Origin of the sequence: Halorubrum sp. SP9 (assembly GCF_005435015.1) — an archaeon.
In the GTDB taxonomy this organism is placed as follows: Archaea; Halobacteriota; Halobacteria; order Halobacteriales; family Haloferacaceae; genus Halorubrum; species Halorubrum sodomense.
The window spans coordinates 54,994-105,103 of sequence record NZ_SGXU01000013.1; the positions used below are offsets into that span (position 1 = coordinate 54,994).

Here is a 50,110-nt window from a genome sequence, read left to right on the forward strand (position 1 = left end):
GTCGCTGACGCCCGTTCAGACTCGTTCGACGACCGATGAGAGCCGCGCCGCGTCCGCTTGAAGCGTCTCGAACGCCTCGTCGACCCAGTCGACGACCGCCTCGTCGGTCGATTCGAGCACGCACCGCGGGTTGTTCCGCTCGTCGTACGCGGTCACGCAGGCGATGTCGTCACACCGGAACAGTCCGTACTCTATCGGCTCTGCGCTCACGTACACCTCGGCGTCGTCGTCGTCGAGCGCTCGGTCGGTCGCCGGCTCGAACTCCGCGACCGACGCGTCGGCCACGTCGCGGTCGATGATCAGCTCCACGCTCGCGCCGCCGTCCAACGCCGCGGCCGCCGCCTCGTTGAACTGCTGGAGGACGACGGGAGAGACGGCCCGGATCTCGGCGCCGCTGCTCTCGCGGAGGAGCTCCGTGAGCCGATCGACGGCCGCCAGGGGGTTCTGATCGGACGCGACCGTGAGCTCGCTGTCGGGGATCCCGTCTCCGGGGAAGTCGACCCCGACGCGTTCGACGGTCGCCGCGAACCGGCCGTAGCGGTCGGCGCGTTCGACCTCCCTCAGGAGCGTCTCGTACGCGTCGTGGACGCGCTCACCGGTCGGCGTCACCCGATAGGCGGCGTCGCGTTTCACCACCCAGTCGCGCTCGCGGAACCCCGCGAGGATCCGCTGGACCGTCGTTCGGGTGGCGTCGACCGCGTCGGTCAACTCCGCGGGGCGCCGCGGATCGTCGCGTAGCGCCCGCAGTATCGCGACCCGAACGGGCGAGCCGGCGAGGTACTGTGCGCCGTCGTGTCCGTCCTCGGCCGTCATCGTACGATCCGTGTGTACGGGTACCGCCCTGTTAACCGTACCGCGTCGCGGTCGCGGGCGCCGCGCTCGGGCCCCTCCGCGCTCGCCGGTCGCGTCAGTCCCGGTACCGGAACGACACGACGGTGCCGACGGTGTCCTCGCCGGCGATCCGCTCCGTGGTCACCGTCACGGCCGCGAGCCCGTCCGCGCCGAGTGCCTCCTCGATCACCGCCCGCAGCGCGTCGGGGTCGGCCCCCTCCTGGATCACCGGCACGCGGACCTGTCGCCGGTTGACCGCGACGTCGCCGAGGTCGTACTCGGTGTGCTCGAACGCCTCCCGGATCGCGGCCTCGATGTCGGTCATTGCGGCTTGACCTGCGCGCTCGCCGGTGAAAAAACGCGGTCCTCGGTGGATCCCGCGAGAGCGCCGGTTCTCAGTCGTCCATGGCCTCCGTAGAATCGGCCGTTTCTCGGCGTCCAACGATTCCTACCAATTTAATACAAATATAATATGTTTCAAATATCTCTATAATTCAACCGCAGAACAATCTTAATATTTATTTATCCTGATACTTTTCGAATATGCACGAAAGTGTGGCAGATTACGTTGCAGAGCACCCGAAGATGGCCGGCGTCCTGTTCACCGCGCTGCTGCTGCTGACGCAGGCGGCGCCCGCGGCGGCGAATGCGGCTGTCTACAATCCTGGTCCCTGATCTTCAGCAAGCTGGTCGCTCCACGCAAGAGCCCCATCTACAAAAACTGGCAATAACTCTAATTCTAAGAAAGACGTGAGTTCCTTTCTTCCTACATCAGAAATGTATATTTCTTCTGGGACGTAATAATTCATAGTATCTGAATCTAAATTAAGTCCAACTAGTGACCCATTAGTGTACGGTCCATTTGGATACATTTTAGCGGATATATCATAGTTCTTTGATTTGTCTGTTTTCACATCTACAGCAAATATTCCACCGCTCCGACTCTGACAGATCGTCGTCCCCCCGTCGCCCACGACGATGTACTGGTGACCCGTAATCAACTCCCGCTTGGCCACGTGTAGCGCGGTCCGGAGGTTGAACCCGCTGTTCATCAGTCGGGCGATGATCCGGCCCAGCTTCGTCGCGGGCGAGTTCGCCACGTCTGAGAGCGTGACGATGCCGCCGCGCGAGCCGCGGTGGATCAGGGCCTCGCCCTGCTGGTAGGACTGGCAGGCGTTGAGCAGGAAGGCGCTGACGCCGATTTCGAGGTCCTCGTCGGTCAGATCGAGGTAGCCGTCCGCGCACTGCATCCCGCGGTCGTCGACGTGGCCGATGTAGTGGAGGAAGTCGATGTCGGACTCGAGGGTCTCGCGCATCTCCTCGCGGGTGCGGTCGTGGCGCACCTCGATGTCGAACTGGACCATGTCGCGGAGCCCGTACAGGTCGGCGACGTTCCCTTCCTCGCGCATCTGATCGTCGTTACAGACGACGAGGACGGAGATCCGCGACTGCTCGACTTGCCCGACTTCGAGCCGGCGGTGGTACGCGTCGAGCGTCGCCTTGTTGGCGTCGAGCGGGACGCCGTCACCGACCCACGCGTGCTCGACGGTATCGACCGGCTCCGGTCGGACGAACTCGGTCTGCGCCGGGACGGCCCCGCGTTCCGTGGAGGCGTCCGCCCCGCGGGTGACCCCCGCGCTCGCGGCGCCGCGCACGAACTCGCCGCCGGCGGGGCTCCCACGGCTGTCGAGGTCGACGCCGCCGCCCGGGACTTCCCGCCTCGTGGTCGCCGCCGAGTTTCGGCCCGCGCCGCCGAAGAAGCCGACGCCGACGCCCCCGTCGTCGTCCGCCGGCGTGACGGTCTCCGGCGAGCGGACGATCGACAGCTCGCCGGCGACGAACGGGAGCATCTCCACGTTCCCTGGGTCGGGACGCACGTCCGTCGTCAGCGTCCACTGCGGCAGTTCGGGCTCGACCGCCTCGAACGGAACGTCGAGGTACTCGCCGAGCCGCTCGGCGAGCGGGAGGTCGTACAGCCGCCCCCAGTCGAGGTCGAGGCCCGTCGTCTCGCGCTCGTGGAGGTCGACCGGGTAGAACCCCTCCGTGCGGGCGAGACAGTCCATGTGGAACGACTGCCTGAGCACCTCGGCGGCCCGCGCCTCGAATTCCGGTTCGAGCGGGTACGTCCACCCGTCGCCCTCGATCCGCGGGGCGTCGCCGGGGACGACGTCGGCGGCGAAGTAGTACGCCAGCGAGACGACGGGGTAGAGGTAGCGGTACTCGGGCGGGACGACGATCCGCACGCCGCTCTCGACCGGCTCGACCCGCTCGGGGACGCGGAACTCCTCGCCGGGCTCGATGAGGGGAGGATGGCCCCGCAGGGTCGGGAACGACCGCTCGGGACTGGTCGTCTGGAGCGCCGACCCGAGCAGCGAGACGGCGTCCATCAGCGACTCCGGATCGGTCGGCGTGGTGATCGTCCCCGCCGGCGTCTGGTGGAGCGACCGGAAGCCGAGCCCGACGGTGGCCGGCGCGTCGAGGTCGATCCGGGTGGTCCGGTCGGTCGTCGAGACGGAGAACCCGGCGTCGAAGGTGAGGTACAGTTTCGTCGGCGCGGGGTCGATCCCGACGTGGTACGTGCTATCGGGCATTTCGTAGCAGTCGCCGCGCGACAGTAACGAACCCTCACCATCGCGCGTCTCGACGACCGCGACGCGCGGGATCTCGACTGAGCCGGTCTCGACGGCGACGCTGGTGTCGACCGGGAAGTAGTGGTCCGACGCGGGGCGCGGACGGGGGTCGACCGGCCGGTCGGTGTACACCTCGAACTGGGTGTTCTCGATGTGGTCCGTGACGGTGATCCCGTCGGCCTCGCGCAGCGGGTCGATGTCGATGCTCATGGGAACTCGCCGCGACGGTCGTCGTCGGGTACGGGAGACCGGCGCCGCGGTAGTGCGTGCCACTGGGTTGTGCGATAGCGGCGATAAAGGTTGCGTCGGTCGGATCGCCGCGGACCGAACGGATAAAGTCCCGGCCGCCCCACCTCCGCGTAATGATAACGCTGGGAACGGCCCGCGCCTCTCCGGGGGAGACGGACACGGGCCGTCTCGAGGTGGGAGAGATGCGGGACGGGAGCCCCGTCCGGCTGCCGGTCGCCGCGATCAACGGCGCGGCCGACGGGCCGACGCTGTACGTCCAGGCGGTGAGCGACGGCGACGAACTGAACGGGTTAGGCGTCGTCAACCGCGTCGTCCCCCGGATCGACCCGGCCGAGCTGTCGGGCTCCGTCCTCGTCGTCGGCATCGTGAACCACTTCGCGTTCCAGGCCGCCGAACACCGGAACCCGGTCGACGACCGGAAGATGAACCGCGGCTACCCGGGCGACGCCGACGGGACGACCAGCGAACGGATCGCCCACGAGACGTTCCAGGCCGCCACGCGCGCCGACTACATCCTTGACCTCCACCAGGGGTCGACGAGCCGGATGATAAACGAGACCCGCGTGCGTTGCGGCGTCCGCCACCGGCTCCACGGCGACTGCTTAGAGCTCGCGAAGGCGTTCGGCTGCGGGCACGTGCTCGACATCAAGGGCCCGGACGGCCAGCTCGCACGGGCCGGCCCGGAACACGGTATCCCCACGGTCGACCCAGAACTCGGCGGCTGCGTGGGCTGGGACGAGGAGTCGATCCGGTACGGCGTCGAGGGCGTGTTCAACGTCCTCCGCCACTACGGGTTCCTCGACGGCGACGCCTCTCTCGAATCCCAGACGCGCGCCCGCGGCTTCGACCAGTACGGCTCGCCCGCCGGGGGGTTGGTCCGCTTCGAGCGCGAGCTCGGCGAGCGCGTCTCCGAAGGCGACGTCCTCTTCGAGGTGACGGACACCTTCGGCGCCTTAGAGGGCCGCGTGACCGCCGACACCGACGGCATCTTCTGGCGGACCCGTCGGCTCCCACAGGTGGCCGCGGGCGAGTACGTCTGCTCGATCGGAACCAACGTCGACCGATACTGATGGGGTCCCCTACCGACGCCCGCGACTCCGAAACTCCGGCGTCGAGGACGTCCGAACCCGACCGGCTCCGTTGCCCCGAGTGCGGCGAGACGTACCGCGACCGCTGGCGCTGTCGGTGCGGTTCGCCCCTCGAGTTCGCCGGCCCGCCGACGCCCGCGGGCGAGGCGCCCGACCCCGAGTCGTTCGACGCGCGCGACGGGCTCTGGGCGTTCGACGACCTGCTCGCCGTCGGGGACGACCCCGTCGATCGGGTGACGCTCGGCGAGGGGATGACGCCGCTCGTCGACGCCGACCGGAGCGAGGACGGGGCCGCCGGAGACGCCGAATTCCCTCCGTGGAACGCGTCGTTCAAGCTGGAGTACGTGTTCCCGACCGGCTCGTTCAAGGACCGCGGGGCGACGACGACGCTGACCCGGGCCCGCGAGCTGGGCGTCGAGCGCGTCGTCGAGGACTCCTCGGGCAACGCGGGCGCCGCGGTCGCGACCTACGCCGCCCGCGCCGGCATCGACGCCGAGATCTACGTCCCGGCCGACGCGAAGGAATCGAAGCTCCGGGCGATCCGACGCGCCGGCGCCGACCCGGTCCGGATCGAGGGGAGCCGGGGAGACGTGACGGACGCGTGCGTGGCGGCGCTCGGTGACGCGGACGACGCCGTGGGTGAGGACGCGGACGACCCCGCGGGCGACGACCCCGCCTGGTACGCCAGCCACGCCTGGAACCCGGCGTTCCTCGAGGGCACCGCCACGGTCGCGTACGAGATCGCGTCCCAGCGCGGCTGGGACGCCCCCGACGCGGTCGTGACGCCGCTCGGCCACGGCACGCTGTTCCTCGGCGCCTACCGCGGGTTCCGCCGGCTCGAACGCGCCGGCTGGATCGACGCGGTTCCCCGGCTCTACGGCGCGCAGGCGGCCGGGGTCGCGCCGATCGTCCGCGCGCTTCACGGCCCCGACGCCGCCGATCCGGACGACGCGGTCAACGACGCGGCGGACGGGATCCAGATCGCGGAGCCGGTCCGCGACCGCGAGATCCGCGCGGCGATCGCCGCGACCGGCGGTGACGCGCTCGCCGTCACCGAGGCGGCCGCGACGCGCGAACTCGACCGGCTCCACGCCGCCGGCTTCTACACGGAACCGACCTGCGCGGTCGCGCCCGCGGCGCTGCGGACGCTCCGTGGGCGCGGCGAGATCGGTCCCGACGAAGACGTGGTGGTGCCGCTGACCGGGAGCGGACTGAAGGGTTGAGTCTGGTCGGAGTCGGCGGCCCCGAGGCGGCGGGTTACCCCACCGTTATCCCTTTTCAGTCGGCGCTCGTCCGTCCTCGCATGAAGGTGCTCGTCTACGGCGCGGGCGCGCTCGGGAGCCTCGTGGGCGGGCTGCTGGCGCGCGAACACGACGTGACGCTCGTCGGGCGCGACCCGCACATGCGGCGGATTCGGGAGGACGGGCTCCGGATCGACGGCGAGGTCGACGCCCGCGTCACGCCCCGAGCGCTCACCGACGGGCGGCACCGCGCCGCCGACCTCGCATTAGTCACGACCAAGGCGTACGACACCGACGCGGCGGCCCGCGCGCTCGCGACCGGCGAGTACGAGGCGGTCTGCTCGCTCCAGAACGGGCTCACCGAGGAGCGGCTGGTCGCCGCGCTCGACGCGACGGTCCTCGCCGGCACCGCGAGCTACGGCGCCCGGTTCGTCGAGCCGGGCCGCGTCACCTGTACCGGCATCGGAGCGGTGGTGGTCGGCGCGCTCTCCGGCGGCGCGAGTCCGGCCGCCGCGCGGGTCGGAGCGGCCTTCGAGGCGGCCGGCGTCGAGGTGACCGTCGCCGACGACATGCCCGTGCGACGCTTCGAGAAGCTCGCGGTCAACGCCGGGATCAACGGCCCCTCGGCGCTCGCGCGGACCGAGAACGGACCGACGCTCGACGGGCCCGCCGGCGGGGTCGCTCGCGAGGCCGCCCGCGAGACGGCCCGCGTCGCCCGGGCGGTCGGGGTCGACCTCCCGGACGAGCGGGCGGTCACGGCCGTCGAGCGCGTCGCCGGCGACACCGCCGCCAACCGGTCGTCGATGCGCGAGGACGTCGAGAACGGGCGACGAACCGAAGTCGACGCCGTCTACGGCGCGGTCGTCGACCGGGCGGACCGGCACGGCGTGCCGGCGCCGACCTGTCGGACGGTCGGTTCGCTGATCCGCGGCTGGGAAGCGTCTCGCGGACTCCGGTGATCGGGGCGCCGCCGCCGGTGCCATACGCGACGGCGGCGAGGGAAAACGGGGCGACGGCGAGGGAAAACGGGGCGACGGCGAGGGAAAACGGGGCGGCGGCTACGCGCTCAACACCACTCCTCGAGGACGGTCGCGTCGGCCTCGTCGACCGACACCCACGCGTCCTCCCGCGAGACGTCCGCGATGACGAACTCCGGTCGCGACGACGAGGAGTCGATCGACGCCATCACGTCCGGCGCGGCGGCGTCGAGCCTCGGCTCCGTCGGCAGCGCCGTACGGCGGCGGTCGGGGTCCGGCTCGTCCCAAGGAGTGGAACTCCGTGACATGGTTGTGAATTGTTCACAGTATTTATAAGAGTTGCGAACCCGGACGAGATCGGCCGTCGAATCGGAGATGTCCGGGACTGCCCGCCGACGTATCTGTCGAAAAACCGCCGATCGGCCGACGATACGGCGAAACGTGTCGGGTTTCTCATCGGCTCATGGGGCCCGAACCGCACACCGACGTCCCCCCGTCCCCTCGGTGATTCGGCTCCGCACACCTTCGCAGTATACAAGAGGTGTCGCGCTGAAAGGCGGGCATGAACGTCGCAGACGCCATGACGCCCCGGTCGGAGCTCGTCGTCGTCGAGATCCCCGGGAGCCGGAATGACGTGTTGGAGTACATCCAGGACCACGGGTTCTCGTCGGTGCCGGTCGTGAAGGACGTCGACGGCGACGAGGTGTACCGGGGGCTCGTCACGCGCGACGACCTGATCGACCAGCCGGACGAGGACCAGCTGGCGCTCCTGATGCGCGAGGTGCCGACCGTCGGGGCCGACGACGACATCGTCGACGCCGCCCGAACGATGGTCGCTGAGGGGTCGCGGCGCCTCCCCGTGGTCGACGGCGACGAGCTCGTCGGCATCCTCACCGTCACCGACGTGGTGCGGGCGATCGCCCGCGGCGAGGTCGACGGCGAGACCGAGGTGGGCGAGCTCGCGACCCGCTCGGTCAACGCCACCCACACCGCGACGCCGCTGCCGGTCGCCGAGCGCGAGATCGGGCTCTCCGGCGTCCCGTACGCGGTCGTCCTCGACGACGACGCCGCGGTCGCGGGGATGCTCACCGAGGTCGACATCCTCGCGGTCGCCCGCGTCGTCGAGGGCGAGGCGAGCACCGGCGACTCGATCGCCGAGGAGGACTCCGAGTGGTCCTGGGAGGGGATCAAGGCGACCGGCGCGCGCTACCTCCCGACCCGGAACGTCGAGATCCCCGCGGAGGCGGTCCGTCACTTCATGACCGAAGACCTGATCACGGTCAACGCCACGCGGACGGCGCGGGAGGTCGCCCAGGAGCTCATCAGCAACGACATCGAGCAGGTCCCGCTCGTGTCGGGCACGGACCTCGACGGGATCGTCCGCGACGTGGACCTGCTGGAGGGGCTGTAGATGGCCGCGGACGCGCTCGCCGAACTCGCGAAGCGCCGCGGGTTCTTCTTCGGCTCGAACGGCGCGTACGGCGGCACCGCCGGCTTCTACACGTTCGGGCCCCAGGGCGCCGCCCTCAAGCGGAACGTCGAGGACGCGTGGCGCGACCGGTTCACCATCCGCGAGGGGAACCGCGAGATCGAGGCGCCGACGGTGATGCCCGAGCCCGTCTTCGAGGCCTCCGGTCACTTGGAGGGGTTCGACGACATGCTCGTCGAGTGCCCCGAGTGCGGCGAGTCCCACCGCGCCGACCACCTCGTCGAGGACGCCACCGAGGTCGAGGACGCCGAGGCGCTCCCCGGCGAGGAGGTCGCGGAGCTGATCGCGGACAACGAGATCGCCTGCCCGGCCTGCGGCACGCCGCTCGCCGGCGAGCCGGTCGAGGCGTTCAACCTCATGTTCGCGACCGACATCGGGCCCGGCGACGCCCAGCCCGGCTACCTCCGCCCGGAGACCGCCCAGGGCATCTTCGTCGAGTTCCCGCGGCTGAAGGAGTACGCCCGCGGGAACCTCCCGTTCGGGATCACCCAGATCGGCCCCGCCTACCGCAACGAGATCTCGCCGCGCGGCGGGCTGCTCCGCCTCCGCGAGTTCACGCAGGCCGAGCTGGAGCAGTTCATCGACCCCGAGGCGGACGAGCCGCCCCTCGACCGCGTGCGCGACGTCGAGGTCCGGCTGTACCCCGCGACCGAGCAGGAGGCCGACGACGGCGACTACCTCGAGACGACGGTCGGCGAGGCGGTCGAGTCGGGGGTCATCGGCTCCCCGTGGGTCGGCTACTACCTCGGCGTCGCCCAGGAGTGGTACGAGCGCGTCGGCGTCGACCTCGACCGGTTCCGGTTCCGCCAGCACCTCGCCGGCGAGCGCGCCCACTACGCGGCCGACTGCTGGGACGCGGAGAGCGAGGTCGACGGCGACTGGATCGAGATCGCCGGCTTCGCGTACCGCGGCGACTACGACCTCTCGAAGCACGACGAGCACGGCGACGACTCCTTCACCGTGTTCAAGCGTTACGACGAGCCGAAGACGGTCGAGCGCGCGACCGTCGATCCCGACATGTCCGTCCTCGGGCCCGAGTTCGGCGGCGACGCGGCCGCGGTCGCGGAGGCGCTCGAGACGCTCGCCGAGCGCGACCCGGACGCCTTCGACGGCGAGACGGTCGCGGTGACGGTGGGCGAGGGCGACGACGCGGCGACCCGCGAGGTCGACGCCGACGTCGCGAACTTCTCGGTCGAGGAGGTGACCGAGAGCGGCGAGCACATCACGCCCCACGTCGTCGAGCCCTCCTTCGGCGTCGGCCGGACCGTCCAGACGCTGCTGGCGCACGCGTACAACGAGGACGAGGTCGACGGCGAGGCGCGCACCTACCTCTCCCTGGAGCCCGAGGTCGCGCCGCAGGACGCCGCCGTCTTCCCGCTGGTGACGAACGACGACCGCCTCACCGCGCTCGCCGACGAGGTCGCGGCCGACCTGCGCGCGGCGGGCCTCGCGGTCGCGTACGACGACTCCGGCTCGATCGGCCGCCGATACCGCCGGCAGGACGAGGTCGGCACCCCGTTCTGCGTCACGATCGACCGCGACGGCATCGAGGGCGACGGTCCCGACACGGTCACCCTTCGCGAGCGCGACTCCGCGGCGCAGGTCCGGATCCCGGTCGCGGACTTGGCCGACGAGCTGACCGCGCTGCGCGAGGGCGAGCCGTTCGCGTCCGTCGCCGACCGGTACGACGCGGTCGACACCGACGTCGAGACCGCGGGGAACTGAGGGCGTGACGCTCCCGGCCGCGGCGTGGCGCGAGCGCGTGGAGTTCGAGCGGCGGCTGGTCCACGCGAGCGGCACCCTCTACCCGGTCCCGTACCTGCTCGGGTGGATCTCCTGGGAGACGACGGGACGGCTGCTGGTGGGCAGCGTCGCGGTCGCGGCCGTCCTCGAGGCGCTGCGCCTCTCCGGGTCGGTCGGTCCGCTCGACCCGCTGTACGACGCCCTCGTCCGCGAGTACGAGGCCGACGGGATCGCGGGCTACGCGCTGTATCAGGTGGGGATGGCCGCCACCGCGCTCGTCTTCGCGCCGGTGTTCGCCGTGCCCGCGATGTGGATGCTCTCCGTCGGCGACCCGATAAGCGGCGGCCTCGGGGAGAACGCGGCGACGGAGCCGAAGCGGCTCTCGGTGGTGGCCGCGATGGTGTTCGTCTGCTTCGGGATCGCGGTCCCGTACGCGATCCCCGAGTTCGGTCCCGACCCCGGCGTGATCGTCGCCTTGGCGGGCGCGGTCCCCGCCGCGATCGCCGACGGGCTCCCGCCGCTCGTCCGCGGCGTCGCCGTCGACGACAACCTCACCATCCCGCCCGCCGCCGCCGCCGGGATGTTCCTCGCGGCGACCCTGATCGCGTAGGGGCCGATCGGACGGACGCGGTCGCGCCGCCGCTCGCCGAACGGGACTGAGAGAAGCGCCGAGGCGGAGATTTGAACTCCGGTGTCCGAATGGACAGTAGATTTCGAATCTACCGCCTTGGCCAGGCTAGGCTACCTCGGCTCGCTTCGATGTTGACCGGTTCCGCTGTTATGCGTTTCGATCGCGTCCGCGACGCGACCGGATCCGTCGGCCGCCCGCCTCGCGGTCCCGGGTTTCCGGCAACGCTTTTCGGCCCGGCCCCCGTGCGGTCGGTATGGACGTCCCCGAAGCGGCCGACGCCTGCGCCCGCGTCGTCGACGAGGTCGGCGGCGCCGTCGTGGCCGACCGCGAGTTCCTCGACCGCGTCACGCTCGGCATCCTCGCCCGCGGCCACGTCCTCTTGGAGGACGTGCCCGGCACCGGCAAGACGCTCTCGGCGCGCTCGTTCGCGACCGCGCTCGGACTGGAGTTCTCCCGGATCCAGTTCACGCCGGACCTCCTGCCCGCCGACGTCACGGGCACCAACGTGTTCGACGAGCGCGACGGCTCCTTCTCGTTTTCCCCCGGCCCCATCTTCGCGAACGTCGTCCTCGCCGACGAGATCAACCGCGCGCCGCCGAAGACGCAGGCCGCCCTGCTGGAGGCGATGGAGGAGGGCCAGGTGACCGTCGACGGCGAGACTCACGATCTGCCGAGCCCCTTCTACGTCATCGCGACGCAGAACCCGGTCGAGAGCGAGGGCGCCTTCCCGCTGCCGGAGGCCCAGCTCGACCGGTTCACGATCAAGACCTCCATCGGCTACCCCGACGAGGACGGCGAGTTGGAGCTGCTCCGCCGCCGCGCCGGACGCGTCGAGCAGTCCCCGACGGTCGACCGCGTCCTCGACTCCGACGCCGTGGCGGCGCTGCGGAAGGTGCCCGAGTCGGTCCGGGTCGACGACGACCTGTTGCGCTACGCGGCGGCGCTCGCGCGGGCGACGCGCGAGGACCGCCGCGTCGAGGCCGGCGTCTCCCCCCGCGGCACCCAGCGCCTCTTCGAGACGGCGCGGGCGGCGGCGGTCATCGCCGGCCGCCAGTTCGTCACGCCCGACGACGTGAAGCGCGTCGCGGAGCCGACGCTCGCACACCGGCTCGTGTTGACCCCGGACGCGGCCGTCAACGACGTCGACGAGCGAGACGTGATCGACGACGTGCTCGACCGGATCGCGGTGCCGACGGTCGAGGCGCCGGAGGCGTAACTCGGGGAAACCGGTCCGCGCTCCCGGGCTCGTCCGCCCTACTCCCCGTCGCGCGCGTCGAGCAGCTCGGTCGCCGTGAGCAGCGACTCCAACTCGACGCCGTGCTCGGCGAGCAGCTCCGCGGCGCCCTCCTCGCGGTCGACGACGACCAGCACGCGGTCGACGGTCGCGCCCGCCTCGCGCAGCGCCTCGACCGCGTCGACCGCCGACTGCCCCGTCGTCGCGATGTCTTCGATCACGACGACCTCCTCGCCGTCGTCGAGTCGGCCCTCGATCCGGTTGCCCGTGCCGTACTCCTTCGCCTGCTTTCGCGCGATGACGTACGGGCGGCCGAGCTCGGCGGCCGTGACGGCCACCAGCGGGACCGCGCCGAGGGCGACGCCCGCCAGCTTCGCGTCCGCGTCCGCGAGCCGGTCGGTGAACGCCTCGGCGACGAGCGTCAGGGCGTCCGGGTCGGTCTCGAAGCGGTATTTGTCGACGTAGTAGTCGCTCGTGCCGCCGTGCGACAGCTCGAACTCGCCGAACCGGACGGCGTCGGCCGCGGTGAGCGCCGCGATCAGCTCGCGTCGTCGGTCGTCGTCGGTCATACGGGGAAACGGGCCGCCGGCGACCATAAACGGGTCGGAACGCGCGGACGCCGCGGGTCGGCTACCGCTCTTCCCCGCCGGCGAGCCCCGATCCGCCTCGCTCCGCTGCCGGGAGGACGAGGGTCACCGTCGCCCCCTCGCCGTCGAGCCCCGAGCCGAACCGTATCTCGCCGCCGTACGCCTCCACGACCCAGGCGGCGATCCACAGCCCGACGCCGGTGTTGTGCTGTAGCTGCGTCACCTCGCGGGCCCCGGTGATCACCTCCCGAACCGCGGTCGGGATCCCCGGGCCGTCGTCTGCGACGCGCACCGCCACGACCCCGGCGTCCGGGTCGCGCTCGGCGGTCACCGCGACGCGCGGAGCGTCGCCGCCGTGTTCGACGGCGTTCTCCACGAGGCTGTCGACAGCGACGGCGAGGCGGTCGTCGCCGCGCACCGCGATGCCGTCCGGCACGTCGGCGGTGATCCGCGCCTCGGGACTGTCGGCCGCGTGCCGGGCCGCGACCTCCTCGACGACGGCGCCCACGTCGATCGGCTCGGGATCGGTCACGTACCCCTTCTCGACGACCCGGCGGAGCGTGGTGGCGCCGTCGGCGACTCCGGCCAGCCGCTTGCCGGTGGCCTCGATCCGGCGGGCGTAGTCGCGGATCCGGTCGTCGTCGGTCCGGTCGGCGATCTCGCCGGCGAAGCCGAACACGACGTTCAGCTCGTTGCGCAGGTTGTGCCTGAGGATCCGGTTGACGATCCGCACGTACCGCTCGCGGCGCTTCCGGTCGGTGATGTCGGTGTAGATGCCGAACGCCCGGCGGGCCCCCTCCGTCTCGTAGCTGAACCCGCGGAAGAGGAACTCCCGCGGCCCGTCCACGGTCTGTCGGCGGACTTCCTCGGTCGCGAAGCCGCGGTCGCGGACCAGCGAATCGAGGTCCGCCGCCGCCGGACCGCCGCGCTCCTCGCGGCTCCCCAGCCGGTCGTCGTGGATGTCTAGCGCCCCGATCGTCCGACCGCGGAGCGCCGCCTCGTCCGCGCCGAACTGCGACTCGAACGCGGGGTTGACTCCGTCGATGACCGTCTCGTCGTCCGCTAAGACGACCTCCATCACGGGGTCCGGGATCCGGTCGAACAGCCGCCGGAAGCGGTCGCGCTCGGCGGACAGCTCGGTCCGCGTCCGGCGGAGGTCGGTCGTGTCCGACAGCGACCCGACGACGCCGGTCCCGTGGTCGGAGAGCCGCGACAGGCGCAACTCGCCGTGTCGCGGTCGGCGGTCGCCGTCGTGGTCGGCGGTCAGTTCGACCGTCCGGGCCGGCTCCGTCCCCTGGCTCCCCTCGGTCGCCGCGTCCGTGAGCGCCGCGACCGCGTCGACCACCCGCGGCGCGTCGGCGTCGTCGACGAGCGCGGCGAGTCGCTCTCCGACGACCTCGTCGAGCCCGCCGGCGCCGAACCACGCGACGAACGGCGCGGTGGCGTAGGTGACGGCCCCCTCGCCGTCGAGCACGCACACCATGTCGTCGACGTTCTTGAGCGCGTCCTCGTAGGTGCGGAGCCGGCGACGGCGGTCGGCGGCGTCCATCGCGGCGACCGCGTTCGTCGCCAGCAGTTCGAGGACGGAGACGTCGCTCTCGTCGAAGGCGTTCGGCTCGACGGCGCCGACGATGAACGCGCCGTGGTCGCCGAGCGGAACCGCCGCGACGGAGCGCATCCCGTGGTACGACCGCCCGTCGTCGACCGCCGCGAGGTCGTCTTCCACCCGCGGTTCTCCCGCCTCGAACACCCCGCCAGTGAGCCCCTCGTCGGGGCGGCGCGGCCCGCGGCTGTCCGCGAACCGGTCGCCGAGCCCGTCGCTCGTGGCGACCAGCCGGAGCCGCTCCGTCTCGGGGTCGTACAGCCGGACGCCGCTGATCTCGTAGCCGAGGACCTCGTCGGCGGCCTCGATCAGCCGGCCCGCGACGGCCTCCCGGTCGTCCTCGCGCTGGATCCGCTCGACGGTGCCGAGGAGCCGTTCGAGGATCCGCTCGCGGCGCTTCCGCTCCGTGGCGTCGGCGAAGAACACGGAGAGCCCGTCCGGAGAGGGGTACGCGGTCACCTCGGTCCACAGGTCGAGCGGCTCGTAGCGGTCCTCGAACGAGACCGGCTCCTGCGTCTCCATCGCCCGACGGTAGTTCTCCTCGTACTCCTCGCCGATCGCGGCCGGGAACTCCTCCCAGATGTCGGTGCCGAGCAGCTCGTCCGGCTCGCGGTCGAGCAGCAATCCCGCCTTCTCGTTGACGTAGGTGAACCGCCAGTCTGAGTCGAGCGCGAAGAACGCGTCGTCGATCCGTTCGAGCGTCCGTTCGAACCGCTCGATCGCCGCCTCGCGCTCCTCGCGGGCGATCCGTCGCTCGATACCGCGGCCCAGCCAGTCGGCGAGCAGCTCCACGAACAGCCGCTCGGACTCGTCGAACGGACGGTCGCGGCGCTCCGGGTCGAGGAAACAGAGGCTTCCGAACACCTCGTCGTCGACGACGACGCGCCCGCCGACGTAGCTGCCGAACCCGAACCGCTCGTAGGCCGGGTCGTCGCCCAGCCCCGCGGCCTCGGGGTCCGTGAACGCGACCACCTCGTCGCTCCGCACCGTCCGCTGACAGTAGGTCAGTTCGAGCGGGACCGATCGGTCCGCGTCGGGACCGCTCTCGAGGAACGAGTCCAGCGTCCCCGTCCCGTCGCTGTACTGCCGGATCTCCAGCCGGTCGCCGTCGACGTGCGAGGAGTAGCCGACCGAGAGTCCGAGCCGGTCCCGACCCAGCTCCAGGAGCTGATCGAGCTTCTCGTCGAGGTCGGTCGCCCGGTCCGAGACGATCCGGATGAACGGTTCGAGGACCGACTCCGCCTCGGCGCCGGCGGCGCGTTCGCCGGCTCCCGTTCCGTCGGCCGCCGCCCGCGCCGCGAGCCTGTCCGCGAGCGTCTCGCCGTCGGCCGCGAGCCGCCGCCCGGAGACGTACTCGACGCCGAGCCGGCTCGCGTCGATGGCGGCGTCGGAGTCGTCGCGGACCGTGTACGCGAGCACGGTCGCGTCCGGGTAGCGGTCGCGGACCGACCCGAGGCGGTCGAGCGCGACCGCGTCGCCCCCGGCCGCGAGGTCGGCGTCCGCGGCGCCGCCCCCGCTCGGCTCGGCCGCGTCGGGGTCGTCGCGCTCCCGGTCGACGCGCAGTCGGACGACCACGCGGTCCGGGTCGTCGGCCGCCTCCCGCCCGCTGTCCGCACCGCTCGCGAACTCGCTCGCTCGGCGGACGCGCGTCTCCTCCGGGAGTTCGCCCCACGCCGCCTCGACCGGCTCACCGACGTGAAGCGTCGACTCAGCGGACATCCCTGACGGAGGTGGTCCGCGGCGGTCGTCCGCGACGAGGGTAGTCCGGGGCGGTCATGCCCGTTCCGGTCCGCTCGTCTCGCGCGCTCGGTCGGGCGCCCGGCGGGAGCCCTTCGCACCGTCCGGCTCGGCGCGTCCACAGATCATCGATTCACTCATTTCGCGAGGTACGAACGGCCCATTGATAACCGTTCCCTCCGGGCTCTCGAAATCGAGAGCCCCGCCGGGCGCCCGCCTCGGCGGCCGTCGTCCCGACACGATTTAGGCGGCCCGCTCACAACGGACCGGTAATGAGCACGCAGGCCGCGACGGCGGACCGGACGGTCGTGATCGGGCTGGAGGTCCACGTCCAGCTCGAGACCGACACGAAGATCTTCTGCGGCTGCTCGACGGAGCCCGCCGAGGACGAGGCGCCGAACACGCGCACCTGTCCGACCTGTCTCGGGCTGCCGGGCGCGCTCCCCGTCCTCAACGAGGGCGCCGTCGAGGCCGCCGTGAAGATCGGGAAGGCGATCGACGCCGACATCCCCGAGACGACCACGTTCCACCGGAAGAACTACTACTACCCCGACCTCCCGAAGAACTTCCAGCTCACCCAGTACGACGCGCCGATCTGCCAGGCGGGCGAGCTGGAGGTCCGCGTCGACGGCGACCCCCGAACGATCGGGATCACCCGCGCGCACCTCGAGGAGGACCCCGGGAGCCTCCAGCACGCCGGCGGCTCCATCGAGTCCGCGACCCACACCCTCGTCAACTACAACCGCGCGGGGACCCCCCTCATGGAGATCGTCACGGAGCCGGACTTCCGCTCGCCGGCCGAGACGCGCGCGTTCCTCGCGAAGCTGGAGGAGGTGCTGGAGTACCTCGGGGTGTTCGACCCCGGCCGCGACGGGAGCCTGCGCGTCGACGCCAACGTCTCCCTCGTCCCCGACGAGCACGTCGCGGACGACGGGACGATCGACGCCGAGGCGCTCGACGAGGTCAACCGCGCCGAGGTGAAGAACATCTCCAGTCACAAGGGCGCGGAGCAGGCGCTCGCCTACGAGGTCACCCGCCAGGAGAACGTCCTCCGGCGCGGCCGCGAGATCGAACAGGAGACCCGCCACTGGGACGAGGACCGCGGCGTCACCGTCGGGATGCGCTCGAAGGAGGCCGAGAAGGACTACCGCTACTTCCGCGAGGGCGACCTCCCCGCGCTGGAGGTGGCCGACTGGAAGGAGCGGATCGCGATCCCGGAACTCCCCGACGCCCGCCGCGAGCGCTTCCGCGAGGAGTACGGGCTCGACCGCGAGGCGGCCTCGAAGCTCACCTCCACGAAGGCGGTCGCGGACTTCTTCGAGGACGTGGCCGGCGAGTTCGACCCGGACCTCGCCGCGACGTGGGTCGCGGACAACCTGCTCGGCGAGCTCAACTACCGCGAGATGGAGGTGACCGACGTCGAGGGCCGGCTCGACGAGTTCACGCGGCTGATCGAGCTGGTCGCCGCCGACGAGCTCACGGTGAAGAACGCCGAGGAGGTCGTCCTCCGCGAGATGCTCGACGAGGGCGACGACCCCGAGACGGTCATCGAGCGCGAGGGGCTGGGGAAAGCCGAGAGCGGCGAGGTCGAGGCCGCCGTCGAGGCCGCCATCGACGAGAACCCCGACGCCGTGAGCGACTACCGCGACGGCGACGAGGGCGCGATCAACTTCCTCGTCGGCCAGGTGATGCAGGCGACCGGCGGCAGCGCCGACCCCGGACAGGTGAACGGCCTGCTCCGCGAACAGTTGGACGGCTGAGCCGCGGCCGCCGCGAACGCGTTCCCGTCTCAATGGCCATCGTCGATACCGTCGTGATCGGCCACGCGGTCGCCCTGCTCCTCCTGCTCGCGTGGGCGATCCACGCCCGCGGGAAGGTCGGCCTGATAGCCGGCTACGACGGCGGTCTCCCGCCCGATCGCGAGGCGGAACTCGCCCGCGACGCGGCGGCGGTCCTCGTCGTCTCTGCGGCCGCGGCCGGTCTGCTCGTCGTCGACGCATGGATCGGCGCGGTCCCTCGACCCGGGCTGCTGGTGACGGTCGCGATCGGCGCCGCGGTCGCGTGGTTCCTCTGGACGTGGAACGGCCGCGCGGAGCCTCCCACGGAGTGACCGTCGGGGAGCCGCTCGAACCGTGCGATTGACGCCGCCCCGCCCGCTACGGCGCTCATGGACGTGACCGTCGAGGTCGTCGGCGAGGGGACGGAGGAGTACAGCCTCGCCGCCGACGCGACGTACGACGACCTGATCCGCGAGGCGGGCTACCACCCGCAGGAGGCGTCGGCGCTGGTCGACGGCTCGCCGGTCCCGGGCGACCGCGTCGTCGACGCCGACGAGGTCCGGGTCCTCCGATTGATAAAGGGTGGCGCGACGGACGGCGACGCGACGGACGGCGGCGCGTGACCGAAGAGTACGATCTGCCAGACCCGCCCGACGACGTGACCGTCGAGCCCGCGATCCCCGACGACCGCCTCGACGTGCTTCGAATTCTCGACGCCGCGATGCTGGAGACCGACGCGGACGCCGTCGACGACCGGATCGCGGCCGGCGACGCCCTCGTGGCGCGCTCGACGCGGACCGGCGGGGTCGTCGGCGCGCTGGTCGCCGTGCGTCCCGACCCGGACCGGCTTCACGTCGACGCCGTCGCGGTCAGACGGGCGCGTCGCGGTCGGGGGATCGGCTCCGCGCTCGTCGCGGGCGCGGTCGGTCGCGCCCGGTCGGATCCCGCGGTCGACGCCGTCACCGCTCGGTTCGACGCCGATCTGCGGGCGTTCTACGAGGGCCTCGGGTTCACGATCCGGCCGGCGGGAGCGGGGAGCGACGCCGCGGACCAAAGCCCTGATCGCCTCGACGGGAAACTGTCGGTGGGCGGCCGCGACTCGGCGTGAACCGATCGCAAGCGGCGCGTCCGACTCGCGGCTGACTGACCTTTTTACTGTGGTATGTGTACACATGATCTCCACAGATGATGCCCTCAGCGTCCGGTTCCCTCGACTCCGGTAGTATCGATGTCGAAGCGGTGGACTCGATCGACGGTCCCCGGCTCCGACCGACCGCGTCGGCGGGCGCCCGCTCGAACGCCGGCGGCCGTCCCGGCGACCGACGCGTCCGCGACGACGCCCTCGCGGCCGAACGCGATCTGTCCGCGGCCGAACGCGATCTGTCTGCGGCCGAACGCGACCTGCCGCCCGACCGCGACCTGCCGGCCGAGCGGGTCCGGGCGCTCACGGACGAGGTGGCCGCGCTCGAAGCGGAGGTCGAGGCGCTCGAACGGGTCGTCGAGTCGAAGGAGCGGCAGCGCCAGCAGGTGATCGACAACTACGAGTCGATCGTCGCGGCCCGACGGGCGCCCGACCGCTCGTCCGAAACGGACGCCGCCGCGTCGGAGCCGAGCGACGGACGGGGACTCCTCGCCGCGGTCGCGTCCGGCGTCGGACGGGTCGCGGGGTGGCTGCGACCCGACCGCGAGTAGCCGCCCGCCGCCGGCCTCCCGCCGAACCCGACCGCGGAGACGGCCCGCGCCCGCATTCGACGTTCATTTCCCGGTCGCCCCCGTCGTTACGGGTATGAGCGCTACTTCGCCCTCGATTTCGGCGACTCCCTTCCGAGCCGCGGTGATCGAGACATGAGCGGCAAAGACGACTACTACAACCGGTCCAAACAGCAGGGGTACCGCGCCCGGTCCGCCTACAAGCTGAAACAGGTCGACGAGGAGTCGGACATCCTCGCCCCCGGCGACACCGTGGTCGACCTCGGCGCCGCCCCCGGCGGCTGGCTCCAGGTCGCCGCCGAGGAGGTGGGCGAGGGCGGCACCGTCGTCGGCGTCGACCTCCAGCGCATCGACGAGTTCGACGACCACGACGTCGAGACGATCCGCGGGGACATGACCGAGGAGCGCACCCGCCACTACCTGCGGGAAGCGGTCGGTGAGGACGGCGCGGACGCGGTCCTCTCCGACATGGCGCCCAACATGACCGGGGAGTACAACCTCGACCACGCCCGGTCGGTCCACCTCGCGCGCCAGGCGCTCGACGCCGCCGACGAGCTGCTCGCGACCGGCGGCGACTTCGTCGTAAAGGTGTTCCAGGGGGAGGACCTCGACGCCTTCCGCGACGACGTAGCGGCGTCGTTCCAGTACGTTCGGACCGTCTCGCCGCCCGCCTCGCGGGACGCCTCCTCGGAGGTGTACCTCGTCGCGAAGGGGTACACCGAGGCGCCGGTCGCCGAGGGCGACCGGGTGGAGGTGACGATCGAGGAGTCGGGCGACGAGGGCGACGGCATCGCTTACGTCGACGGCTACACCCTGTTCGTCGACGGCGACGTCGGTGAGACGCTGACGGTCGAAGTCACCGACGTGAAGCCGCGGTTCGGCTTCGCGGAGCGCGTCGACGGGAACTGAGGGGCCCCGCTCGCTCGTTGGCGCGTCACGTCGACGCGTCCCGCTCGACGGTCGCGCCGCGCAGCACGTATCTGACGCCCTCGTCGTAGTCGAGGTCGGGCTCGAGGGCCCATCCTTCCACGCGACCGAGCGCGCGGACGTTCGGCAGGGCCATGCCCGCCTCGGCGCTCGGCTCGGCGCTCTCGTACTCGAAGAGGAGCGATCCCCCGTCGTCCCCGGTGAACCGACCGTCGTCCGCGACCGCGAACCCGTCGTCGGTCAGCGAGACGGTCACCGCGGTCGCGTCGTTGAACGCGGCGAACTCGAACGCGTTCTTGAACAGCTGCTTGAGTCGGGTCGGAGCCGCGAGTATCTGCCCATCCCCCTCGACCACCACGTCGACGTCGGCGCCGCTCGCCGTCGCCGCGTCGGTCACGGCCGCCTCGAACTCGACGAACGACGGCTCGTCGGTGTCGCGCGCGTACCGGACGAGAGTGTGGAGATCCTCGACGACGCCGCCGATCCGAGCGACTCGGCTGCGCGCCACCGCGACCGACTCGGCCGCGGCCGCCTCCTCGCCGCCGTCGAGCCGATCCGCCGCCTCCGCGAGATGGCCGTCGGCGACCGCCACGGAGTTCCGCAGTTCGTGAGCGATCGCGCCGGCCATGTCTCCCAGCTGCTCCTCGTGGCGATCGAGCTGCTCGCGCTGCCGCTCGATGGCGGTCACGTCCTGGACCAGCAGCGCCCACCCGAACTCCACGCCGCCGACCGCGAGCGGTTCGCTCGTGACGCAGTAGGTCCGGTCGCTGCCGTCGGCGTCGCTGACGTCGATGAGGGTCGGCCGCTCGTCGCGGTACTCGTCAGCGATGCTCGGAGAGAGCTCCTCGATGCGGTCCGCGTCGTCGGCGAGCGACGGGAACAGCTCGGTCGCGCGCTCGTTGTGGTCGCGGACTCGCCCGTCGGTGTCGAGGATCAGGACGGCGCCGGCGGTGCGCTCGACGAACGAGCGCGTCGCCGTCTCCTCGACGGCGAGGAACGTGTCCTCGACCAGGTAGACGCTCCCGACCGCGAAGACGGCGACGCCGAGCGGCTCGTAGCTCAGTTGCGGGAGGACGCTCGGCGCCGCGCGCGCGACCGCGTTCGGCACGACGGCGAGTCCGGTCGCCGCGAACACCCCGGCCAGCGTCCACGTGGACCCTTCCGACCGACGGAACAGCCGGTACAGCAGGTAGAAGCCGCCGGCCGACAGCGCGTACGCCAGCGCGAACGATCCCCAGTACAGCGCCCCCTCCTCGACGACGAGCCGCCGGGCGGGCTCCGTCCGGAGCGCCGCGTCGAAGTACCGACCGTGGACCGGGTTCGTGAGCTTCAGTCCGACCACGGCGACGTAGAGCGCGACGGCGGCCCGCCGATACCGCGTCCGGCGGTGGTAGTCGCGGCCGGCGTACGCGGACGCGAAGTAGCACCAGGCGAACGGCGTGGCGAAGCCGACGGTCAGCGCGAGGGTGTAGAGCGCGACCGCGGTCGGCTCCTCGGCGGCGAGCAGGACGCCCCCCTGGAGGAACGCCCACACGCCGACGAGGATCAGGAGCGCACGGAGCCCGCGTCTGGCGTCGCCGTTCCGCAGGCGGGACCCGCGGAACGCGGCCGCGAAACAGGTGCCCCCCGAGAGGGCGAACAGACTGACGACCCACCACAGCACCATTGAATGATACACGTGACGAACAGGATCAACTTAATACGGTCGCATAACCTGGGTACTGATGCCGAATTGATATGTTCTCTTACTTGTAATTAGGAGTATATATCGAGGGCAGTATCGGGAAGGTCGGGACCCGAAGCCTCAGTTCGCCCTGCCGCACCTGACCCACTCGCGCAGGGTGAACCGGTCGTACGCGGTCTCCGCCGCGACTTCCCACTCGGATTCGTCCCACTCGGGATAGCGCGTGTCGCCCTCGTAGGCGCCGTCGACGTGGCTGAGGACCATCCCGTCGAGGTGCGGTTGGAAGAGGTCGTATATCCCGCCGCCGCCGAGGACGTACGCCGTGTCGACGCCGGTTTCGCTCGCGGCCTCACCGGCCAGGTCGATCGCGGTCCCGTCCCCGTTCGCGACCGTCGCGGTCGGGACGCCGACGCTCTCGACGCTCCGGCTCACGACGATCTGGCGGCTCCCGGGGAGGTCGTCGCGCATCGAGTCGAAGGTGCGACGACCGAGGATCACCGGCGACCCGGCGACGCGCTCGCGGTACTGCTTGACGTCCGCCTCGATGTGTGGCCACGGTAGTTCGCCGTCTCTCCCGATCACCCGGTTTTCCGCGAGGGCGGCGATGCTGACGAGTTTCACGGGCCGGGTACGGGACGGAGGGGGAAAAGCGGCGCGTCGGGCGCGGTCGTCGCGGCCGAGCGAACTCCGCTTCCGTCAGCCGTCGAGGCCGAGCAGGTCGAACGGGTAGCCGTTGTCCAGTTCGTCGGCGCGCTCGTAGACGACGCGCGCGGCCGCCACGTCCTGGATCGCGAGGCCGGTCGAGTCGAAGACGCTGACGCCGCGCACGCCGTCGGCGTCCGCGACCGTCCCCGGCGTGCCGGGGCGGCCCGCGCGACGGCCGACGACGATCTCGCCGATCTCGCCGTAGATGTCGTCGTCGGTGAGCGTCCCGGCGGCGTAGGGGACGTTGATCTCGCCGGAGTGCGTGCACTGCTCGTGGTCGTCGATGACGACGGTGGCGTCGACGAGGAGGTCGTCCGCGAGCTCGTGTTTCCCGGCCGCGTCCGCGCCCATCGCGTTGACGTGGGTGTGCTCGCCCACGTCGTCGCGGCCGACGATCGGGGTCTCGACGGGCGTCACCGTCGAGAGGATATCGCAGTGGCCGGCCTCCGAAACCGAGCCGGCGCGCACGTCGAACCGGTCCTCGAAGGCGTCGACGAAGTCGGCGACGCGCGCCTCGTCGAGGTCGCTCACGACGACCTCCTCAATGTCGCGCACCGCGGCGATCGCCTCGAGCTGCGTGTACGACTGGACGCCCGCGCCGACGATCCCGAGCGAGGTCGCGTCCGGGACCGCGAGGTAGTCGGTCGCGACCGCGGCGGCCGCGCCGGTCCGTTTCATCGTCAGCGTCGTGCCGTCGAGAATCGCCAGCGGGAACGCCGTCTCCGGGTCCGAGTAGATCATCGTCCCCATCACGGTCGGGAGGTCGTGGTCGGCGGGGTTGTCGGTGTGGACGTTCACCCACTTGATCCCGGCGGCGTCCCACCCCTCGCCGCTCGCCGTCTCCTCCGCGACGTCCTCCTCGCGCACGTCGAGGTAGGCGGGCATCGACCGGAAGTCGCCGTTGTACTCGGGCAGGTCGACGTACGACTTCGCCGGCATCTTCGCGTCGCCGCGCTCGTAGGCCGTGAACGCGCCGCGGACCGCGTCGATCACGCGGTCCATCTCGGCGTTCTCGTCGACGTCGTCCGCGTTGAGGAGCAGCGTCTTCATGTCGCAAAATTCGCCGGCCGTCACTTAGTCCCTTCCGAACGGGATTCGCCCGACCCGATCGCGACCGCGCGAAGGTCGTTGACGTTCGTCCCGGTCGGCCCGGTCCGCAGCAGCGCCTCCGCCTCGTCGAGCGTCGGGTACGCGTCGTGCGCGTCGAGCGCCCTCGCGGCCGATCCGGGGTCCAGCGACCCGTCGCGACCGCCGTCCACGAGCCGGTCGTCGACCAGCGCGCCCGCGGCGTCCGTGGCGCCGTCGGCCCCGTCTGTGTCGACGCTCGCGACGGCGACTCCCGCACCGTCCGGCCCCGCGGCGTCGAGTTCGACCGCCGCCGACAGCGCGAACTCCTGATTCGGCCCTCCCTCGCCGTGCTCCTCCCCGAGCGTCACCGTCACCTCGCCGGCCGAGAGGACGAGCGCGGGCGGTTCGACCGGCTCGCCGGCCGCCCGACACTCCTCGGCGACCGCCGCGTGGGTCTTCGCGGCCTCCCGCGCCTCGCCGCGCACCCGCGAGGAGAGTACGAGCGGGTCGTACCTACGCTCCGCGGCGACCTCGCGGGCCGCGTTCAGGGCCGTTCGCGCGCTCGCGACGATTCGGACGTCGACGCCGGCGCCGTCGAACGGGGGGTCGCCCGGTCCCGGGGTCTCCGCGAGTTCGCCCGCGGCGCCGCGTTCGAGCCGGTCGGTCACGGCCGCGGGCGCGTCGATCCCGTACCGGTCGAGGACCGCCAGCGCGTCCGCGTAGGTCGTCGGATCGGGCGAGAGCGGACCGCTCGCTATCACGGCCGGGTCGTCGCCGGTCACGTCGCTGACCGCGAGTCCGAGCGCGTCGGCCGGCGCGGCCGCCCGGGCGAGGCCGCCGCCCTTCACCGCCGAGAGGTGTTTCCGGACCGCGTTGATCTCCGAGATGGTCGCGCCGCTCGCCAGCAGCGCCTCGGTCGTCGCGCGGAGGTCGTCGAGACCGATCCCGGTCGCGGGCGCGGCCAGCAGCGCGCTCCCGCCGCCGGTGATCAGGCCGATCACGAGGTCGGCCTCGCCGGCGTCGGCCGCGATCGCCCGGACCCGCCGGGCGCTCTCGACGCCCCGATCGCTCGGCGTCGGGTGGTCGCCGGGCAGGACTGCGATCCGTTCGGTCTCGACCGGGTCGTCCGTGACGACCGCGCCGTCGTCGATCCGGTCGCCGAGCAGGCGCTCGACCGCGGCCGCGAAGTGGCCCGCCGCGTTGCCCGCGCCGCCGACCAGCACGCGGTCGTATTCGTCGAGGTCGCGGGTCGTCGTCGCGCCGTCGACGCTCGCGACGGACAGCCGGCCGTCGTCGAGCGCGAGCGCGTCCGCGACGACCCTCTGCGGGTGGGCCGCCTCGATTCCGGCGACGACGCAGTCGAGCGCGACCCGACGAACCGGGTCCCGCGCGTGTCGCTCGCGGTCGGCCACGGTCACGGAGGAATCGGCGGCGGCGTCTGTCGCGTCGGACATCGTCTCTCGGTCGGTATGCGACCCGCCGCGTCAAGAGGGTTCGGTCGGGCCGAAACGCGACGTCGGCCTCAGAGGATGACGCCGCGGGTCTGGAGCACGTAGTAGGCCGCGAGCAGCGCCGCGATGACGTACTGCCCGGGGTCGACGTCGCGGGCCTCGCCGATCGCGAGCTTGATCAGCGGGTAGGCGACGATCCCGGCCGCCAGCCCGTCCGCGATGGAGTAGGCGAACGGCATCACGGTGACGGTGAGCCCGGCCGAGACGGCCCACGCCGGGTCGCTCCAGTCGACCTCGACGAGCCCCTGGAGCATCATCACGCCGACGACGATCAGCGCGATGAAGGAGGCGTACGCCGGAATGGCGGCGACGACGGGGATCAGGACGAGCGACGCGACGAAGAGGAGCGCGACGACCAGCGCCGTGAGGCCGGTCCGGCCGCCCTCCTCGACGCCCGTCGACGACTCGATATACGTCGTCACCGTGGAGGTACCCAGGACCGCGCCCGCGGTCGTCCCCACCGCGTCGGCCATCAGCGGCCTGTCCATGTCGGGGAGGTCGCCGTCGTCGTCGAGGAAGTCACCGAACTGCGAGACGCCGATGAGCGTCCCGGCGGTGTCGAAGAAGTCGACGAAGAAGAAGGTGAACACGACCAGGACGAACGTGAGCGGATCGATCTGTCCGAGCCCGTCGACGAACGCGCCCGCCAGCGGCGTGATGTCGTACTGAGGGGCCGGGAGGGCTCCCGGAGCCGCCGTGACCGTGCCGCGGTCGAAGACGCCGGCGAAGGTGAGCCCCCAGCCGACGAGGGAGGTCGTCAGGATGCCGAGCACGATCGAGCCCGTGATCCCCCGCGCCCAGAGGCCGAAGGTGAAGGCGAGCCCGAGCACCCCGAGGATCGCCCACGGGTTCCCGAAGATCCCGCCCAGCGTGACGAGCGTCGCGTCGTCGGGGACGACGATCTGGAGCTCCTGGAAGCCGATGAAGAGGAGGAACAGGCCGATACCGGCGCCGACAGAGCGCTTCACCGGCTCCGGGAACAGCCGGATGACGTACTCGCGCGCGCCGACGGCGGTCAGGACCATGAACAGGACGCCCTCGACGAACACCGCGGCCAGCGCCGTCTGCCACGGGACGCCGAGCCCCAGCACGACCGTGTACGCGAAGAAGGCGTTGAGCCCGAGCCCGGGCGCGAGCCCGAACGGGCGGTTGGCGTACAGCGCCATCACGGCCGTCCCGATCGCAGCCGAGAGGATCGTCGCGATGGCGATCATCTGGAACACCTCGCCCGGCCCGTACCCCTCTATCTGGATCGCCTCCGAGAGGATCGCGGGGTTCACGACGATGATGTACGACATCGCGAGGAACGTCGTGAGCCCGGCGACCAGTTCGGTGCGGACGTCCGACCCGTGCGACTCCACGTCGAACCGCGCGGCCAGCCTGTCTGAAAGACCCATTGAACGGGTGAGTGTTCCCCGGGATCGACTGATAAGCCTTGCTGAACGAGCCGGATCACGATCCGTATACGTGGATCGAAATGCCTCCTGAGCGGATTTTTTTCGCGGAGAGTATGCGCGAACGTGGCTACTCGAACGTCGTCAGCGCCCCGACCGGGGCGTCGGTGATCGCTCGCGCGCGGTCCATCCCCTCGTCCCCGACGGCGATGAGCGCGAACACGCCGGTAACGTCGGCGTCGCCCTGGAGCGCGATGTCCAAGAGGAGCTCCTGGGTCTCGCCCGAGCGGATCAGGTCGTCGACGACGAGGACGGTGTCGCCGGCGTCGACCGCGCTCGCGGGGAGGTAATAGGTGAGTTCGATGCCGGAGGCGAGCCGCTGGCGCGACTCGATGAACTCCTCGACGGCGGTCTCCTTCGACTTCTTCGCGTACGCCAGGCGGGCGTCGAAGAAGGAGGCCATCGCCGCTCCCAGCGTGATCCCGTCGGTCGCGGCCGTCAACACCACGTCCGGCGACTCGAACTCGAACGTCTCCGCCGCGACGGGCGCCACCAGGTCGAGGAACGACTGGTCGAAGACGACCTCGGAGTTGTCGACGTACCCCTCGTCGTCGAACTCGACGCGCGCGACCAGTTCGTCGGCGAGCGCCTCCCGCCCCACCGACTCGACGACCTCGCTCGCTCGCTCGGTGCCGGGGAGCACGTGGCCGTTCACGTACCGGTTCAGGTCGCCCGCCGGCAGTCCGGTCACGTCGGACAACTCCTCGTACGTTCGCGTCTCTTTTAACATCCGCAACACGGCGACCGCCTGTAGCTGGAGGGCCGCCTTCTCTGCGCGGTTCATACGGATGATCGCGATCGCACAACTATGAATACGTCGAAGTCGCGTGCGGCGTGAATATCCACGAGCGTGCGTCACACGGCCGCGGATTCGGACGGCGGGCGACGGACCTCGACGCCGATCCTCACGACCGCCTCACGCCTCGGGCGCGTCGAAGAAGACGGCGGGCTCGTCGATCGCGATCTCGACGTGGTCGCGGTCGTCGAGGGGGCGCAGCCGGACGGTAAGCGCCCCCGCCGCCTCGGCGGCCGCGCGCAGCGCGGCGAGGTCGTCGCTCGCGAGGTACGTCGGCACGCAGACGGCCACCGCCGCCGCCTCGTCGGTGGCGACCACCAGCCGGTACGCGACCCCGTCCGCGGCGCCGGCGTACACGTCGACGCCGTCGATCGCGGCGTCGTCGACCGCGGAAAGCGCCGCGTCGAACTCCGACTCGGGCAACAGCACGTCGATCCGGGCGTCGTCGTCGACGGGATTCACGTCGCCGGGATGCCCCGCGATCGCGGTCCAGCCCCGCTCTCGGTACGCCGCCGCCGTCGACTCCGCGTCGTCCTCGACGGCTCCCCATCGCGGTCCGGGATCGGTTCCGTTCACGATCCGCGGCTACCGGCCGCACCCGTACATATGCGTCGGTCCCGGTCGGTCCCCGTCGGTTCTCGTCACGCTCCGATCCCTGCTGGCCGTCGCACCGATCGCGACTCGCTCCTGTCAACGGATCGCTAGCAGACGGGCGCGGTAGGGGCACTCTCTGCCGGTAGGTTCATAACGCTCTGTCGTTTGAGATCGCCTATGCCTACTGACAGCGATGATCACGTCGACAGGCGGACGGTGCTCAAGTACGCCGGAACGGCCGGTGCGGTCGGACTCGCGGGCTGTTCCGGCAACGGCGGCGGGTCGGGCGGCGGCGACGGAACGGGCGGCGGGAACAACTCCGACGGCGGCGGGTCGGACGGCGGCTCCGGCGGCGACACCTTCGAACTCGGCGTCACCATGGGCCAGATGGACTCCGGGCTGGACCCGCAGGACCACGCCGAGACGAACACCGAGATCATCACCGGGCAGATGTACGAGGGCCTGCTCGACCGCGACAAGGAGGGCGGCATCATCGCCGGCCTCGCCAACGAGTGGGAGCGCACCGACGACGGCAGCGTCCGGTTCACCCTGCGCGACGGCGTCACGTTCCACAACGGCGACGACCTGACCGCGGAGGACGTCCGGTTCAGCATCCGTCGAATCGCCTTCAACGACGTCGGCATCGTCAGTCCGCAGACGAACGACCTCGGCCCGGTCTCGGAGGTCACGACCGGCGACGGGGAGGTGACGGTCTCCTTCGACGGGTACAATCCGATCGCGTTCCAGCTGTTCGCGACGAACGGCGACGTCATGCAGCAGTCGTGGGTCGAGGAGCACGGCAGCGACTACATCAACCGGAACGCCAACGGAACGGGGCCGTTCCGTCTCACCGAGTACCAGTCGGGTAACGTGGTCCGCTACGGGCCGAACGAGGACTACTGGGACGGCGCGCCGGCGGTCGACGAGCTCTCCATGAGCGCTTCCAGCGAGTCGAGCACGCGGGTCAACCAGCTGCTCGCGGAGGAGGCCGACATCGTGACGAACGTCCCGCCGAACGAGGTCTCTCGGGTGAACAGCTCCGACGTCGCGACGATCAACTCCGTGGCGAGCGCGCGGATCATCTTCCTCCAGATGCGCTACGACGTGGAGCCGTTCTCCAGCCAGCAGTTCCGGCAGGCGATGAACCACGCGGTCGACGTCGGGAGCATCATCGAGAACGTGCTCAACGGCTTCGGGAACCTCACCGCGCAGCCGACTCTCGAGGGCCACGTCGGCTACAACCCCGACATCGAGCCGTACCCGTACGACCCCGCCGAGGCCGAGCGGCTCGTCGAGGAGTCGGGATACGCCGGCGCGGAGATCACGCTTCAGACGCCGATCGGGCGCTACCTCCGCGACGTCGAGATCGCGCAAGCGGCGGCCAACCAGATCGACTCGCTGTCGAACGTCTCCTGTGAGCTGCAGCAGCGCGAGTTCTCCTCGCTCGTCCAGGACGTCACGGCGCCGAGCATCGAGGACCGCCCGCACTTCACCCTTCTCGGGTGGGGGAACGCGGAGTTCGACGGCAGCCAGACCCTGACGCCGTTGCTCTCCTCCGAGGGCGCGCTCACGGTCCTGAAAAACGACGAGCTCGACGGGCTCCTCGAAGAGGCGGAGACGACCCGGGATTCCGACGAGCGAGTCGACATCCTTCAGGAGGCGAACCAGCTCGCCCACGACCTCGCGCCGTGGGTGTTCATGCACCAGCAGTTCAGCGTCTACGGCGTCTCCAGCGATATCTCTTGGGAGCCGCGGGCCGACGAGTTCATCGACCCGGACACCGCCACGCAACAGTAACGCGATCCCCACCCTCACCGCTCTACATCCTCAGTAATGTCATTCGGAAGATTCGCACTCAAAAGAAGCCTCCAAGGGATCGGCGTCGTCTGGGGCGTCGTCACCGTCGTGTTCGCGCTCCGGTTCGTCACGCCCGGCAGCCCGATCAACGCGGTCGCGCCGCTCGACGCCTCGCAGGAGACGCGACAGGCGATCGCCGCCGAACTAGGGCTCGACCAGCCGCTGTACGTCCAGTACGGCCAGTACGTCTTCGACCTCCTTCGCGGCGACATGGGGTTCTCCTACATCCGCGGCCAGGACGTCGCGACGCTCGTGTTCGGTCGCCTCCCCGCGACGGTCGAGCTGGCGGTCGCCGCCAGCGTCGTCGCCATCGTCCTCGCGATTCCGCTCGGCGTGGTCAGCGCGACCCGCCGCAACGAACCGGTCGACTACGGCGCGACGCTGCTGTCGCTCGGCGGCATCTCCACCCCGAACTTCTGGCTCGGGATCATGCTCATCCTGGTGTTCGCCGTGCAGTTCAACGTGTTCAACACCAGCGGTCGCGGCGTCACCGTCGTCGACGTCGCGCAGTCGGTCGTCGGTCCGGCGCCGGTGTTCGGGACGCTTCTCGCCTGGCTCGCGTACATCACGCTGCCCGCTATCGCCCTCGGCACGTACTTCATGGCGCTCATCACCAGACTGACGCGGTCGGGGATGCTGGACGAACTGAGCAAGGGGTACGTCCAGGCCGCGCGGGCAAAGGGACTCCCCCGGACGCTGATCCGGTACAAACACGCGCTCCGGAACACGCTGATCCCGGTGATCACCGTTCTCGGCTTACAGCTCGGGACGCTGATCGGCGGCGCCGTGATCACGGAGGCGGTGTTCTCGTGGCCCGGACTCGGCACGCTCGTCATCGACAGCATCAACACCCGGGACTGGCCGACGCTACAGGGCAGTCTCATCGTTATCGGGACGAGCTTCGTCCTCGTCAACATCCTCGTCGACGTGGTGTACGCGTATCTCGACCCGGAGGTAATCACCGACTAATATGGTCTCGTCACGTGTCATTCGAAATCTCAAAAAGGAGTTCAAACGGAGCGGGCTCGCGAAGCTCGGGCTGGCGCTGGTGGTGGTCATCGTGCTGACCGCCGTGTTCGCCCCGTTCATCGCGCCCCACAACCCGACCGACCAACAGCTCAACCAGAGCGAGCTGCCGCCGATCGGCTTCTCGCAGACGGAGGAGCGGACCTCCTCGCAGATGGTCGACGGCGAGATCCGGACCGTCACCGAGGAGGTCGAGATCACCGCCGACCCCGACCACGTGTTCGGCACCGACGGGCTCGGCCGCGACATGTTCTCGCGGGTGGTGTACGGCGCTCGGACGTCGCTCGTCGTCGGCGTGCTCGGCACGCTGCTGGCGGCGTCGATCGGCGTTCCGGTCGGCTTGCTCGCCGGCTACCACCGCGGCCGCGTCGACGACGTGCTGATGCGGATCGCCGATGTCAGCCTCGCGTTCCCCTCGCTCGTGTTGGCGGTCGCGCTGATCGGGCTGTGGGGCCGCGCGGCGGTGGATATCCCCGACCCGTTCGTCGCCGCCGGGCTCGCGCCGGAGATGCCCGAGACCTTCGTGTTGCCGATAACGGTGGTGATCGTCGTCGGCCTCGTCAACTGGGTGTGGTTCGCCCGGGTCGCCCGCGGGGAGGCGCTCTCCCTGCGCGGGCAGGAGTACGTGAAGGCGTCGCGCGCGCTGGGCGCCGACAACAACACGATCATCCTCCGGCACATCCTGCCGAACGCGATCACGCCGATCATCGTCCTCGGGACCGTACAGGTGGCGGCGATCATCCTCCTGGAGAGCTCGCTGTCGTTCCTCGGCTTCTCCGGCACGACGCTCTCGTGGGGCTTCGACATCGCGCAGGGGCGCGACTACGTCTCCTCCGGGCAGTGGTGGATCGCCTCGATCCCCGGGCTCGCGATCATGCTGTCGGTGATCGGGATCAACCTGCTTGGCGACTGGCTCCGCGACGCGCTCGACCCCGGCATCGAGGGTGAAGGGGGTGCCGCATGAGCGACGCCGGGCGGCCGGGCGGCGATCCGGCCGGGAGCGAGTCCTCCGCGGCGACCGACGGCGACGCGGCCGACGGCCTCGGCGCCGCTCCCCCCGGCGAGGCGACTCCGACCGGGGTTCCTAGTGCCGACGACGTGCTGTCGGTCCGCGACCTCTCGACGCGCTTTTTCACCGAGGAGGGACAGATCAACGCGGTCGAGTCGGTGTCGTTCGACCTCCGGGAAGACGAGATCCTCGGCGTGGTCGGCGAGTCGGGGTCCGGCAAGTCGGTGACCGCGCTGTCGCTCGTCGACCTCGTCGAGAGCCCCGGCCGGATCACCGCCGGCGAGGTGTGGTACCGGGACGGCGACCTCGCGGAGGAGTTCAGCGACGCGGAGGCGGTGCGGGTCGACGGCGACCACGTCGACCTCCGGACCGTGCCGGCGAACGTCCGGCGGTCGCTTCGCGGCCCCTCCTTCAGCGTCATCTTCCAGGACCCGATGAGCAGCTTCAACCCCTCGATCACGGTCGGCGAGCAGATCGCCGAGGCGGTCGAGGTCCAGCGCCGGGCGCGGGCGAACCCCCGTTCGACGCGCTCGCGGACCCAGGGGTACGGGCTCGGGAAGTACCTGCTCGACGGGCTCGTTCCCGGCCGCGACTACACGAGCGAGGAGAGCATGGACCGGGCGGTCGAACTGCTCGGGCAGGTCGGGATCCCCGACCCGGAGGAGCGCGTCGACGAGTACCCCGGCCAGTTCTCCGGGGGGATGCTCCAGCGCGCGATGATCGCGCAGGCGCTCGCCGGCGAGCCGGACGTGCTGATCGCCGACGAGCCGACGACCGCGCTCGACGTGACGATCCAGGCGCAGATCCTGAACCTGCTGAAAGAGATTCAGGCGGAGCGCGGGATGAGCGTCGTCCTCATCACCCACGACCTCGGTGTGATCGCGGAGATGTGCGACCGCGTCTGCGTGATGTACGCGGGCGAGGTCGTCGAGCGCGGCACGCTCGACTCGGTGTTCGAAGAGACCGTTCACCCGTACACGCGGGGGCTCCTCGGTTCGATCCCCGACGTGGACGACCCGCGGGCGCGGCTCGAGCCGATCGCGGGCAACGTCCCGAGCCTGGTCGACGCCGAGATGGACGACCGGTGTTACTTCGCGGACCGGTGTCCGAAGGCGATGGACGCCTGCCTCGAGAAGCCGGCCGAGGCGACGGTCGACGCCGCGGCCGACCACGGCGTCAAGTGCGTCCTCGCGGCCCGCGAGTACGACCCGGCGGACGCGCTCCGGGACGACTACTTCGGCGGGGGCGGCGACGCCGCCGGTCCCGACGACGGTGCCGCGGCCGCGACCGACGGAGGTGACGACGAATGAGCGACTCGCTGCTCTCCGTCGAGGGACTGAAGAAGTACTACGCGGACGACCCGTCGCTCCTCGACCGCCTGCTCGGGGAGGAGTCGGCGAGCGTGAAGGCGGTCGACGGCGTCTCCTTCGACGTGCGCGAGGGCGAGACGCTGGGGCTCGTCGGCGAGTCCGGCTGCGGGAAGTCGACGACCGGCGAAACGGTGTTGCGGCTCCGGGAGCCGACCGCCGGCGAGATCGCCTTCGACGGTGCGGACGTTCGCGGGATGGGGTCGCAGGAACTGACGGAGTTCCGGCGGCGCGCGCAGATCGTGTTCCAGGACCCGTTCTCCAGTCTCGACCCGCGGATGACCACCGGAGACATCGTCACGGAGGGGCTCCGAATTCACGACATCGCCGACAAGGCCCAGCGCCGCGAGACCGCGCGGGACCTGCTCGAACGCGTCGGCCTCTCCGCCGACCAGATCGACCGGTACCCCCACGAGTTCTCCGGCGGCCAGCGCCAGCGGATCGGGATCGCCCGAGCGCTCGCCTTAGACCCCGACTTCGTCGTCCTCGACGAGCCGGTGTCGGCGCTCGACGTGAGCGTTCAGGCGCAGATCCTCAACCTGCTCGAAGACCTGCAAGAGGACTTCGGGCTCACGTTCCTCTTCATCGCGCACAACCTCGGCGTGGTCCGGCACGTCTGCGACCGCGTCGCGGTGATGTACTTAGGGGAGATCGTCGAGATCGGCCCGGTCGAGGAGATATTCGACGACCCCGCGCACCCGTACACGAGGGCGCTGTTATCGAGCGTCCCGCGGGCGAGTACGGACGCCCGCGACGAGGAGTTCGAGACGCTCCACGGCGACGTGCCCTCGCCGCGGAACCCGCCCGCGGGCTGTCGGTTCCACACGCGCTGTCCGGAGGCGCGCGCGGCCTGCCGGGAGTCGGCGCCGCCGGGATACGACGTGGGTGACGGCCGGACCGCCGCCTGCTTCCGCGCGGACGACGGTCACGCGTACTGGGACAGCGATCCGATCGGCCAGAACGAGGCGGCCGAGGGAGCGGCCGACACCGGCGAGCCGGCGGACGACTGAGCGCCGGCGTCGCCGCGGTCCCCCCGAGCCGCCGGCCGCGACCGTCGCCGACCGAACGTCTTCGCGACCGCCGATTCGTTTATATGCTACGCCCCGAACAAGTTCGTCAGTCGTACCCCGAGGCGAGAAGCCGCGACCGGGTTATGCCGCCGCTTCCCCTCGATTGAGACATGACGCACAGTGACTCCGGTTCCGACGGCGGCTTCGCGCGGCGAACGATCCTTCAGGCGGCTGGGCTCTCGGGCGTCGCCGGGCTGGCGGGCTGTATGAGCCAGACGGTCACCACCGCCGCGACCGGTGACGGTGCGGGACCGACGCAGACCGACGACGAGGAGCCCGCGCTCCCCGAGACGGGCTCGCCGGAGGTCGTCGACCTCGACGAGCGCGGCCGTGAGGTGACGCTGCGCACGGTCCACGCCCGCCACGCGGCCCACCCCGGCGGCTCGCTGGGCGGGCCGGTCGAGATGCCGGTGACGTGGGCGTTCCAGGCCGACGACGGGACGCCGAGCGTGCCCGGGCCGGTCCTCCGGGCGACCGAGGGCGACGACCTGTCGATCACGCTCGACAACACCGACGGGGAGATGCCCCACACGCTCCACTTCCACGGGGTCTCGAAGTCGTGGAAGGACGACGGCGTCCCGTCGACGACGGGACTCACCGTGATGCCCGGCGAGACGCACACCTACGAGATCGGCGCGGACGTGCCCGGCACCCACCTCTACCACTGCCACTTCAACACCCCGATGCACATGGACATGGGGATGTACGGGATCCTCCGGATCGATCCGAAGGGGTACGAGGCGGCCGACGTCGAGCAGTTCATGACGCTGAAGGACTGGGACACGCGGCTCTCCCGGTCGTACGGCGGCGAGGACGCCGCCTACGACATCCAGAACCGGCGGCCGGACGCGTTCACGATCAACGGTCGCGTCGCGCCGTACACGTTCAACCCGGACCACGGCTCGCCGATCGTCGTCAGCCGGGGGGACACGGTGCGGCTCCACCTGGTCAACGCGGGGTTCATGGCCCACCCGATACACACGCACAACCACCGGTTCCGCACGGTCGAGAAGGACGGCGCCGAGTACCCCGAGGTGTTACAGCTCCCCGAGGACGTGGTGAACGTCGCGCCCGCGGAGCGGTACACCGTCGAGTTCGAGGCGAACGCGGATCCCGGCATCTACCCGATGCACTGTCACAAGGTCGATCACGTCCAGAACGACGGGATCTACCCCGGCGGGATGCTCACCGCCATCGTCTACGAGCAGGCGATGGGTTCGGACGTGTTCGCGGACCTCATGGGAAAGGCGGGCTACGAGCTCTGAGGTCCGCGTACGGCGGGCCGCGCGGACTGCTCTCTCCTACCGCTCTCCGCCTACCGCTCGCGCACGACGACGAACTCCGCGAGGTCGCGGAGGTACTCGATCGCCTCGGTCTCCGGCGGGTCCGCATCGTCGAGCGCGGCCAGCGCCCGCTCGGACTCCGCCCGGGCGCGCTCGTCGATCTCCTCCGGCGACAGCGACGTGACCTGGAGCACCGAGGGCCGGTCCATCTCGGCGTCCTGTCCCGTCGGCTTGCCGAGGTCGTCGGCGTCGGCGGTGGCGTCCAACACGTCGTCGCGCATCTGGAAGGCGACGCCGACGCGCTCGGCGTACTCCCCGAACGAGTCGATCGCGTGGGGGTCGGCGCCGCCCGCGACCGCGCCCAGCTCGGCGGCCGCGCGGAACAGCGCGCCCGTCTTCCGGCGCGCCAGCTCCATGTACTCCGCCTCGGTGCTCGGACGCGCCGCGAGCTCCGTCGCCTCGCCCTCCCCGAGTTCGACCATCGCCTCGGCGACGGTGCGCATCGCGCGCGGGTCGGCGGAGAACAGCGCGAACGCCTCGCCGAGCAGGCCGTCGCTGGCGATGATCGCCGGGCCGTAGCCGAACTCCGCCCACGCGGCGGCGGTGCCCCGGCGGACCTCGGAGCGGTCGATGATGTCGTCGATCACGAGCGAGGCGTTGTGGACGAACTCGATGCCGGCCGCGAAGTCGACCGCCTGCTCGGGGTCGCCGTCGAACGCCTCGCAGGCGAGGACGGTCACCGCGGGGCGGACCCGCTTGCCGCCGGCGAGGACGACGTGGCCGACCTCCTCGGACAGCTCGTCGGGCTCGACGTCGTCGATGACCGACTCGATCCGGTCTTCGACCAGCCCGACCCGACGCTGCAAGTACTCCATCTACCGTTCGGAGGGTCCCGGCGCGCAAAGGCCTAACGGAACGCCCGCCGAGCGCCGGATTCGGGCGACGGCGACGACGCCACTTATCCCTATTACTGCGGCGGCGCGTGCCTGCGAGCGGCCGCCCTCGGCGGCCGCGAGACAGCAAGCGCGAGGGAGTCGCTGGCGCCGACGGCGCCAGCGACGAGGCTGGGGAGGCGTGAGGGGCGGGGCGGTGCCGTGCGGGGCGGGGCTCAAAGGGGCAGTCGCGAGGACGCCGCAGACGACGTAAGCACCGCAGGGAGCGAACGCAGTGAGCGACCGAGGAGCGCAACGAGTGTGCGGCGTCCTCGCGACTGGGGCTTTGGCGGTGTTCACCGTCGAGCTACAATCAGTTATTTATAAGCGAGCGGATGAGGATTTGGCGGTGTCAGATGTCGATCTGGGTTCAGTTATTTATAAGTGATCGATCACCGGAGCGGCGACCGTCGCCGCCGCCCGGTCCCGTTTATAAGCCACGCTGAACGCCCGGCTGTTCATTTATAAGCAACTCCCGCTCAGAACGACCGTCTACTCGAACCGCACGCCCAGATCGTGGAGGCCGTCGTTGTTCGAGGCGACGTTGATGAGGAGCGGCGTGAGCCCCTCGATCTCGGGCGCGTTGGCGATCCCGCCGGCGTCGAGGGCGCGCAGCCCCTCGATCCCCTCCGCGACGTCCGCGACGGTCCGTTTCGCGTCCTCGTCGTCACCGATGACGAGCGTGTCGACGCCCAACTCGGCGTCGAGGTTCGCGAGCCGCGCGGCCGCGAGGTTGTGGAACGCGCCGACGACGGCGACGCCCTCGGGCGCCGCGTCCGCGACGATCTTCGTCACCGAGCCCGCGCCGGGCTTGTGATAGTGGAACCCCTCCTCGTCGCGTTTCATCCCCGTGGCGGGCGAGACGAGTACGTCGCCGTCGTCCAGCGACGCCGCCACCGCCTCCACGGTGTCGCCGACGTGGTACGGCGGGACCGCGAGGACGACGACCCGCGCGTCGGCGGCGACCGCGGCGTTCTCGCCGCCCGTCACCGCGGCGTCGAGCCCGCGGCTCTCCAGCTCGGTGGTGTACTCTTCGGCCTTGGTCTCGGCTTTCTCGGCCTCTCGTGACCCGACCGCGACCCGGTGGGGCGTGTCCGCCGCCAGCCGCAGCGCGAGTCCCTCGCCGATGTCGCCGGTGCCGCCCAAGATGGCGATTTTCATACGATCTGTGGGGCCGCTCGCGGCTTATGGGTTGCGCGACCGGCCGTCCTCGCCACGACCGAAGGCGACCGGACAGCGGGGGACTCTTGACCGATCGCGCGGAGGCGACTTCTATGGACGATCAGGACCGCGTCGCCGCGTTCATCGATGAGTACGGACTGAAGACCGACCTCGCGTACCACGCTCTCGACTTAGAGTGCGAGGTCGGCGAGATCGCGAAGGAAGTGACAACCTCGACCGACTACGGACGCAACCCCAACGCCGCCTCGATCGCGACCGACGAGATCGGGGACGCGCTGTTCGCGCTGCTCGCGCTCGCCGAGGCAGCCGACGTCGACGCCGACGAGGCGCTCGCCGAGGCGCTGGCGAAGTACGAGGCGCGGATCGAGTCGACCGGCGATGCCGGCTCGGGGCAATAGCGTCCTGGGCGACGAGGCCGGCTCGAGGCGGCAGCGACGCTCCGGGGGTGTCGGTTCAAGTGCGTCGGCCACCTACCCGACCCCATGGCCGAGACTCCGTCGCTCGCACTCCGCTACATCGTCTGCGACGCCTGCGAGACGGTGTTCGCGCAGCCCGACGAAACCGACGAGCCGGCCGCCTGCGGCCGGTGTGGCGCCCGGCGGGTCCGCGAGCTTCGGAGCGTCCGCGGGCCGGACGCCTACTTCTCCCCCTGACCCCGGCCTGCGGGGCGGGACGCCGCCGTCGACTTACCGCAGGTCATCCATCTCCAGCTCTCCGGCCGCGATCGCCCGCAACTCCTCGTCGGAGAGACGGTCGATCACGAACTGCGGCATCCCCTCCGGCAGCCCGGCCGGCACCGACCGCCCGCCGTCCGTGCGAGACGCCGCGGAAGGCCCGCCGCCGTCTGCGGTCAACCGGCGAACGGCCCGCTCGAGGGTCTCGACCGCCGCCGACTGCCGCTCGCTCTCTTCGGCCAACCCTGTCATTCGCTCGCTGATCCGGTTCGACTGCTCGACCACCCCGTCGACCGTCGCGGCGATCTCTTCGGCCGCGGCGGCCTGCTCGTCGGTCACGTCCGAGACCTCGTCGATCCCGTTCGCCGTCTCCGTCACCGCCTCGGCGATGGCAGTGAGGCTCTCGGTCGCGTCGTCGACGCGCTCGCTCCCCTCGTCGACCCGGACAGTCGTCTCCGAGAGGCTCTCGACGGTCTCATCGGTGTCGGTGCGGATGCCCTCGACCATCGCTTCGATGTCGCTCGCGTGGCCCTGCGACTCCTCCGCCAGCGACTTTATTTCGTCCGCGACGACGCCGAAGCCGGCGCCGGCGTCCCCAGCGCGCGCCGCCTCGATCGAGGCGTTCAGCGCGAGGAGGTTCGTCTGGTCGGCGATGCCGTTGATCGCGTCGACGAACTCGTCAATCTCCTCGACCCGGTCTTGAAGCGTCTCGACGTCCTCCGCCACCTCGTCGACCGCGGCACCGATGTCGTCCATGGCCGCCGCGGCGTCGTCGGCCGCGTCTGCCCCGTCCTCCGCGAGCGTCTCCGCCCGACCGCTGGTCCGCTCGACCTCGTCGGCGGTCGACGCAACCTCCTCGACCGTCGCCGAGAGGTTCGCCACCTCCGAGGAGACCTCGGCGACCCGCCGCGACTGGTCCTCGGCCGCGTCGCCGACCTCGGCGGCGCTGTCGGCGACGTCGCTCGCCGACTCGCGCAGGTCGGCGATCGGCTCTTCGACCTCCTCTTCCACGTCCGCCATCAGCCGCTCGTTCTGCTCGATCGCCGCCGAGAGTTTCTCGCTGTACGAGTGGATGTACGTGTCCGTGACGACCTGCATGTCGAGGTTGACGATCCGGAGGATAGAGAGCAGGTCCTCGATCGCGTCGTCGACCTCCTCCTCGACCGCCGCCGCGGTCGCGTCGTCGACCGTCTCACCGGCGGCGTCGGGGGCCAGCCGGTCGGTGAGCGAGTCCGCGAGGCGGTCGCCGACGATCGGCAGGATGAGGTCGTAGTACACGCCGTACTGGCCGAGGTAGTGTTTCATCGGCATCTCCAGCACGTCGTGGATCTTCCCGATCCGCGCCCGGTCCTCGAAGTACTCCTCGCCGTACTCGCCCCCGGCGAGCGTCACGAGGTACGCCGACTGCGTCCGCTTGAGCTGTTCGATACCCTTCTCGGACCGACCGATCACGTCGACCGTCTGCTGGTGGCCGGTGAGGTTCTCGTAGAAGTCGTCCGCTACTTGGTCGGCGTTCTCCGCGAATGCGTCCTCGTACCGGCTCAGGCGCCGCTCGTCCTCCGCGTCGAAGCCGACGAACTCTTTTCGCCACGCGATCTCGTCGGCGTCGAGCCCGATCTCGTCGACAAGTTCCGACGCGTCGAGCCCCTCGTTCAGGCCGCCCCGGCCGAAGTCGTCCCGGCCGTACTCTCCGGATGTAGCCATACCGAAGCTTCTCTGCTTGGGTTATATAAATGGTGACCCGTGCTTCTCACCGGCGATACCGGGGATCAGCGGGGCGGCTCGGGGACGGACGATCGGGAACGCGGCGTCGGCGATCGCCTAGTCGTCCCCGGTCGCCCCGCTTCCCTCGCCCGCCTCGGCGGCGGGCTCGACCGCGACGGCCGAGTGCTTGAACTCGGGGATCTTCGCCTCGGGGTCGAGCGCGTCGCCGGTCAGCGCGTTCGCGAGCGGCTCCGGGTAGTGGAACGTACAGAACGTCACGCCCTCGCGGACCGCCGGCGTGACCTCGGCCGCGACCTCGACGGTCCCGCGCTCGTTCGAGACGGTCACGCGGTCACCGTCCTCGATGCCGCGCTCCGCGGCGTCGCTCGGGTGGACCTGGAGGGCGTCCTCGCCGCGCATCGCCACGAGCCGATCGGAGCGCCGGCTGAGCGCGCCGCTGTTGAAGTGCTGGAGCACGCGGCCGGTCGTGAGGACCAGCTCGTCCGGGTCGAGGTCGTCCGCGGGCGGGACCGGGTCGACGACCGCGAGGGGCGCGGTGCGCTCGCCGGTCGCGAACGTCTCCGCGTGTAACACCTCCGTGCCGCGCCCCGCGTCGGCGTCGAACGGCCACCGCTGGTAGCCGTCACCGATCCCCGCGTAGCTCATCCCCTCGTATATCGGCGCGACGCGGGTCAGCTCCTCGAACGCAGCCTCGGGGCGGTCGTAGTCGAACGCCTCCGGGCGGTCGGTCAGCCGCCGGCCGAGGGCGGTCAGGATATCGAAGTCGCGGCGGGCGTTCCCCGGCAGGTCGGCGTTCGGCCGCATCCGCAGCACGCGCCGGTCGGTGTTCGTCACCGTGCCGGACTTCTCGGCCCACGCGCTCCCGGGGAGGACCACGTCCGCGTGCGCCGCCGTCCGCGTCTCGAACAGGTCGATCACGACGCAGTAATCGAGGTCGTCGAACGCCGACGCGACCGCGGTCGCGTTCGGCTCGGTGACCGCCGGGTTCTCGCCGAAAACGACTGCCGCGCGCACGTCGTCACCGAAGCGGTGGGTCGCCTCGACCTCGGTGAGTCCGGGCTCCGCCGGCGGCTCGACGCCCCACTCGGCGGCGACGCACTCCCGGGCGTCCGGGTCGGTCACGGGCTCGTAGCCGGGGAGCACGCTCGGGAGCCCGCCCACGTCGCTCGCGCCCTGGACGTTGTTCTGGCCGCGCAGGGGGTTCACGCCGGTCCCGGGGCGGCCGACGTTGCCGGTCAGGAGCGCGAGGTTGAGGAGGGCGTGGACGTTGTCGGTGCCGCAGCGGTGCTGGCTCGTCCCCATCCCCGTCACGATCGCGGCGCGGTCGGCCTCGCCGTACGCCCGCGCCGCCTCCCTGATCGCCTCGGGCTCGACGCCGGCCGCCTCGGCGTTCGCGGCGACGTCCACGTCGACGAGGCGTTCGCGCAGCCGGTCGAACCCGGTCGTGCGCTCGTCGAGGAACGCCTCGTCGACGAGGCCCTCCTCGACGAGCGTCGCGGCGACCGCGTTCAGCAACTCGATGTCCGTGCCGGGCCGCAGCGGGAGGTGGACGTCGGCCGCCTCGGTCGTGTCGTTCGCGCGCGGGTCGACGTGGACCAGCGTCGCGCCGTCGCGGACCGCCGGGAGGATGTACGACCGGAACGCGACGGGGTGTTGCTCGGCCGGGTTGGCGCCGTTGACGAGGATACAGTCCGCCTCCCCCAGGTCGTCGAGGGTGTTCGTCATCGCGCCCGCGCCGAGCCGCTCGCTCATCGCCGCGACCGTCGAGGCGTGACAGAGCCGCGCGCAGTTGTCCACGTTGTTCGTCCCGAGGACCCGCGCGAGCTTCTGGAGGACGTAGTTCTCCTCGTTCGTGCAGTTCGAGGAGGCGAAGAACTGGACCGCGTCCGGCCCGTGCTCGTCGACCACCTCGCCGATCCCCTCGACCGCGCGGTCGAGCGCCGCCTCCCACGGCGCCGTGACGAAGCGCCCGTCGTGACGCACCAGCGGCTCCGTCAGGCGGTCGTCGCTGTCGACCACGTCGAACGCGGCCGCCCCCTTCGGGCATATCTCGCCCCGCTCGTTCACCGGTCCCTCGACGCCGGTCGCGCTCCCGCGGCCGGCGTACTCGACGCTGCAGCCGACGCCGCAGAACGGGCAGACGGTGGGGTTCGACTCGAAGCGCCGCTCGGTCGTCTCGCTCGGGTCGGTCATCGGCTTCGGGTAGGAGCTCTAGGCCCCTCCGAACCACACCGGCGTAGCGTGGCCTTTTATCACGCGGTCGGCCGACCGCGGCGGCTCACCCCGTCACGGCGTCCCCGCCGACCGGCGCCACGTGGCGGCCGAGCGACAGGGCGCCGGCGGTCACGAGGCAGGCGGTGAACGCGATCGTGCCGAGCTTCCCGCCGAAGCCGACGAAGTACGGCGTCGCACCGACAAAGACGGCGCCGGCGACGCCGCCGGCCAGCAACATCGGCCCGGGGCCCGGGATCCGCTCCGGCGTGGCCATCCCGGCGAACGACGCGCAGAAGGCGACCGCCGCGACCGCGTCGCCGGCGGCGAACAGCGGCGGGCAGACGACGCCGGCGACGAGCCCGACGACCGCGCTCCCGACGACCGGGCCGTGGTCGAGCCTGACGGAGAGGAGGTACGTGACGACCGCGGCGAGGCCCGCCGCGGCGACCAGTCCCGCCGCGACCGTCGGCTCCGGGACCGACCCCGTTCCGGGGGCGAGCCCGCCGAACGCGGCCACCGACAGGCACCCGACGAACGCCGTCGTGCCGAGCTTCCCGCCGAACCCGTTGAACGCGCGCTTCGCGAGCACGAAGACGGCGGCGGCGGCGACCGCCGCGGCGGCCACGGCGCCGAGGTCGGCCCCGGCCGCCGGGGTCGCCATCCCGACGAACGAGCCGCAGTACGCGGGCGCGCCGTACGTCTCCGTCAGGAGGTGCGCGCAGAGCCCGACGAGCGCGGACGCCACGACCGGCCCGGTGCCGACCGTCACGGAGAGGGCGTACGTGACCGGCGCCGCAACGGCCACGGCGGCCGCGTTGCCGAGGTCGGTCCGCGTGACGCGGAAGCCGTCGGTCCGCAGCGCGTCTCGGGTCTCCTTCGCGGCGACGTATCCGAGGCTCACCGCGACGACGGCGAGGACGACCGCTCCGATCAGCGGGTCCGGCCCGGCGTGGACTCCAACCGCGAGGCCGGCCGTCGCCGCGACGCTCATTCCGGCCCCGGCACCGGCCAGGGCGAACGCTCCGAGGGCGTGGATCGCTCGGTTCACGGCCCCGACTCGGTGCGGCTGCCCGATACAGGCCGACCCTCAGTACTGCGGGCCTTCTCGGGGGCCGAACGTCCCGCTCGTTGGGGATCAGGCCTTTGTGTCCGTCGCACGAACCGGCGTTCGATGGGAACCGACGGGAAGTCCCCCGGCGACCCCGCGACGCCCGACGGCGTCCGGGCGGGGATCGCGATCCACGGGACGGGGAACTGCCCGCTCGTCGACGCGTCGACAGCCCACGACGGCCCGATTACTGGCATCAACTGGACGCACGCGGGCGACACGCACACCGAGGAGTTCCGCGTCCGCCACCCGGACGCGGTCGACGCCGCGGAGGGCATCCCGGACCCCGAGTCGGTGGTCGACCTCGGCGACGAGCGGGTGTACCGGTACGACCGCCCGCGCGACGGGGGGTGCGCCTGTCGGGTCATCGAGGAGCTCGACTGTCCGATCGCGGACGCGCGCGCCGAGGACGGCGTCCTCCTCTTGACGCTCCATCTCCCCGAACTCGAACGCCTGCGCGACGTCGTCTCTGCGCTCGACGGGAGCGCGGAGCGCGTCGAAGTCCGCTACCTCGTCGAGGGCACGGCGCGCGACGACGGGGCGTCGGACCGGACCCTCGTCGACCGCGGCCGGCTCACCGACCGCCAGCGCGAGGTGTTGCGGACCGCCTACCGGATGGGGTACTTCGAGCGCCCCCGCGACGCCAACGCGCGCGCGGTCGCCGACGCGCTCGACATCTCCCCGTCGACGTTCGCCGAACACCTCGCGACGGCACAGCGGAAGCTCCTCAAAGAGACGCTGGCCGAGAACTGACGGCGCTCTCGTCTCAGGCGGCGTGCTCGTCGATCGCGGATTCGAGCGTCGCGCGGTCCTGCGCGCCGACGAACCGGTCGACCGCCTCGCCGCCCGCGTACAGGACGAGCGTCGGGATGCTGCGCGCGCCGAGCTGCTGAGCGACCGCCTGGTTCGCGTCGACGTCGACCTTCGCGACCGCCGCGTCGGTCTCGGCCGCGAGCGCCTCGATCGCCGGCTCCATCATCTGACACGGGCCGCACCAGTCGGCGTAGCAGTCCACGAGGACCACGTCGTGGTCGTCGACCGTCCGCTGGAACTCCTCCGTTCCGTTCACGTGAACCGGCTCGCTCGGAGTCCCCGCCCCACCGTCGTCGCCGGCGTCGGTTCCGGCGGCCCCGTCGAGCGTGTCGCCCTCGTCGAGACGCGCTTCGAGCTCCCGGCGCTTCCGTTCGCGGATGCGTTCGCGCTCGGTCCTCGCGTCGTCGCCCGTCGGTTCGTCCGCGTCGGCTGCGTCGCTCATGCGACAGTATTGGGTGTTTGGAACAATATACTTTCCGCCGCCGGATCCGCCTCTCGCCTCACTCCGTCGATCCGAGGAGGCCGTCGAGCCCGGCCGCCGCGAGGTCGACGTTGTCCGCGACGAGGTCGGCCGCGCGTTCGTACGGGGACCGGTCGGTCGCCGCGCCATCCGGGCGCGTCCGACCCCCGCTCGCGAAGACCCGCTCGACGAAGGCGTCGCGCACGACCGCCGTCTCGAAGAGCCCGTGGAGGTAGGTCCCGAAGACGCGGTCGGTGGCGACGCTCTCGGCGCCGAGGGGCTCTGTCGCTAAGTCGCCGCTCGCGGCGTCATCGAGGAGCCGCGTCCGCCCCGCGTGGATCTCGTAGCCGGTCGCGCGCCCCTCGGCGCCCGCGATCGGCCCGACGCCGTCGACGGCGCACGTCACGCGCTCGACGCGCTTCTCCGCCGAGAACTCGGTCTCGACCGGGAGGAGCCCGACCCCCGGAACCGTCTCGCGGTCGCCGACGCCCTCGACGTCGGCGTCGACGAGCCGCTCGCCGAGGATCTGATACCCGCCGCAGACGCCGACGACCGGGCCGTCGAAGGCGCGCAGCGCCGCGTCGAACCCCGCCTCGCGGAGCGCGAGCAGGTCGTCGACGGTGTTCTTCGAGCCGGGGAGGACGACCGCGTCGACGCCGTCGAGCGCGGTGTCGAGCGGCAGGTAGGCGACGCGGACCCCCGGCTCGCGCGCCAGCGGCTCCAGGTCGGTGAAGTTGGAGATGCGCGGGAGCCGCGGAACGCCGATCCGGACGGCCGCCTCCTCGGAGACGCCGTCGTCGGCGCCGAGGACGCCGGCGTCGCGGCCGGTCCCTCCGTCACCTCGGTCGCCGTCTCCCGTCGCCGCCTCCGGCAGCGAGAGGCTGTCCTCCGCCGGGAGCCCCGGGTCGTCGTGCGGGACGACGCCGACGATCGGCACGCCGGTCCGCTCCTCGATCTCCTCGATGCCGGGTTCGAGGAGGGTCGGGTCGCCCCGGAACTTCGTGATCACGGCGCCGCGGACGCGCTCGCGGAGGTCGTCGGGGAGCAGTTCGAGGGTCCCGTAGAGGCTCGCGAACGCGCCGCCGCGCTCGATGTCGACCGCGATCAGGACCGCCGCGTCCGCGAACCGGGCGCACTCGACGTTTGCGAGGTCGCGGTCGCGGAGGTTGATCTCGGCGATGCTCCCCGCGCCCTCCGCGACGACGGCGTCGTGGTCGGCCGCGAGGCGCTCGTGGGCCGCGACCGCGGCGGCGCGGGCGTCGTCCCAGTGCTCGTCGTAGTACGCCGACGCCGGGGCGTTCGCGACCGCCTCGCCGTCGACGATCACTTGGCTCTCGCCGCCGCCGCGGGGCTTGAGCAGGACGGGGTTCATGTCGGTCGTCGCCGGGACCTCGGCCGCCCGCGCCTGGACGCGCTGGGAGACGCCGATCTCGCCCCACTCGCCGTCAGGCGCGAGCGCGACCCGGGCGTTGTTGCTCATGTTCTGGGCCTTGTACGGCGCGACGGAGACGCCCCGCCGCGCGAGCAGTCGGCAGAGCCCGGCCGCCAGCGTGCTCTTGCCGACGTGGCTCGCCGTGCCCGCGATCAGGACGGTGTCGGCGTCGCGGTCCGCCGCTTCGGTCTCGTCGGCGCCGCCGTCGGCCGCCGTCGCGTCGGCGTCGCTCACGCGAACCCGGCCTCCATCCTCAGTACTCCGTGCCCCGCCGAGCGCGCTGCCCGTCGTCGAACGGGTGCGCGACCTTGCGGACGTTCGTGATCAGGTCGGCGACGCCGTCGAGGTACTCCGGTTCGGCGTGGCTCCCGGTGAGGACGAGTTCGAGGTCGTCCGGCTTCGACTCGACGAGACGGACCACGTCGTCGGGGTCGACGAGCCCGCGGTCGGCCGCGTACAGCAGCTCGTCGAAGATCAGCATGTGGACGCCGTCCTCGGGCTCGCCGTCGAGCGGGAGCGGGTCGGTCAGGTCCGCGTCGGCCGCGCCCGCGACGAGCGCCTCCGCGCGCTCGAAGGCGGCCGTCGCCTTCGCCTCGTGTTCGTCGTCGGCCGACCCGTCGAGCAGGCCGTGCCAGCCGTAGTGGCCGGCGTTCTCGTAGGAGAACCCCGGCACGGCCGCGATCGCGTTGTACTCGCCGCGAACGCCCTCGACGCTGTCCGCGCCGCCCTTCATGAACTGGAGCATGTGGACGCGGTAGCCGTGGCCCGCTGCCCGGAAGCCCATCCCCATCGCCGCCGTGGTCTTCCCCTTGCCGTCCCCCCACCAGACCTGGACCAGCCCGAACTCCTCGGGCGCCGCCGGCTCGATCGGCCGCGGCTCGGGCGCCGCGCCGCCGCCCGGGGTTCGGGCGGCTGAGTCGCCGTCCGTCGGCGCCCGGTCGTCGTCGCTCGGTGCCTCGTCCGTGTCGTCCGTGTCGTCGTGGGTCGTTGTCATGGGTCGAAAACCTCCGCCCGCTCGTCGGTGACGACGCCGTGTTCGGCGTCCGCCGCCGACCCGGGCACGTCGCCGTCCGGGTACCGCGACCGCAGGCTCGCGCGGACCGCGTCCCGGACGCAGGCGCGGGCCGCCCCGCCGACCGCCGTGGCGCTGCCCGAGAACTCGGCGGGCTCGCCTGTCGGGTCGTCGCCGACGACGACCGCGTCGCTCGTCGTTCCCGGGACCCCGGCCGCCGCGAGCAGCGTCGCCGCCTTCGCCTCGGCCGCGACCGCGACGAGGTTCGCCGCGGCCCCGGGCGCCAGCCGCCGCGTCGTCCCGAGGATCAGGTTGACCGTTCCGGGTTCCGGCGGGGTCTCGGTGTCGCCCGTCGGCTCGCGGGACTCGGCCGCGGCCGCCGGTTCCGTCGGCAGCATCGCGGGGTTCGAGAGCCCGACGGTCGCGTACGCGACGACCGGTCCGAGCCGCGCGCCCCGGGCGTGGTCCATCGAGACGCCCGTGAACAGGGTCGGCGGCGCGTCGCGGTCGGCGGCGGTGCGTTCTTTCGCTCCGAACTCCGCTCGCGCCAGCCGCTCGTCGCGGTAGATCGCGAGGTCCGTCCGGTCGAACCCCGCCGGGACGGTCACGTTGTACGCGGCCGCCGCCCGCGACCGCCCGCCGTCCCACCCCGTCGAGAGCCAGCGCGTCCCCGGTCGCCGGAGCTGGAGGACGCCCTCGCGAACTGTCGCCTCAAACATCGCTCTCCACCCCTCCGTCACCGTCCGACCCGCCCTCCCCGGCCCCGCCACCGCCGACGCCGAGCGCCGCGAGGAGGCGGTCGTTCTCTGCCGGGCGGCGCACCGCGACCCGGACGTGCGCGTCGAGGCCGCGGAAGGACCGCGCGTCGCGGACGGCGACGCCCCGCTCGCGGGCCCGCTCGATCACGCGGTCGACGTCGCGGTCGCCGACGTCGAGGAGGAGGAACGGCGCCTCGGAGGGGGCCACGTCGTACCGCTCGGCGAGGGCGTCGCGCAGCCGCTCGCGCTCCCGCCGCACGCGCTCGCGGGTCTCGCGGACGAACTCGTCCTGTCGGAGGCAGAACTCGCCGGTCGCGAGCGCCGGGGCGCTCAGGTTCCACGTCCGGCGGGCGCCCCGTAGCGCCGCGCCGAGGTCGCCCGTCGCGACAGCGAAGCCGGTCCGGATCCCGGGGAGGCCGAACAGCTTGGTGAGCGCCCGCGCGACGACGACGCCGTCGCTCCCCGCGAGCGACGCGCGCTCGGTGAACCCGAGGAACGCCTCGTCGACGAGGAGGACGGCCCCGGCCGCGCGACAGCGTTCCGCGAACGCGAGGAGCGCGTCGCGGTCGTAGGCGGTTCCGGTCGGGTTGTTCGGCGTACAGACGACCGCGAGCGCGTGGCCGCTCGGGTCGGCGTCGAGGACGCGTTCGGCGTCGACGAACGCCGGCTCGCCCCCCCGGAGCCGGACCTCGCGGGCGTACTCCCCGAAACTCGGCGCCGGGAGCAGCGCGGTGTCCCCCTCGTCGACCGCGAGCGCGACCGCGGCCCGGATCGCCGCCAGCCCACCCGGCGTCGGCACGACCTGCTCCGGGTCGCAGTCGACGTAGTCGGCCGCGGCCCGCCGGAACGCCTCGGGCGGCTCCGGCGGATACGTCCGCGCCGCCTCGAAGGCCGCGCGGTACGCGCGCTCGACCCCCTCGGGGACCTCGGGGTTCGCGTTCGCGCTGAAGTCCAGCAGGTCGGGGTCGTCGCTGCTCCCGTGCGGCTCGCGGCCGAGCGCCGCCGCGCGCTCGCGGTTCACGGCGCGTCACCCCCACCGGACGCCGCGCCAGCGTCGCCCGCGTCGAGCCAGTCGACCCCGCCGCTCGGGAGCGCGGGCGCGTCCGGGTCGCCGGCGAGGATCCGTTCGGCGAGCCGGCGGTCTCCCGGGCGGTTGACGTTGACGGCGAGGCGGGCGTCGCGGGTCGCGCGGACGGCCTCGTCGCCCGCGCCGTCGAGCGCGCCGACGACGTTGACGCCGGCGGGGACGCGATCGGCGGGCGTTTCCTCGTACCGGGTCGCGGCGTCGGCGCTCGCGCCCAGCTCCCGCTTGCGCGCCGCGAGCACGCGGACCGACAGCGCGTCGGCGGCCGCCGCGGCGTGGGCGTCGAGGACCGCGTCGACGGTCGCCCCGTCGAGCAGCGGGAGGTCGACCGCGAGGGCGAGCGTCGGCGCCGTCGGTCCCTCGGCCAGCGCCGCTTGAAGATCCGCGACGTACCCGTCGCCCGGCGTGTCGACGACGGCGAGTTCGAGCGGCTCCGGTTCCGGCTCGGTCCCGCCACCGTTCTGGCGCTCGACCAGTCGTTCTCGCGTTCGCGGGGTGTGCGGCGAGACGGCCGCGTACGCGGTCTCGACGCGGCTCGCGGCGAGGGCGTCGAGCGCGCGGTCGACCATCGGCCGCCCGGCGACCGCCGCGAGCGGTTTCTCGCCGTCGCCGAGTCGCGTCCCCCGGCCGCCGCACATCACGAGAGCGTCCACGCGATCACCCCCGCGTGGAGCCCGACGACGCGGGCCACCTCGTTCGTCGCGCCGAGGACGTCGCCGCTGACCCCGCCGAGGCGCGCGTTCGCCCAGGCGTACGCGACCCCGGCGACGGCGAGCGCGGCGGCGAGGGTCGCGGCCGGGGAGACGATCGACTCTAGCTCCGCAGTCGCGTTCATCT

47 protein-coding genes and 1 tRNA gene are annotated in these 50,110 nt (G+C 71.6%); 22 read left to right on the forward strand and 26 right to left on the reverse strand.

Going from position 1 to position 50,110, the window contains the following annotated elements; translation table 11 throughout:
• Positions 1-15: 15 nt before the first annotated feature.
• The 3 genes from EXE45_RS09515 to EXE45_RS09525 form a co-directional block, all read right to left on the reverse strand.
• Complete coding sequence (locus EXE45_RS09515; RefSeq protein WP_092920809.1) at positions 16-813, reverse strand: winged helix-turn-helix domain-containing protein; 798 nt, start codon at positions 811-813, stop codon at positions 16-18.
• Between the two features lie 94 nt (positions 814-907).
• Entirely contained in the window at positions 908-1,156 is a 249-nt protein-coding gene (locus tag EXE45_RS09520; RefSeq protein ID WP_137694184.1) for a hypothetical protein, read from the reverse strand.
• Between the two features lie 331 nt (positions 1,157-1,487).
• The gene (locus EXE45_RS09525; RefSeq protein WP_137694185.1) at positions 1,488-3,671 is read right to left on the reverse strand and encodes a caspase family protein; all 2,184 of its coding nucleotides are present in this window, start codon (positions 3,669-3,671) and stop codon (positions 1,488-1,490) included.
• 152 nt (positions 3,672-3,823) lie between these two features.
• On the opposite strand from EXE45_RS09525, the gene EXE45_RS09530 reads away from it, so the two are divergent.
• From EXE45_RS09530 to EXE45_RS09540, 3 genes are all read left to right on the forward strand, one after another.
• The gene (locus tag EXE45_RS09530) at positions 3,824-4,780 is read left to right on the forward strand and encodes a succinylglutamate desuccinylase/aspartoacylase family protein (RefSeq protein ID WP_092920812.1); all 957 of its coding nucleotides are present in this window, start codon (positions 3,824-3,826) and stop codon (positions 4,778-4,780) included.
• Entirely contained in the window at positions 4,780-6,021 is a 1,242-nt protein-coding gene (locus EXE45_RS09535; RefSeq protein WP_137694186.1) for a threonine synthase, read from the forward strand. Before EXE45_RS09530 ends, EXE45_RS09535 begins: the two co-directional genes overlap by 1 nt.
• 80 nt (positions 6,022-6,101) lie before the next feature.
• Positions 6,102-6,998: a ketopantoate reductase family protein gene (locus tag EXE45_RS09540; RefSeq protein ID WP_137694187.1), complete on the forward strand. Its 897-nt coding sequence runs from the start codon at positions 6,102-6,104 to the stop codon at positions 6,996-6,998.
• A gap of 107 nt (positions 6,999-7,105) precedes the next feature.
• Here the strand turns inward: EXE45_RS09540 and EXE45_RS09545 are convergent, their stop codons facing one another.
• Positions 7,106-7,324 (reverse strand): hypothetical protein, encoded by a 219-nt coding sequence (locus EXE45_RS09545; RefSeq protein ID WP_092920815.1) that lies wholly within the window; start codon positions 7,322-7,324, stop codon positions 7,106-7,108.
• Between the two features lie 254 nt (positions 7,325-7,578).
• Between EXE45_RS09545 and EXE45_RS09550 the strand changes: the two genes are divergently transcribed.
• From EXE45_RS09550 to EXE45_RS09560, 3 genes are read left to right on the forward strand one after another with little or no spacing between them, the layout of a single operon-like run.
• Positions 7,579-8,427: a CBS domain-containing protein gene (locus EXE45_RS09550; RefSeq protein ID WP_092920816.1), complete on the forward strand. Its 849-nt coding sequence runs from the start codon at positions 7,579-7,581 to the stop codon at positions 8,425-8,427.
• Positions 8,428-10,230, forward strand: a complete 1,803-nt coding sequence (gene glyS / locus EXE45_RS09555) for a glycine--tRNA ligase (RefSeq protein ID WP_137694188.1) — start codon at positions 8,428-8,430, stop codon at positions 10,228-10,230.
• A 4-nt stretch (positions 10,231-10,234) separates the two neighbouring features.
• Positions 10,235-10,858 carry a dolichol kinase gene (locus tag EXE45_RS09560; RefSeq protein ID WP_137694189.1) on the forward strand — a complete coding sequence of 208 codons (624 nt, stop codon included), beginning with the start codon at positions 10,235-10,237 and terminating at the stop codon, positions 10,856-10,858.
• A gap of 56 nt (positions 10,859-10,914) precedes the next feature.
• On the opposite strand, the gene EXE45_RS09565 is transcribed toward EXE45_RS09560, so the two are convergent.
• Positions 10,915-10,999 (reverse strand) — tRNA-Ser (locus EXE45_RS09565).
• Between the two features lie 133 nt (positions 11,000-11,132).
• Between EXE45_RS09565 and EXE45_RS09570 the strand changes: the two genes are divergently transcribed.
• Positions 11,133-12,095, forward strand: coding sequence for a MoxR family ATPase (locus tag EXE45_RS09570; protein WP_137694190.1), 963 nt, complete (start codon positions 11,133-11,135; stop codon positions 12,093-12,095).
• Between the two features lie 38 nt (positions 12,096-12,133).
• Here EXE45_RS09570 and pyrE read toward each other — a convergent pair whose 3' ends face one another.
• On the reverse strand, positions 12,134-12,682 hold the full coding sequence (gene pyrE / locus EXE45_RS09575; RefSeq protein WP_092920820.1) for an orotate phosphoribosyltransferase: 549 nt from the start codon (positions 12,680-12,682) through the stop codon (positions 12,134-12,136).
• A 61-nt stretch (positions 12,683-12,743) separates the two neighbouring features.
• Entirely contained in the window at positions 12,744-16,022 is a 3,279-nt protein-coding gene (locus tag EXE45_RS09580; protein ID WP_137694191.1) for a PAS domain-containing protein, read from the reverse strand.
• 290 nt (positions 16,023-16,312) lie between these two features.
• Between EXE45_RS09580 and gatB the strand changes: the two genes are divergently transcribed.
• The 6 genes from gatB (at position 16,313) to EXE45_RS09610 (ending at position 20,437) form a co-directional block, all read left to right on the forward strand.
• A complete protein-coding gene (gene gatB, locus EXE45_RS09585; protein WP_092920822.1) occupies positions 16,313-17,800 on the forward strand; it encodes an Asp-tRNA(Asn)/Glu-tRNA(Gln) amidotransferase subunit GatB in 1,488 nt (495 codons plus the stop codon).
• A gap of 32 nt (positions 17,801-17,832) precedes the next feature.
• Positions 17,833-18,150 (forward strand): hypothetical protein, encoded by a 318-nt coding sequence (locus tag EXE45_RS09590; RefSeq protein WP_137694192.1) that lies wholly within the window; start codon positions 17,833-17,835, stop codon positions 18,148-18,150.
• A 57-nt stretch (positions 18,151-18,207) separates the two neighbouring features.
• Positions 18,208-18,441, forward strand: coding sequence for a ubiquitin-like small modifier protein 2 (locus EXE45_RS09595; RefSeq protein ID WP_092920824.1), 234 nt, complete (start codon positions 18,208-18,210; stop codon positions 18,439-18,441).
• Positions 18,438-18,926 carry a GNAT family N-acetyltransferase gene (locus EXE45_RS09600; RefSeq protein WP_137694193.1) on the forward strand — a complete coding sequence of 163 codons (489 nt, stop codon included), beginning with the start codon at positions 18,438-18,440 and terminating at the stop codon, positions 18,924-18,926. Before EXE45_RS09595 ends, EXE45_RS09600 begins: the two co-directional genes overlap by 4 nt.
• A gap of 77 nt (positions 18,927-19,003) precedes the next feature.
• Positions 19,004-19,510 carry a hypothetical protein gene (locus tag EXE45_RS09605; RefSeq protein WP_137694194.1) on the forward strand — a complete coding sequence of 169 codons (507 nt, stop codon included), beginning with the start codon at positions 19,004-19,006 and terminating at the stop codon, positions 19,508-19,510.
• A gap of 153 nt (positions 19,511-19,663) precedes the next feature.
• Positions 19,664-20,437, forward strand: coding sequence for an RlmE family RNA methyltransferase (locus EXE45_RS09610; protein WP_092920827.1), 774 nt, complete (start codon positions 19,664-19,666; stop codon positions 20,435-20,437).
• Positions 20,438-20,462: 25 nt separating this feature from the next.
• Here EXE45_RS09610 and EXE45_RS09615 read toward each other — a convergent pair whose 3' ends face one another.
• The 7 genes from EXE45_RS09615 to EXE45_RS09645 all read right to left on the reverse strand — a co-directional run bounded on the left by EXE45_RS09615 (position 20,463) and on the right by EXE45_RS09645 (position 28,249).
• Positions 20,463-22,121 (reverse strand): histidine kinase N-terminal 7TM domain-containing protein, encoded by a 1,659-nt coding sequence (locus tag EXE45_RS09615; RefSeq protein ID WP_137694195.1) that lies wholly within the window; start codon positions 22,119-22,121, stop codon positions 20,463-20,465.
• Between the two features lie 138 nt (positions 22,122-22,259).
• Positions 22,260-22,760, reverse strand: coding sequence for a dihydrofolate reductase (locus EXE45_RS09620; protein ID WP_137694196.1), 501 nt, complete (start codon positions 22,758-22,760; stop codon positions 22,260-22,262).
• A 75-nt stretch (positions 22,761-22,835) separates the two neighbouring features.
• On the reverse strand, positions 22,836-23,894 hold the full coding sequence (locus EXE45_RS09625; RefSeq protein WP_137694197.1) for an ornithine cyclodeaminase family protein: 1,059 nt from the start codon (positions 23,892-23,894) through the stop codon (positions 22,836-22,838).
• Positions 23,895-23,914: 20 nt separating this feature from the next.
• The gene (locus tag EXE45_RS09630) at positions 23,915-25,366 is read right to left on the reverse strand and encodes a glycerate kinase (protein WP_137694198.1); all 1,452 of its coding nucleotides are present in this window, start codon (positions 25,364-25,366) and stop codon (positions 23,915-23,917) included.
• 68 nt (positions 25,367-25,434) lie between these two features.
• Positions 25,435-26,820, reverse strand: a complete 1,386-nt coding sequence (locus EXE45_RS09635; protein ID WP_092920832.1) for an NCS2 family permease — start codon at positions 26,818-26,820, stop codon at positions 25,435-25,437.
• A 127-nt stretch (positions 26,821-26,947) separates the two neighbouring features.
• Positions 26,948-27,661 carry a phosphoribosyltransferase family protein gene (locus tag EXE45_RS09640; protein WP_092920833.1) on the reverse strand — a complete coding sequence of 238 codons (714 nt, stop codon included), beginning with the start codon at positions 27,659-27,661 and terminating at the stop codon, positions 26,948-26,950.
• Positions 27,662-27,793: 132 nt separating this feature from the next.
• Positions 27,794-28,249 carry a hypothetical protein gene (locus tag EXE45_RS09645; RefSeq protein ID WP_137694199.1) on the reverse strand — a complete coding sequence of 152 codons (456 nt, stop codon included), beginning with the start codon at positions 28,247-28,249 and terminating at the stop codon, positions 27,794-27,796.
• Between the two features lie 195 nt (positions 28,250-28,444).
• On the opposite strand from EXE45_RS09645, the gene EXE45_RS09650 reads away from it, so the two are divergent.
• From EXE45_RS09650 to EXE45_RS09675, 6 genes are all read left to right on the forward strand, one after another.
• Entirely contained in the window at positions 28,445-30,064 is a 1,620-nt protein-coding gene (locus EXE45_RS09650; RefSeq protein ID WP_137694200.1) for an ABC transporter substrate-binding protein, read from the forward strand.
• A gap of 36 nt (positions 30,065-30,100) precedes the next feature.
• On the forward strand, positions 30,101-31,093 hold the full coding sequence (locus EXE45_RS09655) for an ABC transporter permease (protein WP_092920836.1): 993 nt from the start codon (positions 30,101-30,103) through the stop codon (positions 31,091-31,093).
• A gap of 1 nt (position 31,094) precedes the next feature.
• The gene (locus EXE45_RS09660; RefSeq protein ID WP_092920837.1) at positions 31,095-32,114 is read left to right on the forward strand and encodes an ABC transporter permease; all 1,020 of its coding nucleotides are present in this window, start codon (positions 31,095-31,097) and stop codon (positions 32,112-32,114) included.
• Complete coding sequence (locus EXE45_RS09665) at positions 32,111-33,469, forward strand: ABC transporter ATP-binding protein (protein ID WP_241988359.1); 1,359 nt, start codon at positions 32,111-32,113, stop codon at positions 33,467-33,469. Before EXE45_RS09660 ends, EXE45_RS09665 begins: the two co-directional genes overlap by 4 nt.
• Complete coding sequence (locus EXE45_RS09670; RefSeq protein ID WP_092920838.1) at positions 33,466-34,536, forward strand: ABC transporter ATP-binding protein; 1,071 nt, start codon at positions 33,466-33,468, stop codon at positions 34,534-34,536. Before EXE45_RS09665 ends, EXE45_RS09670 begins: the two co-directional genes overlap by 4 nt.
• 170 nt (positions 34,537-34,706) lie before the next feature.
• A complete protein-coding gene (locus tag EXE45_RS09675) occupies positions 34,707-35,861 on the forward strand; it encodes a multicopper oxidase domain-containing protein (RefSeq protein ID WP_137694201.1) in 1,155 nt (384 codons plus the stop codon).
• Between the two features lie 50 nt (positions 35,862-35,911).
• Here EXE45_RS09675 and EXE45_RS09680 read toward each other — a convergent pair whose 3' ends face one another.
• Both EXE45_RS09680 and npdG read right to left on the reverse strand, forming a co-directional pair.
• Positions 35,912-36,754 (reverse strand): polyprenyl synthetase family protein, encoded by an 843-nt coding sequence (locus EXE45_RS09680; RefSeq protein ID WP_092920840.1) that lies wholly within the window; start codon positions 36,752-36,754, stop codon positions 35,912-35,914.
• 549 nt (positions 36,755-37,303) lie between these two features.
• On the reverse strand, positions 37,304-37,972 hold the full coding sequence (gene npdG, locus EXE45_RS09685; protein ID WP_137694202.1) for an NADPH-dependent F420 reductase: 669 nt from the start codon (positions 37,970-37,972) through the stop codon (positions 37,304-37,306).
• Positions 37,973-38,085: 113 nt separating this feature from the next.
• On the opposite strand from npdG, the gene EXE45_RS09690 reads away from it, so the two are divergent.
• Together EXE45_RS09690 and EXE45_RS20435 are read left to right on the forward strand one after the other, a co-directional pair.
• The gene (locus EXE45_RS09690) at positions 38,086-38,391 is read left to right on the forward strand and encodes a MazG nucleotide pyrophosphohydrolase domain-containing protein (RefSeq protein ID WP_137694203.1); all 306 of its coding nucleotides are present in this window, start codon (positions 38,086-38,088) and stop codon (positions 38,389-38,391) included.
• An 84-nt stretch (positions 38,392-38,475) separates the two neighbouring features.
• Positions 38,476-38,646, forward strand: coding sequence for a hypothetical protein (locus EXE45_RS20435; protein WP_167603349.1), 171 nt, complete (start codon positions 38,476-38,478; stop codon positions 38,644-38,646).
• A gap of 33 nt (positions 38,647-38,679) precedes the next feature.
• Here EXE45_RS20435 and EXE45_RS09695 read toward each other — a convergent pair whose 3' ends face one another.
• The 3 genes from EXE45_RS09695 to EXE45_RS09705 form a co-directional block, all read right to left on the reverse strand.
• Positions 38,680-40,371 carry a globin-coupled sensor protein gene (locus tag EXE45_RS09695; RefSeq protein ID WP_241989455.1) on the reverse strand — a complete coding sequence of 564 codons (1,692 nt, stop codon included), beginning with the start codon at positions 40,369-40,371 and terminating at the stop codon, positions 38,680-38,682.
• A 117-nt stretch (positions 40,372-40,488) separates the two neighbouring features.
• Entirely contained in the window at positions 40,489-42,585 is a 2,097-nt protein-coding gene (gene fdhF, locus EXE45_RS09700; RefSeq protein WP_137694204.1) for a formate dehydrogenase subunit alpha, read from the reverse strand.
• A gap of 85 nt (positions 42,586-42,670) precedes the next feature.
• Entirely contained in the window at positions 42,671-43,654 is a 984-nt protein-coding gene (locus EXE45_RS09705; protein ID WP_394327274.1) for a hypothetical protein, read from the reverse strand.
• A 123-nt stretch (positions 43,655-43,777) separates the two neighbouring features.
• Here EXE45_RS09705 and EXE45_RS09710 point away from each other — a divergent pair, with 123 nt between their 5' ends.
• Positions 43,778-44,467 (forward strand): helix-turn-helix domain-containing protein, encoded by a 690-nt coding sequence (locus EXE45_RS09710; RefSeq protein WP_137694205.1) that lies wholly within the window; start codon positions 43,778-43,780, stop codon positions 44,465-44,467.
• Positions 44,468-44,480: 13 nt separating this feature from the next.
• On the opposite strand, the gene trxA is transcribed toward EXE45_RS09710, so the two are convergent.
• The 7 genes from trxA to EXE45_RS21285 all read right to left on the reverse strand — a co-directional run.
• A complete protein-coding gene (trxA, locus tag EXE45_RS09715; RefSeq protein WP_137694206.1) occupies positions 44,481-44,969 on the reverse strand; it encodes a thioredoxin in 489 nt (162 codons plus the stop codon).
• 58 nt (positions 44,970-45,027) lie between these two features.
• On the reverse strand, positions 45,028-46,653 hold the full coding sequence (locus tag EXE45_RS09720; protein ID WP_137694207.1) for a cobyric acid synthase: 1,626 nt from the start codon (positions 46,651-46,653) through the stop codon (positions 45,028-45,030).
• Positions 46,654-46,672: 19 nt separating this feature from the next.
• A complete protein-coding gene (locus EXE45_RS09725; RefSeq protein ID WP_092920847.1) occupies positions 46,673-47,413 on the reverse strand; it encodes a cob(I)yrinic acid a,c-diamide adenosyltransferase in 741 nt (246 codons plus the stop codon).
• Positions 47,410-48,150 (reverse strand): adenosylcobinamide amidohydrolase, encoded by a 741-nt coding sequence (locus EXE45_RS09730; RefSeq protein WP_137694208.1) that lies wholly within the window; start codon positions 48,148-48,150, stop codon positions 47,410-47,412. The genes EXE45_RS09725 and EXE45_RS09730 overlap by 4 nt, the downstream gene beginning before the upstream one ends.
• A complete protein-coding gene (locus EXE45_RS09735) occupies positions 48,143-49,210 on the reverse strand; it encodes an aminotransferase class I/II-fold pyridoxal phosphate-dependent enzyme (RefSeq protein ID WP_092920849.1) in 1,068 nt (355 codons plus the stop codon). The genes EXE45_RS09730 and EXE45_RS09735 overlap by 8 nt, the downstream gene beginning before the upstream one ends.
• A complete protein-coding gene (locus tag EXE45_RS09740; protein ID WP_092921338.1) occupies positions 49,207-49,911 on the reverse strand; it encodes an NTP transferase domain-containing protein in 705 nt (234 codons plus the stop codon). The genes EXE45_RS09735 and EXE45_RS09740 overlap by 4 nt, the downstream gene beginning before the upstream one ends.
• Positions 49,911-50,110, reverse strand: a 200-nt coding sequence (locus EXE45_RS21285) for an adenosylcobinamide-GDP ribazoletransferase (protein ID WP_241989456.1), incomplete at its 5' end; no start/stop codon positions are given. The genes EXE45_RS21285 and EXE45_RS09740, both read right to left, overlap by 1 nt.

Bases quoted from the DNA above. Each gene is read 5' to 3' on its own strand.
- EXE45_RS09515 (WP_092920809.1), bottom strand. From the start codon at position 813: ATGACGGCCGAGGACGGACACGACGGCGCACAGTACCTCGCCGGCTCG.
- EXE45_RS09520 (WP_137694184.1), bottom strand. From the start codon at position 1,156: ATGACCGACATCGAGGCCGCGATCCGGGAGGCGTTCGAGCACACCGAG.
- EXE45_RS09525 (WP_137694185.1), bottom strand. From the start codon at position 3,671: ATGAGCATCGACATCGACCCGCTGCGCGAGGCCGACGGGATCACCGTC.
- EXE45_RS09530 (WP_092920812.1), top strand. From the start codon at position 3,824: ATGATAACGCTGGGAACGGCCCGCGCCTCTCCGGGGGAGACGGACACG.
- EXE45_RS09535 (WP_137694186.1), top strand. From the start codon at position 4,780: ATGGGGTCCCCTACCGACGCCCGCGACTCCGAAACTCCGGCGTCGAGG.
- EXE45_RS09540 (WP_137694187.1), top strand. From the start codon at position 6,102: ATGAAGGTGCTCGTCTACGGCGCGGGCGCGCTCGGGAGCCTCGTGGGC.
- EXE45_RS09545 (WP_092920815.1), bottom strand. From the start codon at position 7,324: ATGTCACGGAGTTCCACTCCTTGGGACGAGCCGGACCCCGACCGCCGC.
- EXE45_RS09550 (WP_092920816.1), top strand. From the start codon at position 7,579: ATGAACGTCGCAGACGCCATGACGCCCCGGTCGGAGCTCGTCGTCGTC.
- glyS (WP_137694188.1), top strand. From the start codon at position 8,428: ATGGCCGCGGACGCGCTCGCCGAACTCGCGAAGCGCCGCGGGTTCTTC.
- EXE45_RS09570 (WP_137694190.1), top strand. From the start codon at position 11,133: ATGGACGTCCCCGAAGCGGCCGACGCCTGCGCCCGCGTCGTCGACGAG.
- pyrE (WP_092920820.1), bottom strand. From the start codon at position 12,682: ATGACCGACGACGACCGACGACGCGAGCTGATCGCGGCGCTCACCGCG.
- EXE45_RS09580 (WP_137694191.1), bottom strand. From the start codon at position 16,022: ATGTCCGCTGAGTCGACGCTTCACGTCGGTGAGCCGGTCGAGGCGGCG.
- gatB (WP_092920822.1), top strand. From the start codon at position 16,313: ATGAGCACGCAGGCCGCGACGGCGGACCGGACGGTCGTGATCGGGCTG.
- EXE45_RS09590 (WP_137694192.1), top strand. From the start codon at position 17,833: ATGGCCATCGTCGATACCGTCGTGATCGGCCACGCGGTCGCCCTGCTC.
- EXE45_RS09595 (WP_092920824.1), top strand. From the start codon at position 18,208: ATGGACGTGACCGTCGAGGTCGTCGGCGAGGGGACGGAGGAGTACAGC.
- EXE45_RS09605 (WP_137694194.1), top strand. From the start codon at position 19,004: ATGATGCCCTCAGCGTCCGGTTCCCTCGACTCCGGTAGTATCGATGTC.
- EXE45_RS09610 (WP_092920827.1), top strand. From the start codon at position 19,664: ATGAGCGGCAAAGACGACTACTACAACCGGTCCAAACAGCAGGGGTAC.
- EXE45_RS09615 (WP_137694195.1), bottom strand. From the start codon at position 22,121: ATGGTGCTGTGGTGGGTCGTCAGTCTGTTCGCCCTCTCGGGGGGCACC.
- EXE45_RS09625 (WP_137694197.1), bottom strand. From the start codon at position 23,894: ATGAAGACGCTGCTCCTCAACGCGGACGACGTCGACGAGAACGCCGAG.
- EXE45_RS09630 (WP_137694198.1), bottom strand. From the start codon at position 25,366: ATGTCCGACGCGACAGACGCCGCCGCCGATTCCTCCGTGACCGTGGCC.
- EXE45_RS09635 (WP_092920832.1), bottom strand. From the start codon at position 26,820: ATGGGTCTTTCAGACAGGCTGGCCGCGCGGTTCGACGTGGAGTCGCAC.
- EXE45_RS09640 (WP_092920833.1), bottom strand. From the start codon at position 27,661: ATGAACCGCGCAGAGAAGGCGGCCCTCCAGCTACAGGCGGTCGCCGTG.
- EXE45_RS09650 (WP_137694200.1), top strand. From the start codon at position 28,445: ATGCCTACTGACAGCGATGATCACGTCGACAGGCGGACGGTGCTCAAG.
- EXE45_RS09655 (WP_092920836.1), top strand. From the start codon at position 30,101: ATGTCATTCGGAAGATTCGCACTCAAAAGAAGCCTCCAAGGGATCGGC.
- EXE45_RS09660 (WP_092920837.1), top strand. From the start codon at position 31,095: ATGGTCTCGTCACGTGTCATTCGAAATCTCAAAAAGGAGTTCAAACGG.
- EXE45_RS09665 (WP_241988359.1), top strand. From the start codon at position 32,111: ATGAGCGACGCCGGGCGGCCGGGCGGCGATCCGGCCGGGAGCGAGTCC.
- EXE45_RS09670 (WP_092920838.1), top strand. From the start codon at position 33,466: ATGAGCGACTCGCTGCTCTCCGTCGAGGGACTGAAGAAGTACTACGCG.
- EXE45_RS09675 (WP_137694201.1), top strand. From the start codon at position 34,707: ATGACGCACAGTGACTCCGGTTCCGACGGCGGCTTCGCGCGGCGAACG.
- EXE45_RS09680 (WP_092920840.1), bottom strand. From the start codon at position 36,754: ATGGAGTACTTGCAGCGTCGGGTCGGGCTGGTCGAAGACCGGATCGAG.
- npdG (WP_137694202.1), bottom strand. From the start codon at position 37,972: ATGAAAATCGCCATCTTGGGCGGCACCGGCGACATCGGCGAGGGACTC.
- EXE45_RS09690 (WP_137694203.1), top strand. From the start codon at position 38,086: ATGGACGATCAGGACCGCGTCGCCGCGTTCATCGATGAGTACGGACTG.
- EXE45_RS20435 (WP_167603349.1), top strand. From the start codon at position 38,476: ATGGCCGAGACTCCGTCGCTCGCACTCCGCTACATCGTCTGCGACGCC.
- EXE45_RS09695 (WP_241989455.1), bottom strand. From the start codon at position 40,371: ATGGCTACATCCGGAGAGTACGGCCGGGACGACTTCGGCCGGGGCGGC.
- fdhF (WP_137694204.1), bottom strand. From the start codon at position 42,585: ATGACCGACCCGAGCGAGACGACCGAGCGGCGCTTCGAGTCGAACCCC.
- EXE45_RS09710 (WP_137694205.1), top strand. From the start codon at position 43,778: ATGGGAACCGACGGGAAGTCCCCCGGCGACCCCGCGACGCCCGACGGC.
- trxA (WP_137694206.1), bottom strand. From the start codon at position 44,969: ATGAGCGACGCAGCCGACGCGGACGAACCGACGGGCGACGACGCGAGG.
- EXE45_RS09725 (WP_092920847.1), bottom strand. From the start codon at position 47,413: ATGACAACGACCCACGACGACACGGACGACACGGACGAGGCACCGAGC.
- EXE45_RS09730 (WP_137694208.1), bottom strand. From the start codon at position 48,150: ATGTTTGAGGCGACAGTTCGCGAGGGCGTCCTCCAGCTCCGGCGACCG.
- EXE45_RS09740 (WP_092921338.1), bottom strand. From the start codon at position 49,911: ATGTGCGGCGGCCGGGGGACGCGACTCGGCGACGGCGAGAAACCGCTC.